Source organism: Agrobacterium salinitolerans (assembly GCF_002008225.1).
GTDB classification, from domain to species: domain Bacteria; phylum Pseudomonadota; class Alphaproteobacteria; order Rhizobiales; family Rhizobiaceae; genus Agrobacterium; species Agrobacterium salinitolerans.
In genome coordinates this window covers 115,343-157,646 of sequence record NZ_MRDH01000021.1, presented here as the reverse complement: position 1 = coordinate 157,646, position 42,304 = coordinate 115,343, and the positions used below count along the sequence as shown (strand labels likewise).

The 42,304-nt window shown below is 59.8% G+C and carries 39 protein-coding genes and 2 pseudogenes (1 of these 41 only partly in view); 23 read left to right on the top strand and 18 right to left on the bottom strand.

Features of this window, described 5'->3' with window-relative positions; translation table 11 throughout:
- Positions 1-77: 77 nt before the first annotated feature.
- The 4 genes and pseudogenes from BS627_RS14925 to BS627_RS14910 all read right to left on the bottom strand — a co-directional run.
- Positions 78-551, bottom strand: a pseudogene (locus tag BS627_RS14925) (IS110 family transposase); the annotation flags it as partial.
- A gap of 347 nt (positions 552-898) precedes the next feature.
- Entirely contained in the window at positions 899-1,132 is a 234-nt protein-coding gene (locus BS627_RS14920; RefSeq protein ID WP_131829423.1) for a hypothetical protein, read from the bottom strand.
- A 127-nt stretch (positions 1,133-1,259) separates the two neighbouring features.
- Positions 1,260-1,634 (bottom strand): hypothetical protein, encoded by a 375-nt coding sequence (locus BS627_RS14915; RefSeq protein WP_077983960.1) that lies wholly within the window; start codon positions 1,632-1,634, stop codon positions 1,260-1,262.
- An 11-nt stretch (positions 1,635-1,645) separates the two neighbouring features.
- The gene (locus tag BS627_RS14910) at positions 1,646-1,927 is read right to left on the bottom strand and encodes a hypothetical protein (protein ID WP_205635501.1); all 282 of its coding nucleotides are present in this window, start codon (positions 1,925-1,927) and stop codon (positions 1,646-1,648) included.
- Between the two features lie 142 nt (positions 1,928-2,069).
- Here BS627_RS14910 and BS627_RS14905 point away from each other — a divergent pair, with 142 nt between their 5' ends.
- Both BS627_RS14905 and BS627_RS24595 read left to right on the top strand, forming a co-directional pair.
- Complete coding sequence (locus BS627_RS14905; protein ID WP_276327093.1) at positions 2,070-2,456, top strand: transposase; 387 nt, start codon at positions 2,070-2,072, stop codon at positions 2,454-2,456.
- A gap of 76 nt (positions 2,457-2,532) precedes the next feature.
- Entirely contained in the window at positions 2,533-2,670 is a 138-nt protein-coding gene (locus tag BS627_RS24595) for a hypothetical protein (RefSeq protein ID WP_165691261.1), read from the top strand.
- Positions 2,671-2,937: 267 nt separating this feature from the next.
- Here BS627_RS24595 and BS627_RS14900 read toward each other — a convergent pair.
- Positions 2,938-3,408: pseudogene (locus BS627_RS14900) on the bottom strand (DUF1612 domain-containing protein); the annotation flags it as partial.
- Between the two features lie 53 nt (positions 3,409-3,461).
- A complete protein-coding gene (locus BS627_RS14895; protein ID WP_077983959.1) occupies positions 3,462-4,370 on the bottom strand; it encodes a hydrogen peroxide-inducible genes activator in 909 nt (302 codons plus the stop codon).
- Positions 4,371-4,578: 208 nt separating this feature from the next.
- On the opposite strand from BS627_RS14895, the gene katG reads away from it, so the two are divergent.
- Positions 4,579-6,750: a catalase/peroxidase HPI gene (gene katG, locus BS627_RS14890; protein ID WP_077983958.1), complete on the top strand. Its 2,172-nt coding sequence runs from the start codon at positions 4,579-4,581 to the stop codon at positions 6,748-6,750.
- A 155-nt stretch (positions 6,751-6,905) separates the two neighbouring features.
- On the opposite strand, the gene BS627_RS24590 is transcribed toward katG, so the two are convergent.
- Positions 6,906-7,082, bottom strand: coding sequence for a hypothetical protein (locus tag BS627_RS24590; protein ID WP_077983957.1), 177 nt, complete (start codon positions 7,080-7,082; stop codon positions 6,906-6,908).
- A gap of 216 nt (positions 7,083-7,298) precedes the next feature.
- Here BS627_RS24590 and BS627_RS14880 point away from each other — a divergent pair, with 216 nt between their 5' ends.
- Positions 7,299-8,192 carry a helix-turn-helix domain-containing protein gene (locus BS627_RS14880; protein WP_202048355.1) on the top strand — a complete coding sequence of 298 codons (894 nt, stop codon included), beginning with the start codon at positions 7,299-7,301 and terminating at the stop codon, positions 8,190-8,192.
- 117 nt (positions 8,193-8,309) lie between these two features.
- Here the strand turns inward: BS627_RS14880 and BS627_RS14875 are convergent, their stop codons facing one another.
- The gene (locus tag BS627_RS14875) at positions 8,310-10,430 is read right to left on the bottom strand and encodes a TonB-dependent siderophore receptor (RefSeq protein ID WP_077983955.1); all 2,121 of its coding nucleotides are present in this window, start codon (positions 10,428-10,430) and stop codon (positions 8,310-8,312) included.
- A 221-nt stretch (positions 10,431-10,651) separates the two neighbouring features.
- Here BS627_RS14875 and BS627_RS14870 point away from each other — a divergent pair, with 221 nt between their 5' ends.
- From BS627_RS14870 to BS627_RS14845, 6 genes are all read left to right on the top strand, one after another.
- Complete coding sequence (locus tag BS627_RS14870; RefSeq protein ID WP_077983954.1) at positions 10,652-11,662, top strand: iron-siderophore ABC transporter substrate-binding protein; 1,011 nt, start codon at positions 10,652-10,654, stop codon at positions 11,660-11,662.
- The gene (locus tag BS627_RS14865; RefSeq protein WP_077983953.1) at positions 11,659-12,702 is read left to right on the top strand and encodes a FecCD family ABC transporter permease; all 1,044 of its coding nucleotides are present in this window, start codon (positions 11,659-11,661) and stop codon (positions 12,700-12,702) included. The genes BS627_RS14870 and BS627_RS14865 overlap by 4 nt, the downstream gene beginning before the upstream one ends.
- Positions 12,699-13,739 carry a FecCD family ABC transporter permease gene (locus BS627_RS14860; RefSeq protein ID WP_077983952.1) on the top strand — a complete coding sequence of 347 codons (1,041 nt, stop codon included), beginning with the start codon at positions 12,699-12,701 and terminating at the stop codon, positions 13,737-13,739. Before BS627_RS14865 ends, BS627_RS14860 begins: the two co-directional genes overlap by 4 nt.
- Positions 13,736-14,560 (top strand): ABC transporter ATP-binding protein, encoded by an 825-nt coding sequence (locus tag BS627_RS14855; RefSeq protein WP_077983951.1) that lies wholly within the window; start codon positions 13,736-13,738, stop codon positions 14,558-14,560. The genes BS627_RS14860 and BS627_RS14855 overlap by 4 nt, the downstream gene beginning before the upstream one ends.
- A gap of 61 nt (positions 14,561-14,621) precedes the next feature.
- Positions 14,622-14,903, top strand: coding sequence for a type II toxin-antitoxin system RelE/ParE family toxin (locus BS627_RS14850; protein ID WP_077983950.1), 282 nt, complete (start codon positions 14,622-14,624; stop codon positions 14,901-14,903).
- Positions 14,904-14,958: 55 nt separating this feature from the next.
- Positions 14,959-15,258: a HigA family addiction module antitoxin gene (locus BS627_RS14845; protein WP_035264270.1), complete on the top strand. Its 300-nt coding sequence runs from the start codon at positions 14,959-14,961 to the stop codon at positions 15,256-15,258.
- Between the two features lie 19 nt (positions 15,259-15,277).
- Here the strand turns inward: BS627_RS14845 and BS627_RS14840 are convergent, their stop codons facing one another.
- Complete coding sequence (locus tag BS627_RS14840; protein ID WP_077983949.1) at positions 15,278-16,150, bottom strand: helix-turn-helix transcriptional regulator; 873 nt, start codon at positions 16,148-16,150, stop codon at positions 15,278-15,280.
- 134 nt (positions 16,151-16,284) lie between these two features.
- Between BS627_RS14840 and BS627_RS14835 the strand changes: the two genes are divergently transcribed.
- The 6 genes from BS627_RS14835 (at position 16,285) to BS627_RS14810 (ending at position 22,255) form a co-directional block, all read left to right on the top strand.
- Positions 16,285-17,499, top strand: coding sequence for an amino acid ABC transporter substrate-binding protein (locus BS627_RS14835; protein ID WP_077983948.1), 1,215 nt, complete (start codon positions 16,285-16,287; stop codon positions 17,497-17,499).
- A gap of 70 nt (positions 17,500-17,569) precedes the next feature.
- On the top strand, positions 17,570-18,442 hold the full coding sequence (locus tag BS627_RS14830) for a branched-chain amino acid ABC transporter permease (RefSeq protein ID WP_077983947.1): 873 nt from the start codon (positions 17,570-17,572) through the stop codon (positions 18,440-18,442).
- Positions 18,439-19,347, top strand: coding sequence for a branched-chain amino acid ABC transporter permease (locus tag BS627_RS14825; protein ID WP_077983946.1), 909 nt, complete (start codon positions 18,439-18,441; stop codon positions 19,345-19,347). Before BS627_RS14830 ends, BS627_RS14825 begins: the two co-directional genes overlap by 4 nt.
- Positions 19,344-20,072 carry an ABC transporter ATP-binding protein gene (locus BS627_RS14820; protein WP_077983945.1) on the top strand — a complete coding sequence of 243 codons (729 nt, stop codon included), beginning with the start codon at positions 19,344-19,346 and terminating at the stop codon, positions 20,070-20,072. The genes BS627_RS14825 and BS627_RS14820 overlap by 4 nt, the downstream gene beginning before the upstream one ends.
- A complete protein-coding gene (locus BS627_RS14815; protein ID WP_077983944.1) occupies positions 20,065-20,787 on the top strand; it encodes an ABC transporter ATP-binding protein in 723 nt (240 codons plus the stop codon). Before BS627_RS14820 ends, BS627_RS14815 begins: the two co-directional genes overlap by 8 nt.
- Positions 20,788-20,803: 16 nt before the next feature.
- Entirely contained in the window at positions 20,804-22,255 is a 1,452-nt protein-coding gene (locus tag BS627_RS14810; RefSeq protein ID WP_077983943.1) for an aldehyde dehydrogenase, read from the top strand.
- Positions 22,256-22,285: 30 nt separating this feature from the next.
- On the opposite strand, the gene BS627_RS14805 is transcribed toward BS627_RS14810, so the two are convergent.
- A complete protein-coding gene (locus BS627_RS14805) occupies positions 22,286-23,182 on the bottom strand; it encodes a choline sulfate utilization transcriptional regulator (protein ID WP_077983942.1) in 897 nt (298 codons plus the stop codon).
- Between the two features lie 94 nt (positions 23,183-23,276).
- Between BS627_RS14805 and BS627_RS14800 the strand changes: the two genes are divergently transcribed.
- Entirely contained in the window at positions 23,277-24,230 is a 954-nt protein-coding gene (locus BS627_RS14800) for a choline ABC transporter substrate-binding protein (protein ID WP_077983941.1), read from the top strand.
- A 15-nt stretch (positions 24,231-24,245) separates the two neighbouring features.
- On the top strand, positions 24,246-25,760 hold the full coding sequence (gene betC, locus BS627_RS14795; protein ID WP_077983940.1) for a choline-sulfatase: 1,515 nt from the start codon (positions 24,246-24,248) through the stop codon (positions 25,758-25,760).
- A 15-nt stretch (positions 25,761-25,775) separates the two neighbouring features.
- On the opposite strand, the gene BS627_RS14790 is transcribed toward betC, so the two are convergent.
- The 6 genes from BS627_RS14790 to BS627_RS14765 are packed head-to-tail and all read right to left on the bottom strand — an operon-like array spanning position 25,776 to position 32,276.
- Complete coding sequence (locus BS627_RS14790; protein ID WP_077983939.1) at positions 25,776-26,669, bottom strand: carbohydrate kinase family protein; 894 nt, start codon at positions 26,667-26,669, stop codon at positions 25,776-25,778.
- The gene (locus BS627_RS14785) at positions 26,666-27,706 is read right to left on the bottom strand and encodes an ABC transporter ATP-binding protein (RefSeq protein ID WP_077983938.1); all 1,041 of its coding nucleotides are present in this window, start codon (positions 27,704-27,706) and stop codon (positions 26,666-26,668) included. The genes BS627_RS14790 and BS627_RS14785 overlap by 4 nt, the downstream gene beginning before the upstream one ends.
- Positions 27,706-29,220, bottom strand: coding sequence for an argininosuccinate lyase (gene argH, locus BS627_RS14780; protein ID WP_077983937.1), 1,515 nt, complete (start codon positions 29,218-29,220; stop codon positions 27,706-27,708). Before argH ends, BS627_RS14785 begins: the two co-directional genes overlap by 1 nt.
- A gap of 4 nt (positions 29,221-29,224) precedes the next feature.
- Positions 29,225-30,067: a carbohydrate ABC transporter permease gene (locus tag BS627_RS14775; RefSeq protein WP_077983936.1), complete on the bottom strand. Its 843-nt coding sequence runs from the start codon at positions 30,065-30,067 to the stop codon at positions 29,225-29,227.
- Positions 30,064-31,005, bottom strand: a complete 942-nt coding sequence (locus BS627_RS14770; RefSeq protein ID WP_077983935.1) for a carbohydrate ABC transporter permease — start codon at positions 31,003-31,005, stop codon at positions 30,064-30,066. The genes BS627_RS14775 and BS627_RS14770 overlap by 4 nt, the downstream gene beginning before the upstream one ends.
- A 17-nt stretch (positions 31,006-31,022) precedes the next feature.
- A complete protein-coding gene (locus BS627_RS14765; protein ID WP_077983934.1) occupies positions 31,023-32,276 on the bottom strand; it encodes an extracellular solute-binding protein in 1,254 nt (417 codons plus the stop codon).
- Between the two features lie 254 nt (positions 32,277-32,530).
- Here BS627_RS14765 and BS627_RS14760 point away from each other — a divergent pair, with 254 nt between their 5' ends.
- Genes BS627_RS14760 through BS627_RS14750 form a run of 3 tightly spaced genes read left to right on the top strand, consistent with a single transcriptional unit; the run spans position 32,531 to position 37,087 of the window.
- Positions 32,531-33,757 carry an ROK family transcriptional regulator gene (locus tag BS627_RS14760; protein WP_077983933.1) on the top strand — a complete coding sequence of 409 codons (1,227 nt, stop codon included), beginning with the start codon at positions 32,531-32,533 and terminating at the stop codon, positions 33,755-33,757.
- 19 nt (positions 33,758-33,776) lie between these two features.
- Positions 33,777-36,179 carry a PIG-L family deacetylase gene (locus BS627_RS14755; protein ID WP_077983932.1) on the top strand — a complete coding sequence of 801 codons (2,403 nt, stop codon included), beginning with the start codon at positions 33,777-33,779 and terminating at the stop codon, positions 36,177-36,179.
- The gene (locus BS627_RS14750; RefSeq protein WP_077983931.1) at positions 36,176-37,087 is read left to right on the top strand and encodes a DMT family transporter; all 912 of its coding nucleotides are present in this window, start codon (positions 36,176-36,178) and stop codon (positions 37,085-37,087) included. Before BS627_RS14755 ends, BS627_RS14750 begins: the two co-directional genes overlap by 4 nt.
- Positions 37,088-37,102: 15 nt before the next feature.
- Here the strand turns inward: BS627_RS14750 and BS627_RS14745 are convergent, their stop codons facing one another.
- Both BS627_RS14745 and BS627_RS14740 read right to left on the bottom strand, forming a co-directional pair.
- Positions 37,103-37,564 carry a hypothetical protein gene (locus BS627_RS14745; RefSeq protein ID WP_165691260.1) on the bottom strand — a complete coding sequence of 154 codons (462 nt, stop codon included), beginning with the start codon at positions 37,562-37,564 and terminating at the stop codon, positions 37,103-37,105.
- Positions 37,565-37,641: 77 nt separating this feature from the next.
- Entirely contained in the window at positions 37,642-38,529 is an 888-nt protein-coding gene (locus tag BS627_RS14740) for an AraC family transcriptional regulator (protein ID WP_077983929.1), read from the bottom strand.
- A gap of 197 nt (positions 38,530-38,726) precedes the next feature.
- On the opposite strand from BS627_RS14740, the gene melA reads away from it, so the two are divergent.
- Both melA and BS627_RS14730 read left to right on the top strand, forming a co-directional pair.
- Positions 38,727-40,193, top strand: coding sequence for an alpha-glucosidase/alpha-galactosidase (gene melA / locus BS627_RS14735; protein WP_077983975.1), 1,467 nt, complete (start codon positions 38,727-38,729; stop codon positions 40,191-40,193).
- 105 nt (positions 40,194-40,298) lie between these two features.
- Positions 40,299-42,304: the 5' portion of an ABC transporter substrate-binding protein gene (locus BS627_RS14730; protein WP_077983928.1), read on the top strand. Its footprint extends 82 nt past the window's final position; 2,006 of the gene's 2,088 nt are visible here — the first part of the coding sequence; it begins with the start codon at positions 40,299-40,301; its stop codon lies off the right edge, out of view.

Genomic DNA, 42,304 nt, shown 5'->3' with positions numbered 1-42,304 from the left:
CAATGGTTGGCCCAGCAGCGACCTCGATGCACTCATGCCGTGGAATTACACGCGCTGAACGGTCTCAGCTTGCCGCTTACGTTCTGTTTCTTCAGCAGTGGGTTGGAAAGGTTCTTTGCCCTGTTGTTCGCGGCCGTCCTGTCCTTGATGAGGGCCAGCCGTGCCAGATGCAACTCTTTCAAGTCATTGCAGATTTGCGTGTTGGCCTTAAGGATGCGCGGTTCAAGAAGCGCGCCGTAACGGGCCAGCAGTTCAGCATCGATCCTGTCCGTCTTGGCGAGCCTGCCGGTGGCTTCACAAAAGCGCCGTGCAAGACGGGGATTGACCCTGGAGAGCGGCAATCCGTTTGCTGCCATGAAGCGTTCAAAGGCCTTGTGATAAGGGCCGGTGGGTTCGTAAACGATGCGCTCCACGCTCTTTGCGCCGATCCACTTCAGGATGGCGCTGAAGCCCTTACGATCGTTGGTGACCTTCAACGCTTGGCCGTCTGGCAGGCTGTGCAGGTCGATATGGTCTTTCGAGATGTCCGCGCCGATGGTAATATCCGTCATCTTTTCCGTCTCCCATGCTTGTCATCCGAGTCCGAGGCTCGGGTATCCGTTCAGGACGATTGGAAAAGATGGGGGCGATCATACTCTAGCTCGGCCCGGCATTCGTTAGAATGGCGACCTGCGCGTCACCGATCCGTCCCCCATCGCCGGAAGAGGATTGCACTCCTCTCCGGCGCTTCTTTATCTCACAAAGAAGCGTCGATAGTCATAAGACAAGCGCGTACCGCATCCCACGAGATGTCAACCTTCCGACTAGCCGGCATTGTACCACGCGGTGTCGATTGCGACATGCGCATCACTGCCGCAACGAATCCCCGTCTGTCAAAAGCTAAAAAACGTATATAAAATCAAAGAATAATTGATTTGTTTTTATATATTTCCTCTATAACTCGATCAACATCGATATCTCCGTCAGCATTTTCGAATTCAGTAGAATAGAAAATGTAGTTCGACCATGCGGAATCGGGAGATAAATCATTGATCTCATCTGTGATTTTGCCCAGCTCCTCCTCAGTATCGGGAACTGCGACCAGCTTTTTGATGAGATCCTTTAGTCTGGATTTCGCTGAATCATCGGCCATCATTTACCTGCGATATGATTGAGTGGCGTACTGGTGACCCTGATCCAGCTAAAATTTATCCATATAGGTAAGTTCGTATGTGTACCGGATGGCACAACTGGAAAAAGCCTTGTCTCAGACTGCGTTCTTATGAAAAAGTACCTCTGTTCATAGAATATCGGGCTATCCACCCTTCATCGCTGTAAAGTTCACCCGTGAGACCGTCGCTGGCCGTAGCTAAATCAACTGGAGGAATCCCTCCGTTTAAAACAACCGGGAAAGACGAATCACCTCCCTTTTCAATCAACCAAAGAAAATTGTGAATAGCTCCGTCGATTTGTGTCAATATAATACTCTTGATCGCTTCCCTCTGATCTTGATCAAATTGATCGAGTAAGGCTCGTAATTTTTTCCCCGAAATAGAATTGATTTTTCCCGAGACCATTCCATCATATTCTAAAATCGTTTGGTCTCGAACATCTTTCATAAGCAATCTTCCAAAGGTATCTAAGTCCTGCGTCATTCGATCACCTCCTATTTCTTCCAAGGAATATCGGTGGGTACACGAACACCAGACGCGCGCAGCGCTGCCAAAGATCGTGCAACTAATGTTCGTGCGAGCGTTTCGTCTGCGCCGCCAGCCTTCAAGGCTTCTACTGCAATACGTGTATGCTCCGCTAGAGTATTTGGTTTTCCCGTGCGAGCAAGTTCAGTGAATGCCTGTCTTTGATAAGATGTCATGTCTGCATGGCGTAAACCGTAGGTATTCATAAACTCCTGACTAATCGAGAATCCGTCTTTTGGGTTATAGTTCATGTGGTTCTTAAACGCAGCTTTAGCATGAACATGGTGGCCACCTACCTCAGCATATCTTCCCGCTTCCTGGGCGATATCCTTTGCCGGGCTCGAACGTCAGGTCCGTCTGCTTGCGAAGGATGACGCGGTGTGCCGACTGCTGATGACGATGCCGGGGATTGGGGCGGTCGTCGCTTTAACTTTCCGATCCGCCGTCGATGATCCTGGACGGTTCTCATCGTCCAAGAAAGTTGGTCCATGGGTTGGCCTTACACCATCGCGCAACCAGTCCGGGGAGCGCGATGTGATCGGCGGCATTACGCGAGCTGGCGACGCCAATCTGCGAAGAGCCCTGTGCCAAGCGGCTAACGTCATGATACATCGGGGTCGCTCGACATGGCTGAGAAGCTGGGCTGCACAGGTTGCCAAACGCCGAGGTGCAAAGCGCGCGATGGTGGCCTTGGCAAGGCGCATCGGCACAATCCTGCACCGGATGTGGAGGGATGGTACGGAATTCTCCACAGTCCCGTTGATCGCCAAATCGGCCTGAGCGTTTATAGCAGAACCATGTCGTTGATGTCTGTCTGACCGCAGACCTTCGAGGTCTCAACCGGGACGCGGTTCCGATGATGTCGTGGTCAGGACTGTCGCCGGCCTCGGTCGAGCACGCCAACGAGATGGGCACATCGGAATTGCCGCACTGGACCAGCATCATGTTGGCAGCCATCGCGCTGACCACGGACCGAAGCATGAACCCGGGGTGACCTCAAACGAAGGGCAAAGCAAGCCAGGCATCGGCGAAAGGGAATTTGTCGGATTATTTGCCGCATTGGCAGCCTGACGGCGCTGCTGCGGTCCTTACATTTTGCTTGACTGGAACGGCCCCGTTACCGAAGTCCTGAGCCTAGGAACATAGCGATAGGTTGCATCTCAAGCAATCATATCGCCGGTATTTTTGCCGGTCCATGACCAACCAGAGAGCGTGGACCGACTATGAGGCCAGCGATATTCCAGACCACGATGTCAGGTCGCTATCTGCTTATTACAATACACCGGGCCCGAAACATCCGCCCCGTCTTCTCGCGCATCCCGAGCTCGCTAACTATCCGACGCGCCGCCTGCAGCGTGACATCCAGCGTCTTCGCCACGATCGTTGCTGATGCGAATGGCTTCGCCATAACGAGCTCGACAAGTTCCGGCAGCTTTGAAGAGGCCCGGCGCCCGCCCGGTTTTCTGTCGAACATCGTTTTTACCACGGTCAGCCGGTCATGCTCATTCATGCCGATCTCGGCGGCCGCCAAAAATCCATCGGCGACGGCAAGGAGCCGCGTGCCTCGATTACGATGCCGGCGCCGATCGACGGGGATGGTTTTCAGGCCGAGATTGATGGCGGCGAGGCGAAGGCCGGTGGTGATGCCAGCTTCCCGCAAGATTGAGGCAGCAAAAAGCCGGCCAAGCCAAGGTGCATGCTGCAGGACGGAACGCTCGTTCCAGGCATCTAGATGCCGTAATGGTCCGGCACCTCATAATTAAGCCCGTTGGGTGGCGGATTTCTTCAGGCGGCGGCCGCCAGCTTCTGGAGGCCGCATTCGCGGACGATCTCCGCAATATGGGCGAACTGCGCCGAGAGCGGATTGCTCTTACGCCACACGATGCCGATGGTGCGGGAAGGACGAGGCTCCGCCAGTCGGAACACAGAGACCGTGGATTGCCTTGTCTCCATGTCGACCGCCATCTGCGGAATAAGCGTGACCCCGATGCCGGCGCCGACCATCTGCACAAGGGTGGAGAGCGAGGAGCCTTCCATCAGCACGCGCGGCGGCGCATTGGTCGTGCTGCAGAAGGAAAGCGCCTGGTTGCGGAAACAATGGCCTTCTTCCAAAAGCAGCAGGCGCATTTCGCCCAGCTTGTCGGCGCTCGGCACCGGCATGCCCGCATCCTCCATAGGTCGCACCAGGATGAATTCCTCCGAAAACAGTGGAACTTCCTCCAGGGCCGGCTCCGAGACGGGCAGGGCGACGATCGCCATGTCCAGCCGGGCTTCCAGAAGGTCGTCGATGAGTTTCTGCGTCACCGCCTCGCGCGGGCGGGCCTCCAGTCCGGGATAATGTCGCGTGAGTGTCTTGATAATCTGTGGTAAAAGATAGGGTGCGACGGTGGGAATGACGCCGATGCGCAGGCGCCCGCTGAGCGGCCCATGCCGCGCCCGCGCCAGATCCTGCAACTCATCCACCGAACGCAAGATCGAGCGGGTTCGTTCGGCGAATTCCTCACCAAGCGCCGTCAGCCGGATTTGGCGGCTGCTCCGTTCGACGAGCGGCGCGCCGATCAGTTCTTCCAGCTCCCGGATCTGCAGCGACAGCGCCGGTTGGGAAATCGCGCAAGCCTCCGCCGCCCGGCCGAAATGGCCGATCTTGGCCAGCGCATCGAAATAACGGAGATGTTTCATGGAGAGCGCAATCATAAGCTCAGCATATCGCAGCCTTTAGAATATACAATTGGAAATTATGGAACCCGGCTGTTAGTCATCTTCCTGACAGAAAGAGGCTGTAGCTGTGAGAGGTTACCAGCGTCGCTGCACGGTTTCCCATGACCAACTGCTGGCTCTGGCTTCCACGCTGCACATGTCGAATTGATTATTGGTTTAATTGTCAAACCCATCGGAGGGCGAAATGGACGCAACTTCAAAACCGGCTGGCAAGTGTCCTGTCATGCACGGAGGCAACACGGCCTCGGGTAAATCGGTGACCGAATGGTGGCCGAACGCGCTGAACCTCGACATCCTGCATCAGCACGATACCAAGACCAATCCGCTCGGCACCTCCTTCAACTATCGCGAAGCCCTGAAGACGCTCGACGTCGAGGCGCTGAAGGCCGATCTGCGAGCGCTGATGACCGACAGCCAGGACTGGTGGCCGGCCGACTGGGGCAGCTATGTCGGCATGATGGCGCGTGTTACCTGGCATGCGGCGGGCTCCTACCGCGTGACTGACGGTCGCGGCGGCGCCAACACCGGCAACCAGCGTTTTGCCCCGCTCAATTCCTGGCCGGATAACGTCAACACCGACAAGGGCCGCCGCCTGCTGTGGCCGATCAAGAAGAAATACGGCAACAAGATTTCCTGGGCGGATCTTATCGCACTCGCCGGCACCATCGCCTATGACGTCGCCGGTCTGAAGACCTTCGGTTTCGCTTTCGGTCGTGAGGATATCTGGGCTCCGGAAAAGGACACCTATTGGGGTGACGAAAAGGAATGGCTGGCGCCGAGCGACGGCCGTTACGGCGATGTGACCAAGCCCGCGACGCTGGAAAACCCGCTTGCCGCCGTGCAGATGGGCCTCATCTACGTCAACCCGGAAGGCGTCAACGGCAAGTCCGATCCGCTGGCGACCGCCGCACAGATGCGTGAGACATTCGCCCGCATGGGCATGGACGACGAGGAAACCGTGGCTCTGACCGCCGGCGGTCACACCATCGGCAAGTCGCATGGCAATGGCAGCGCCGCCAACCTCAGCCCCGATCCGGAAGCCGCCGGCCCGGAATATCAGGGTCTTGGCTGGATGAACACCAAGGGTCGCGGCATCGGTCGCGACACGGTGGTGTCGGGCATTGAAGGCGCCTGGACCAGCCATCCGACCAAGTGGGACAACGGCTTCTTCGACATGCTGTTCAAGCATGAGTGGACGTTGACCCACAGCCCCGCCGGTGCATCGCAATGGGCGCCGATTACCATCGCCGAGGAAGACAAACCCGTGGACGTCGAGGACGCCTCGATCCGCACCATTCCCATGATGACCGATGCCGACATGGCCCTGAAGGTCGATCCGATCTACCGCGAGATTTCGCTGAAATTCAAGGACGATCAGGACCATTTCTCTAAGGTTTTCGCCCGTGCATGGTTCAAGCTGACGCATCGCGACATGGGTCCGAAGTCCCGTTATTTCGGTCCGGACGTTCCGGCGGAAGACCTGATCTGGCAGGACCCCATCCCCGCAGGCTCCACCAGCTACGATGTCTCCGCCGTCAAGGCGAAGATCGCGGCGTCGGGCCTTTCGGTTGCCGATCTGGTTTCGACCGCCTGGGATAGCGCCCGCACCTTCCGCGGTTCGGACAAACGCGGCGGCGCCAATGGCGCACGCATCCGCCTTGCACCGCAAAAGGACTGGGAAGGCAACGAGCCCGCCCGTCTTTCCCATGTGCTCTCGGTTCTGGAGCCGATTGCCCGTGAAACCGGCGCGAGCATCGCGGATGTGATCGTTCTGGCCGGTAATTGCGGTGTGGAACAGGCGGCGAAAGCGGCTGGCTTCGACATTGCCGTGCCTTTCGCGGCCGGCCGTGGCGATGCTTCCGCCGAGCAGACGGATGCCGACAGCTTTGCCCCGCTTGAGCCCCTGGCGGATGGTTTCCGCAACTGGGTCAAAAAGGACTATGTGGTCAGCCCTGAAGAACTGCTGCTCGATCGCGCGCAGCTTCTGGGCCTGACCGCGCCGGAACTGACCGTGCTCATCGGCGGCCTGCGCGTCATCGGCGCCAATTACGCCGGTACGGCCCATGGCGTGTTCACCGACAAGCCCGGCGCGCTGACGACGGACTTCTTCACGACGCTGACGGATATGGCCTATTCCTGGGTTCCGACCGGCAACAATCTCTATGAGATTCGTGACCGCAAGACCGGGGCAGCCAAGTATACGGCGACCCGCGTTGACCTCGTCATTGGTTCGAACTCCATCCTGCGCGCCTATGCGGAAGTTTATGCGCAGGATGACAGCAGGGAGAAATTCGTGCGTGACTTCGTCGCCGCCTGGACGAAGGTGATGAACGCCGACCGTTTTGACCTTCTGTAAGAAAAATCCGGCTGTTTGAGAATAAACACCTCCCCGAGAAATCGGGGAGGTGTTTTTCGTTCTATCGACCGCCAAGGCGCAACGTTTGCCGCGACGGTGAAAGATTGCGGGACGCCTTATAGGCCCGCATTATCTTGTTTGCGCGGACGGTTTTCCTATCGCCGGTCCGAGGACGGAACCGGTTTGCCGGTCGGGGTTTTTCCTGCGTCTGGCGACGGTGCTTTGCCGTCCTTCTCGTTTTCATGCGCGTCCGGCCCAGCCACGATCACGCCACGGCCGTTCTCTTCACGCTTCTTGTCTGCGAAGTCGCCCGGTTCCTTCTTGCTGTCCATGGTAATCTCCCTTGTTGCACTTCTGTCAGGAGTTCAACGGCCGTCATGAGCAGAGGTTCCAGCGCGGTCGCCGCAGCGAATGTTTCACTTTATAACGATCTTTGCTATTAACATGAATTGATGAGTCATGTTAATGGGGCGGAGCGGGATGACTGGCGTGGTGCGCGCGCCCTTTCATACGCTTACCCCAGACCCGACAACCGGACGGTACCCGCATTGAGTTTCTGGCATTCCATGACCTGGCACACGGAAGGCATCAGCGTCACCGCGCCGGTGAAATGGCGCCAGTTCGACGGACTAGTCAGTGCTTTCTGGGAAGCGGAAAGCCAGATGGGAGCCAAGGGTTATTATCTGGCCGCCGATCCGCGTATCATGATCTTTTTCAACGATGTCTCCTCGCGCATCAGCATGTCCAACCGCAATGGCGAATTTACCAACCATTCGCGGCCGATGACACGGGCGGTTTATGTGCCCGCCGGCGTGCCGATGTGGACGAGCAGCAGCGCTACCCATCGGTTCTCGCATCTCAACCTGCATATTCATAAGGACCGGTTGTTGCGCTTCCTGTCACCGTCGGTCGGCAGTTCCGCGGCGATGTCGGCGCTGCGTCGCCCGGTCGAGATACAGGACATCGGTTCGGTGGAAACCCTTGCCGGCCTGCTTGTCGATGAGCTCTCCGAACCCTCGAAACATGCGGTCTATGCGGAAAGTCTTGTCGGCAGCATCGTTGCCGGCCTGCTGGATATTCCCGGCCCAGCGCCGGAGCAGGCTAATGGCAGGCTGACGCAGGCGCAGTTGAACAAGCTTCTTGCCCAGGTCGAAAAACGTGGCGACGACCGTATGACGGTTGCCGAGATGGCCGATATCGTCGGGCTTTCGGAAAGCTGGTTCGCCACCGTATTTCGCCAGACCACCGGCAAGACGCCGCTGCAATGGCAATTGGAGCGGCGCATCAATGCCGCCCAGAAACTTCTGCTGGAAGGCGATCTGACGGTGGCCGATATCGCCGCCCAGCTCGGCTTTTCCGATCAGGCCCATCTGACCAAGGCTTTCCGCCAGTCCGTGGGCAACACGCCCGCCGCCTGGCGACGTCTGCACAAGCTGCTTTGACGGGGCGAGATCGGTGTCTTGATGCGGGCTGGTTAGATCCTCGGGACAAGCCCGAGGATGACGTGATGTGTGAGGAAATATATGCAATATTCTGAAAAATATTGCTAATATAGATTTTCACCACGTTTTTCGCAAGGTCACGGAAAACGCCCGGCCGGGATTATAAAAGTCAGCGCCGAACCCGCCATAAGAGACGTGTTTTTCGTTGAAGATGTTGGAAACATTGACGTCCAGCGAGGCGGTTTCCTGAATCTTGTAGCTGAACGCGGCATCCACGGTCACGCTGCTTCCTGTTTCGACCTTGTTGGCATTGTCGAAATAATAAGCGCCGGTGTAGCGGCCGCCGAGACCGAAGGTCATGTCGCCGAAATGGTCGTTGCCAGCAAGCGTATAATTGACCCACAATGAAGCCTGATGCTCTGGCACGAATTGCGGCCGGTTGCCGACATTGCCGCCGGTGCCGTTTTCCGTGATTTCCGCGTCGAGATAGGAATAGGCCGCCGTCAGGCTGAGATTGTCGGTCACTTCCGCCTTGGCTTCGAGATCGAGACCGCGCACGCGTACCTCGCCGATGGTGGTCGGCAGGCTGGTGATCGGGCTGGTAACGGTAATGTTGTTCTTCTTCAGATCGTAGATCGATGCGGTGAACAGGGCCGGGAAAGCGTCGGGCCGGTATTTCACCCCGAGTTCGATCTGCTCGCCGCGTTCGGGCTCTACCGTCAGGCCGGATGCGGGCACTACCGATTCGGCATAGCTGATATAAGGCGCGATTTCGTTGGTGACCTTGTAGGACACGCCGATGCGCTTGGTCAGTTCGCTGATGTCGCCGCTGGCCGTCGTGCCATTCAGCCGATTGGTCTGCTCGGTGTCGATCCAGTCGTTGCGCAGGCCGGCGCTGACGATCAGCCTGTCGAAGAAGGTGAAGTCCTGCTGGAGATAGATCGCCTTGGTCTTCTGGTCCGTCAGGGAGTCGGCATAGAGCGGCACGGAAGCGGGTGCGCCGGTATAGACCGGGTTCATCCAGTTGATGCTCGGCGCAGCACCGAAGTAGCTTTTGCTGCCGGATTCGTAGTTGTTATAAAAAACGCCGACGAGGCTGCGGCTTTCGACATTTTCAACCCGCGTGTCATATTGCAGGCGTGTGTCGATCAGGAAGTTTTCGGTCTCGGTGTCGTTTCCGAAATAGGACCGGTTGGCGATGGTCGAACCGTTGGTCGGTGTCGACGAGATATAGGCGTAACCGAAGTCCGTATTCGCCTTGCTGTAGCGCGCATTGGAACTCAGCGTCAGGCCGGAGCCGAAATCGTGGTCGAACATCACGCTCAGCGAATTGCGGTTCGTGCCGCGATAATTGTAGTCCGGTTCGCCGAAGAAGCGGCTCCGGTCGAAATGCGAGCCGACGGGATGGCCGCCCCCGCCCGGAACGCCATCCTTGTTCAGATGATCGTAAACCACGGTAAGGCTGGTGACGTCCGTGGGGCGCCAGGTTAAGCCGCCCATGAAGAATTTCTCGTCGTCGCGGGAATAGTCATATTCCGCATCGGCATTTCTGAGCTTGCCGGTCAGGCGATAGGACAGCGTGTCGTCGCTGGTGATATTGTCGCCAAAGTCGAAGCCGGTTTCGGCGCGGCCATAGGAGCCGCCGGTGACATAGGCTTCACCGAAACGGGTGCGTTTCGGCACCTTGGTGGAATAATTCACCGAGCCGCCGGGATCCGAGACGCCAAAGGTGGTGGAATTGCCGCCCTTCAGCACTTCCACGCGCTCATAGGCATAGGTTTCTTCGCGCAGCGCGCCGAAGGGACGGCCAAGCGTCAACCCGTCGCGATAGGTATAGGCGTCGAAACCGCGAATCTTGAAATAGTCGAAACGGTCGTCGGAGCCGTAAAAATCCGTTGTCACACCGGCGGTATATTGCAGCGCCTCTTCCACGCTCTGCGCGCCGCGCTGCTGCATTTCCTTGGCGGTGATGACGGAAACGGAGGCCGGTGTGTCGAGAATATCGGTCGCCATCTTGCTGCCGCTCGTGGTGCGGGTGGCGACAATGGACTTCTGGTCATTGTCGCCGCTTTCGATGGTGATGCGCTCCAGAACCGTGCTGCCGCCCGTGTTGGCAGCTTCCTGCGCCAGCAGGGAGCCGGGCAGGGTAGCGACAAGCGCCGTGCAGGCAAGCAGCGCCGCATCCTGATAACGACGTCGCGTGGTTTTGCGGTGTCTGCCTTCGGTTTCGATATTCATTGGTATGTTCCAGACGTTGATACCCCGACCGCCGCTTGCACGGCCCACTCTCGAAGTGCCCAATAACTTGAGAAAGTTTGTCCGGTATTGTAACTTTTTGCGGTTTTGTACAAAACCCCGGAAATTTCACCGCTGTTGCGACGCCATTTCCTGCCTGGGCTTGACGGGGGCAATTGAAGCTGAGAGTTCAAGTCCACTTTTGAACTTTTGAGAGCTCGCCAATGCTTTGCCCGTTCCGCTGCCTCGTGCCGGTATTTGTGCTTTTCCTGTCGATGATCGCGCCGAATATGGCCTCGGCGGAGGAGACAACCCGCTATCCCATCGTCATCAAACATGCGTTCGGCACGACCACGATTGCGAAGAAACCGCAGCGGGTAGCGACTGTCGCCTGGGCCAACCATGAGGTGCCGCTGGCCCTCGGCATCGTACCTGTCGGCTTTGCGGCGGCCAATTTCGGCGATGATGACGGCGATGGCCTGCTGCCATGGGTGGCGAAGCGGCTTACCGAACTCGACGCGGCAAAGCCTGTTCTGTTCGACGAGGGTGACGGTATAGATTTCGAGGCCGTTGCGGCGACGCAGCCGGATGTTATCCTTGCCGCCTATTCAGGCCTCAGCCGGTCCGACTACGATACGCTGAGCCAGATCGCCCCAGTCGTCGCCTATCCCGTTTCTCCCTGGGCAACGGACTGGCGCGAGATGATCCGGCTGAACAGCGCCGGGCTTGGCATGGTTGCGGAAGGTGAGGCGCTCATCAAACGCATCGAGGGTGAGATTGCTGAGGTCGTTGCCGGCCATCCGCAGCTGAAGGGCAAGTCGGCCATGTTCGTCACCCATCTCGACGCCACCAATCTCAGCGTCGTCAATTTCTATACGGCCAACGATACCAGGGTGAAGTTTTTCGCCGATCTTGGGCTTGCCTCGCCGAAAAGCGTCTTGGAGGCGACGAAGCCGGGGCAATTCGCCGCTGGCGTCAGCGCCGAGCGTGTGGATGCCTTTGACGATGTCGATATCGTCGTGACCTATGGCAGTGAGCCGTTGCTGAATGCCATGCGGGCCGATCCGCTTCTCGCGCGCATGCCGGCCGTTGCCAATGATGCGATCGTCATGCTGGGCCGCGATCCGCTTGGCACCGCCTCCAACCCCACGCCGCTGTCGATTTCGTGGGTGTTGAAGGACTATGCCGATCTTCTGGCAAAGGCTGCCGACAAATCCTCCGGGAAATCGCAGTGACATTGTCCGGCCCTGGCAAAGCGACGGCCGCGCTGCTCGCCGGCCGCTCCAACCGCGTGCGAACGGCCTGGCTCGGTGCGGTGCTGGCGCTTCTCGCACTGCTATGTGCGCTCTCCGTCGCCATCGGCACGCGTGAGGTCTCTTTTGCGGATATTGTTGGTGGGCTCAGCTGCCGCGTCGAGACGGTTGCCGAGGCGGCCGTCGCGGTGCGCGTGCCGCGCACGCTGCTCGCGCTCCTTTCCGGGGCTGCACTCGGGCTGGCCGGGGCCATCATGCAGGGCGTCACCCGCAATCCGCTTGCCGATCCAGGCATTCTCGGTGTCAACATGGGGGCGTCGCTCGCCGTCGTCATCGGCATTGTCTGGTTCGGTATCGCCACGGCGCAGGCCTTCATCATGGTCGCGATTGCCGGGGCGGGGGGATCTGCGGTTTTCGTTTATGTCGTCGGTTCGCTCGGGCGAGGCGGGGCGACACCGCTGAAACTCGCACTTGCGGGCGCCGCCACCTCCGTCGCCTTTTCCTCGCTCGTCATTGCCGTCGTGCTGCCGCGTAGCGATATTGCCGGCGGCATCCGTTCCTGGCAGATCGGCGGCGTCGGTGGGGCGACTTTCGAGCGCATCGAGACCGTGCTGCCCTTTCTGGCCGCCGGCTTCATCATCAGCCTGCTTTCGGCGCGCAAGCTGAATTCTCTGGCGCTCGGAGACGAACTCGCCGCCGGGCTTGGCGAGAATGTTGCGGTGGCCCGAGCCGTAGCCTCCTTCGGTGCCATTCTGCTCTGCGGTGCGGCTACCGCCATTTGCGGGCCGATCGGTTTTGTCGGGCTGGTGGTGCCGCATCTCTGCCGCCTGCTCGTCGGGGTGGACAATCGCTGGCTTTTGCCGTTCTCGGCACTTGGCGGGGCGTGCCTGCTGCTTGCCGGCGATATTGTCGGGCGCATCGTGGCGCGGCCGTCGGAACTCGATGTTGGCATTGTCACCGCCCTTGTCGGCGCGCCTTTCTTCATCTGGATTGTCAGACGCCAGCGGGTGCGTGAATTGTGACCATATCCGCTCCCGTCATCGAAAATCTCGTCTTCAACCGCCATACACGTCAGCGCCGACGTCGCCTTGTCATCGCCGCCCTGTCGGTGATCCTGATTGCCGCTTTCGCAATTACGCTGATGCTCGGACAATCCTTCACGCCGCCCGGCGATGTCATTCGCGTTCTGTTGGGGGAGGACATTGCCGGCGTCACCTTCACCGTCGGGCAGTTGCGCCTGCCGCGCGCGCTGCTTGCGGTCCTCGCTGGCCTGAGCTTCGGGCTCGGCGGCGTCGCCTTCCAGATCATGCTGCGCAATCCGCTCGCCAGCCCCGATATTATCGGCATCAGTTCCGGCGCAAGTGCGGCAGCCGTTTTCGCCATCGTCGTTTTGCAGATGAGCGGGCCGCTAATCTCGGTCTTCGCCGTCACCGCCGGTCTCGGCGTCGCGCTTCTCGTCTATCTCCTGTCCTTCCGCAACGGCGTGGCCGGAACGCGGCTGATCCTCGTCGGCATCGGCGTTTCAGCCATGCTGGAAAGCTTCATCGCCTATATACTCTCCGTTGCGCCGGCATGGACATTGCAGGAGGCAATGCGCTGGCTGACCGGAAGCGTCAATGGCGCGAAAATCACGCAACTGCTGCCGCTCCTCATCGCGCTCATCCTGTTCGGCGGCCTGCTCCTCAGCCGGGCGCGTGACCTGGAAGCGTTGAGATTGGGTGACGACGCCGCTGCAGCGCTCGGCGTGCGGGTGGGACGAACCCGTATCATCGTCATCATCGCCGCAGTCGGCATGATCGCCTTTGCAACGGCGGTCTCGGGTCCCATCGCGTTTGTCGCTTTCCTCTCCGGGCCGATTGCGGCGCGCATCGTCGGCAGCAACGGCTCGCTGCTCCTTCCTGCGGCGCTGGTTGGGGCGGCGCTGGTGCTGGTGGGAGATTATTGCGGCCAGTTTCTGTTGCCGGGCCGTTATCCGGTCGGCGTCGTTACCGGCGCGCTCGGTGCGCCCTATCTGATTTACCTTATCGTGCGGGTCAACCGCAGCGGAGGCTCGTTATGACCGGCCACTCCCTTTCCGTGAACGGCCTGTCGGCCGGCTATGGCGAAAACCTCATCATCGAAGGGTTGGATCTCACCGTTCCACGCGGCAAGATCACCGTCATCGTCGGCGCCAATGCCTGCGGCAAGTCCACCTTGCTGCGCAGCATGTCGCGGCTCATTACGCCACGCGCCGGTCAGGTTCTGCTCGATGGAAAATCGATCCATCGTATTGCCTCCCGCGATCTCGCACGGCACATGGGCCTTTTGCCGCAATCGCCGATAGCGCCGGAGGGTATCGTGGTTGCCGATCTCGTCAGCCGTGGCCGGCACCCACATCACGGCCTCTTCGCCCGCTGGTCGCGGCAGGACGACGAGGCCGTCGCCGCAGCCCTTGTCGCCACCGATACGGTGGAACTGGCCGAGCGGCCGGTGGACGAGCTTTCCGGCGGCCAGCGGCAACGCGTCTGGATCGCCATGGCGCTCGCTCAGCAGACAGACATATTGCTGCTGGATGAACCGACCACCTTCCTCGATATCAGCCACCAGGTCGAGGTGCTGGATCTTCTGACCGACCTCAACCACGCCCGCGAGACCACCATCGTCATGGTGCTGCACGACCTCAATCTCGCAGCCCGTTATGCCGATCATCTCGTTGCCATGAGGGACGGGAAGCTGCATGTGTTCGGCACGCCGGAAGAGGTGCTGACGGAAGAGAATGTCCGTCACGTCTTCGGCATCGAAAGCCGGGTCATCGAAGATCCGACCTCGGGCAAGCCGATGATGCTGCCGATAGGGCGGCATCGAACGGTGGCGGGGGTGGCAATAGGTGTATCTCTTTAAGATACGACCCTGTTGACTTCTGTGCGTATCTGTTTATGATACCAACATCACGAGGCCAGCAATGATCCGTTCCTTCAAAAACAAGCTGACCGCATCGATTGACGACGGATCTGTGAAGAAGGGCTTTCCCGCCGATCTGGTACGCCGCGCCCAGCAGCTGCTCACGATCCTGGATGCGGCGACCACGGTAGAAGACCTTCGCTCACCGCCCGGCAATCGTTTGGAAAAGCTGTCCGGCGATCGTGAGGGCCAATATTCGATCCAGATCAACAAGCAGTGGCGCATCTGCTTCGTCTGGACGGAAGCAGGACCGGAAAGCGTGGAAATAACCGACTATCACTAGTCTGGAATTCTCATCGAGAGGCTCATGAAAAATCGGCCAAGGAGGGCCAGCGAGCATGACAATCAGCAAATCGCCTCCGATCCATCCGGGCGAAATCCTGCGGGAACTCTATCTTGAGCCGCTGGGGATGTCGGCTTACGCTCTTGCAAGGCACCTCAATATTCCGCGCACCCGCATAGAACGGATTGCGGGAGAGAAACTTGGTATCACCGCCGACACCGCCTTGCGCCTTGCAAAATTTTTCAAGACCACACCGGAATATTGGCTGAACTTGCAGAACGCCTTTGACATTAAGGCGGCGGCTGCGAGGCTGGAAGCAGACCTTGCCAATATCAAAGAACTGGAAGCGGCCTAATTCTCAGCCGCCTGTCAGGTCACGGCCAGGCCGCATAAGATGGCGGCGGAACCTTCTGCATTCGCGTTGCCGTTCTCCTGAAACGGCCGGGAGACGTGCCCTCGTTGCGGGTGAAGAAGCGATTGAAGTAGCCGGGGTCCTGAAAGCCCAATCGGAATGCGATTTCAGCGACTTGCAGCGATGAGTTCACAAGAAGGTCGCGCGCTTCGAACAGCAGTTCCCGGTGAATATAGGCCTGCGGCGAAAGCCCCGTCGCCTTGCGCACCGCAAATCCCAGCCGTTCACGGTTGACGCCGAGTTGCCTCGCATAGTCTTCCACGCCCCATTGATCGCGTTTGTGCTGGCTGACCAGCAGCACAAAACGCTCGGTGAGACTGCCAGGCGTGGAGACGGCTGCGGCAATATCGGCGATGGCGTGCTGGCATATGCGAATGAGGGTGACGGAGAGGAGGCTGGTGATGATCGTGTCTGAACCGGTTGTCGCGCGGACATTTTCGCTGGCGATGGTCTCGAGATAACCCGCCAGTTCCTGCCGGTCCCCCTCCGCCGGCGTCTGCGTCAGAACACGTTGCAATATATTGCGAACAGCGCTTGCGCTCGTGCCGGTGGGCATCGCATGGGCAAGCCCGATTTCCGTCGTCTTAAGCAGCGATCCACGGCTTCCGGCATTCAGCCGTAGGCGGCCGTTAGGACCGATGGGCAGCCAGATCAGCCCTGGTGCCGGGACAGGCAGCGTCTTTTCACCCTGTATGATTTCCGCTTCCCCGGCGGACAGGAGAAGGAGATGGGCGCTATCCGATTCCAGCCGGAACTCGGATATGCGCAGCGTCGAGGCGAGGGTGCGCGCCGTGATCTCCACGCGATTGCCGGCGATCTGGCTGTGCAGCGGCATTAGACCTCCAAAAGTACAATAATGCGCTACATTAGTGCATTTTATATGCGGCTGTCATTGCTAAACTTCGATCAGCGCAGGGGAAAGCCTTGAGGAGAACGGCAACCCCGACAACGCGCTTTGGGAGGAACATCATGAATAATCTGAAGCGCAGAACGCTGTTCTGCCTGCTCTCCAGTGCTGCCCTGTCGGCGGTATTTTTCGGTCACGCCAATGCGCAGGACCGCACCTCGGTGAAGATCGGTTACGCCGTCTCAAAAAGCGGCGCCAACGCCACGGGCGCCGGCATCACCACCATTCCCAACTACAAATTATGGGTGAAGGAGGTCAACGATGCCGGCGGCCTCACCCTGCCGGATGGCAAGCGCCTGCCGGTGGAAGTGGTGGAATATGACGACCGCTCCTCGGCCGAGGATGCGGTGCGGTTCACCGAGCGTCTGGCCAGCCAGGACAAGGTCGATTTCATTCTGCCGCCCTGGGGAACGGGCTTCAATCTGGCCGTCGCTCCGCTCTACGACCGTTTCGGTTATCCGCAGCTTGCGGTGACGGGCGTCACCGACAAGGCGCCCGATTTCGCGGCACGCTGGAAAAAGAGCTTCTGGATGCTCGGCGGCGGCCATGACTATGCCAATGCACTGGCCGATGTTTTGAAAGCCGCACGCGATGCCGGCCAGATCAACGACAAGGTCGCGGTGATTTCCGTGGCTGACGGTTTCGGCATCGATCTCATCAAGGCCGCGCGGCCGGCGCTGAAGGAAGCGGGTTTCACGCTTGCTTACGACAAGACCTATCCGGTCGGCACCTCGGATTTCGCAGCACTTGTGAACGAGGCGGCGGCGAGCGGCGCGGACAGCTTCATTGCCTTTTCCTATCCGCCCGACAGTTTCGCGGTGACGAAACAGGCGCAGACCGCGCGATTCAACCCGAAGGTTCTTTATGTCGGTGTCGGCGGTGCTTTTCCGATCTTCCCGAAGGTCTCCGATGGCAAGCAGGAAGGCGTGATCAGCATCGGCGGCGTCGATGGCAGCAGCGACAAGATCGAGGATTATTTCAAGCGCCACGAAGCCTTCATCGGCGCCAAGCCGGACAGCTGGGCAAGCGCCATCACCTATGCGAGCCTCGAAATGCTGGCCCAGTCCGTTCAACGTGTCGGCCTTGATAAGGCGGCGGTGGCGAATGAGCTTTCGACGGGAAGTTTCGAGACCGTCATCGGCCCGGTCAAGCTTGAAGACAACCAGCTTCGCCAGCTCTGGTGGGCGGGGCAATGGCAGGGTGACCGTTTCGTGGCGATTGCGCCCGCAGACCGCCCGGGCGCAGCGAAGCCGGTCATTCCGAAGCCGCAATGGTGAGCCTTTGCCGGCCGGGGCCGTAAACCCCGGCCGGAAGGCTTCGGCCATGTTCCATACTGGAGACATTCCCTTGTTTTTATCCACCCTCATCTTCGGTTTGATGCTGGGAGGGACCTATGCGCTGATCGCGCTTGGACTTTCGCTGCAATACGGCATCGCCCGCATCATGAACCTTGCCTATGGCGAAGTGCTGATTGCGGCTGCTTTCATCACCTTCGTGCTGTTTTCCGCCTATGGCCTGTCGCCGCTCTGGTCGCTTTTCATCATCGTTCCGCTCGGTTACGCCCTGTCTTTCGTCATCTACCGGGTCATGATGCGGCCGCTGGTGCGCCGTTCGGGCGCGTCCGGCCGTCTGGAAGTCGATTCCATTCTGGCGACCTTCGGGCTGCTCTTCGTTATCCAGGGCATCATGCTCGTGGCGTTCGGCGGCAACTACCATTCCTATTCCTACCTCTCCGATGGCGTCGACGTCTTCGGCACGACAGTGGCGCTGAACCGGCTCTTGTCCTTCGGCCTGTCGGTCGCAATCGGTGGCGGGCTTTATCTGGCGCTCACCCACAGCCGCTGGGGCCTCAACCTGCGGGCGGTTGCGCTGGCGCCGAGGTCGGCTCCGCTGGTCGGCATCGATGTGAACCGCGTGGCCTCGATCGGTTTTGCGCTTGGCGGCGCACTCGCCGTGGCAGGCGGGATGATGATCTCTATGTATCAGACTTTCTCCGCCTCCTATGGTGTTGTCTTCACCATGAAGGCGCTTGTCGTCGTCATCATGGGCGGTGTTGGCAATCTGCTCGGCGCGCTGGTTGCCGGCCTGATGCTCGGCCTCGTGGAGACCTTCGTGCTTGTTTATGTCGATCCCGGCCTCACGCTTGCCGCCACCTATCTGCTTTTCCTTGTGGTGCTGCTCTGGCGTCCGGAAGGCATTTTCGCAAGGAGGGGCAAATGATCCCGCTTCTCATCGGCCTTGCCGCAACCGCGCTGCTGGCGCTTTCCCCCTTCTTTTTCGATGCCTATGGCGTCGGTGTTATCATCGGCCTTCTCGGTTATGCGACGCTTGCCTCCGCCTGGGCGATGTTCTCCGGTCCGACGCGGTATATTTCGCTCGCCACCGTCGCTTTCTTCGGTGTCGGGGCCTATACGGTTGCGGTGCTGAGCGAAGTTTTACCATGGCCGCTCGTCCTCCTGAGCGCGGCCCTTGTCGGCGCGTCGCTGGCGCTCGTCGTCGGGCTGTCCACACTGCGCGTCGCCGGCATTTATTTCGTGATCTTTTCCTTCGGTCTTGCCGAACTCATCCGCCAGCTCATCACCTGGTACGAGGTGAATGTGACCGGCACGCTCGGCCGCTATATCTTCCTGCCGCTGGAGCCGCAGCATGTGCTCTGGCAATTGCTGGCGTTGGCTGTCATTACCCTCCTGCTGTCGACGCTCATCGACCGCAGCAAGCTCGGACTGGCGCTGAAGGCAATCGGCGACGACGAGGTTGTGGCCGCCCATGCCGGCATTAATCTCGCACGCACCAAGCTGACGCTTTTCGTGCTGTCGGCCACGATCATCACGCTTGTCGGTGCCATTCAGGCCCCGCGCTGGGTCTATATCGAGCCGGCCATCGTCTTCAATCCGCAGGTCTCGTTCCTCACCGTCATCATGGCACTGCTTGGTGGTGCCACACGACGCTGGGGATCGATCCTCGGTGCGGTGCCGCTTTTCCTGCTGTTCGAGTGGCTGGGTGCCAACTTCCCCAATCATTTTTCCATCATTCTCGGCGCTCTCTTCATCCTCATCGTGTTCGTGCTGCCGGATGGCGTGCTCGCGGCGCTCGAGAAGTTGCGCAAAAAGGAGAAAGCGGCATGAGCGCCGTTCTCGAAATCACCGATATCCGCAAGACCTTCGGCGGGCTGAAGGCGGTGGATGGCCTTGGTCTTACCATCGAGGCCGGCGAAGTCGTCGGGCTGCTCGGGCCGAACGGTTCCGGCAAGACGACGCTGATGAATCTCATCTCCGGGGCGTTGAAGCCGACCGAAGGGTCGATCCGGCTCAAAGGGCAGGAGATTGCGGGCAGACGGCCGGATGTGATTGCGCGCGCCGGCGTGGCGCGCACCTTCCAGCTCGTGCGGCTTTTGCCGTCGCTTTCCCTGCTCGAAAACGTTGCCGTATCGGCCATGTTCGGCCCGCAACGGCTTTCGCGTTCCGAGGCGGAGAAGGTTGCGCGCGCCTGCCTTGAAAGGATTGGTCTTGCCGGGCGGGAGACGATGCCGGCTGGCGATCTCACCTATATCGACCAGAAACGCCTTGAACTGGCGCGTGCGCTGGCGGGTGAACCGAAGCTTCTGTTGCTGGATGAATGGCTCGCGGGCCTCAATCCCACCGAACTTCAGGAGGGAATAGCGCTGATCCGGCGGCTGGCATCGGAGGGTACGACGATCTTGCTGGTGGAACATATCATGGCCGCCGTGCGCGCCCTTTGCTCGCGCTCGGTGGTCATGGCGGCCGGTCGCAAGATTGCCGACGGGCCGACAGCAAGGGTGCTTGACGATCCGCACGTCATTTCCGCCTATCTGGGAGCGGCACATGCTTGAAATAGACGCACTGACAATCCGCTACGGCAAACATCTCGCGGTTGACGGCATATCGCTCAATGTCGCCAAGGGCGAAACGGTGGTGCTGCTCGGTGCCAATGGAGCCGGCAAGTCGTCACTGCTGAAGGCGGTCGGCGGCATGGTTGCGGCAGCCGCCGGCGACGTGCGCGTCAATGGCGAGTCGCTTGCCGAGGTTCCCGCCCATCAGATCGTGGAGCGGGGTGTGGCGCTGGTGCCGGAGGGGCGCGGAATTTTCGCGGCGTTGACGGTGGAAGACAATCTCCGTCTCGGAGCCAATCCGCGCCATGCCCGTTCAGCGGAAAAGACGACAAGAGAGCATATTTTTTCGCTGTTTCCGCGGCTTGCGGAGCGGCGGCAGCAGCTTGCCGGCACCATGTCCGGCGGCGAGCAGCAGATGGTCGCCATCGGCCGCGCGTTAATGTCGGCACCAGATTATCTGCTGCTGGATGAACCGAGCCTTGGCCTTGCGCCCATCGTTACACAGGAACTTTTTGCCGCTTTGGCGGAGATCAAGAAAAGCGGCCTTTCCATTCTGCTCGTCGAGCAGAATGTGCGCGAAAGCCTCGCGCTTGCCGATCGCGGTTATTTGCTGGAAGCAGGACGGATCGTCGGGGCAGGCACGGCTGAAGCCCTGTCCGCCGATCCCGCCGTGCAACGGGCGTTTCTTGGCGGCACCACCGCCGCCATTGTCTGAATTCAGGAGGAAGATCATGCAGACTGTCAATCTTTTCATCGGTGGCGACCATTGCCCGGCCACAAGCGGCAAGCGCTTCGAACGCAGCAACCCCATTACCGGCGACGTGGCGACGAGTGCTGCGGCGGCAACGGTGGAGGACGCTACCCGCGCGGCCGATGCCGCGGCGGCCGCTTTCCCGGTCTGGTCGGCAACGCCGCCCGGTGAACGCCGTCGCCTGCTTCTGGCCGCTGCGCAGGCGCTTCTGGCCGCAGGGCCTGATATTACCCAGGCGATGAAGGAAGAAATCGGCGCAACCGACGCCTGGGCCGGTTTCAACGTCAAACTGGCAAGCGATATGCTGGTGGAGGCCGCAAGCCTGACCACCCAGATCAAGGGCGAGATCATTCCGTCCAACCGTCCGGGAACCATGGCCATGGCGCTGCGCCAACCGGCGGGCGTTGTGCTGTCCATCGCGCCCTGGAACGCGCCGGTTATTCTCGGCGTGCGCTCCATCGCCACGCCGCTTGCCTGCGGCAATACGGTGGTGATGAAGACCTCGGAACTCTGCCCACGCACCCATGCGCTGATCATTGAGGCGGTCGCTTCCGCCGGTCTGCCCAAGGGCGTGCTCAACGCCGTCTCCAACGCGCCGGAAGATGCCGCAAAGATCGTCGATACGCTGATCGCACACACCGCCGTCAGACGCGTGAATTTCACCGGCTCGACCCGTGTCGGCCGGGTGATTGCCGAAACGGCCGGCCGTTACCTGAAACCCGCGCTGCTGGAGCTTGGCGGCAAGGCGCCGTTCATTGTGCTTGACGATGCCGATATCGACGCGGCTGTCGCGGCTGCGGCTTTCGGCGCATACATGAACCAGGGCCAGATCTGCATGTCGACGGAACGCATCATCGTGCTCGACAGCGTCGCCGATGCGTTTGTGGAGGCCTTCGCCAAAAAAGCCTCGAGCCTCACGGCTGGCGATCCGCGCGAGGGCAAAACACCGCTTGGCTCGCTGGTCAGCGCCGAAGCAACCTCGCGCATTCGGGCGCTGGTGGATGACGCCGTCTCCAAGGGTGCACGGCAGGTCGCCGGTGGCGGCGGCAACGGCACGATGCTCGATGCGATTGCCGTCGATGGCGTCACCCCCGCCATGCGGCTCTATTCGGAGGAAAGTTTCGGTCCGGTCGTTTCCATCATGAGGGCCGGCAGCATCGATGAGGCGGTAAGCATTGCCAATGAAACCGAGTTCGGCCTCTCCGCTGCGATTTTCGGTAGGGATCAGGCACGGGCGCTGTCCATTGCCGCCCGTATAGAAAGCGGCATATGCCACATCAACGGTCCAACCGTTCACGATGAAGCGCAGATGCCCTTCGGCGGGGTTAAGGCCTCCGGCTACGGCCGCTTCGGCGGCACGGCGGGCATTGCGGAATTCACAGAGCTACGCTGGGTCACATTGCAGGACGGACCGCTGCATTATCCGATCTGAACAGGAAACGGTACAAGCCGGCGGGCGGCGTTACCGCCGCTCGTCGATCAGCCAGCCGGTGAGTTTTCTCACCGCGGTGTCGCTGCTTTTCGGTCGCATCAGCCAGTAGCCGCGCCCCGGTGCATCGAGGCTTGGGCCTGCCGTCACCAGCACGCCGGCCTGAAGCAACGGATCGACCAGTCCGGCCCAGCCGAGCGCGAAACCCTGCTCGCCAATGGTTGCCTGCACCACCATGGTGTAATTGTTGAAGCTGATGTCGCCGCCATCGTGGTCGGCCGGTCTCTGCACGCCGAAATGCTTGAAGTAGGAAGGCCAGTCGAACCAGTGCGCTTGCGAGGTGTTTTCGAGGTGAATGAGCTTCCGCCGCGAAAAATCCGCAACGGTTGCGGGTGCCGGTGTCTCGGCCAGCAGGGCGGGCGAGCAGACCGGCGTGACCTTTTCCGAAAGCAGCAGCACCGCGCCGTCGCCGGCCTCCTGCCGCGTGCCGAAAATGATCATCACATCGCTATCGTGCTTGCCCTGGCCCAGCGGATCCTGCGTGGCGACGATCTGGATATTGATATCCGGATTGAGCGTTCGAAAGCCATGCATGCGCGGGATGAGCCATAAGGAAGAAAAGGCATAGTCCGTGTGCAGGCGGATGGTCTGCCGTTCCTCCGTCCGGCGAAGCTGTTGTGCGAGAAGGTCGATGGCGTCGACATTGCGTGAAACAATCTCGAATAGTTTTTGTCCCTCGGCCGTTAGTTCGATGCCGCGATGTCTGCGCTGTACGAGCGCTACGCCCAGTTCCTCCTCCAGCCTGCGGATCTGATAGCTGACGGCTGGCTGCGTCAGCCGCAGGGATGCCGCCGCCGCCGTCAGGCTGCCGCGGCGGGCGACCTCGGTGAAAATGCGCATCCATCCCAGATCGAGCGGCCGGTCTGACATTAAAATTCCTTATATCAACTATCGAAAAATACCCGCTTCACAGGCAAAAGCAACGTGGTGTTCAATAAACTGGATTGATAAAAGGGGAGCCGCAATGAAAACCATTTCTCATCTGCATCGCATCGCCGCCGGTCTCATTCTGTCGGTGGCAGCCTTCTCCACCCCGCTTCAGGCGGCCGATGACGCGGCCTGCAAGACCATCCGCCTCAGCGATCCCGGCTGGACCGACATCACCGCCACCAATGGTGTCGCGTCCGTGCTGCTGGATGCCTTGGGTTATGAAGCCGACGTCAAGACGCTGTCAGTGCCGATCGGCTATCAGGCGATGAAGAACGGTGAAATCGACGTTTTTCTCGGCAACTGGATGCCGGCGCAGAAATCCTTCGTAGATGATCTTGATGCCGCCAAGGCGGCCGAGGTGATGACGAAGAACCTCGAAGGCGCCAAGTTCACGCTGGCGGTGCCGGCCTATATGGCGGAAAAGGGCGTGAAGGATTTCGCCGATCTCGCCAAACACTCCGATGAGTTCGAAAGCAAGATTTACGGCATCGAGCCGGGCGCGCCGGCCAACCAGAATATCCAGAAGATCATCGACGCCAATGATTTCGGCCTGAAAGGCTGGCAACTCGTCGAATCCGGCGAGCAAGCCATGCTGGCGCAGGTGGAACGGGCAGGCAGGGACAAGAAGGCCGTGGTCTTCCTTGCCTGGGCGCCGCATCCGATGAATGAGAAGATCGATATCGCCTATCTCTCCGGCGGGGACGCCTATTTCGGCCCGAATTTCGGCGGCGCGGAAGTCTACACGCTCGCCCGCACCGGCTGGCCGCAGCAATGCCCGAATGCGGCGACGCTGTTCAAGAACCTCAAATTCGATATTGGCATGGAAAACAGCCTGATGGGTTCCATCCTCGGCGGCGAAGATTCCAAGGCCGCGGCGACGGCCTGGCTGAAGGCCAATCCCAAATCGCTGGATGGCTGGCTGCAGGGTGTCACCACGCTGGATGGCAAGCCGGGTGCGGACGCCGTCAAAGGCAAGCTTGGCCTCTAAAATCGGAAAGTGGAAATGCCGCGTCCCAATATTCTGATCCTGATGGCCGACCAATTCAACGGGACGTTTTTTCCCGATGGCCCGGCCGATTTTCTCCACGCACCACATCTCAAAACATTGGCGAAGCGCTCTGTGCGCTTCGCCAATACCTATACGGCAAGTCCGCTCTGCGCGCCGGCGCGCGCCTCCTTCATGTCCGGGCAGTTGCCAAGCCGGACACGGGTCTATGACAATGCCGCCGAATTCGCTTCCGATATTCCGACCTATGCGCATCACCTGCGGGCGGCGGGTTACTACACCGGTCTTTCGGGAAAGATGCATTTCGTCGGCCCGGACCAGCTGCATGGCTTCGAGGAGCGCCTGACGACGGATATCTATCCGGCTGATTTCGGCTGGACGCCTGATTATACCAAGCCGGGCGAGCGGATCGACTGGTGGTATCACAATCTCGGTTCGGTGACCGGCGCTGGTGTCGCGGAAATTACCAACCAGATGGAGTATGATGACGAGGTGGCCTATCACGCCACCCGCAAGCTTTACGACCTGTCGCGCCGCCTCGATGAGCGGCCGTGGTGCCTGACTGTCAGCTTCACCCACCCGCACGATCCCTATGTGGCGCGGCGCAAGTTCTGGGATCTATACGAGGCCTGCCCGGCGCTCGATCCGCAGTCGCAGGCGATTGCCTTCGAGGAGCAGGACCCGCATTCGAAGCGGCTGCTGGAGGCCTGCGATCATGGGGCATTCGAGATCACAGGCGAGAAGATACGCCGGGCACGGCGCGGTTATTTCGCCAATATCTCCTATATCGACGAAAAGATCGGCGAAATCCTCGACGTGTTGAAAGCGACACGGATGGAGGAAGACACCATCATTCTCTTCCTGTCGGACCATGGCGATATGCTGGGCGAGCGTGGCCTGTGGTTCAAGATGTGTTTCTTCGAAGGCTCCGCTCGTGTACCGCTGATGGTGGCCGCACCCGGCTGGCAGCCGGCTTTGATCGACACGCCGGTCTCGACACTCGATGTCACGCCGACGCTGTGCGGACTGGCGGGTCTCGATATCACTTCGCTCAAACGCTGGACGGATGGCGAGGATCTGGCGGCGCTTGCCAAGGGAACCGGCGGGCGTGGCCCGGTGCCGATGGAATATGCCGCCGAAGGCTCGATAGCACCGCTCGTTGCCCTTCGCGATGGGCGCTACAAGCTGTCGGTTTGCGAAGCGGATCCGCCGCTGCTTTATGATCTTGAGGCTGATCCGGAAGAGCGCACGAACCTTGCCGGCGATCCGGCTTTGCGCGATGTGCTTTCATCGCTTTCCGCCGAGATTGGTCGGCGCTGGCAATTGCCGGTCTTCGACGCTGCCGTTCGCGAAAGTCAGGCGCGGCGCTGGGTGGTCTATAAGGCGTTGCGCAACGGGGCTTATTATCCATGGGATTACCAGCCCCTGCAGAAAGCCTCGGAACGCTACATGCGCAACCACATGGACCTCAACGTGCTGGAGGAAAACCAGCGTTTTCCGCGGGGAGAGTGAAACAGGCGGGATGCCTCAAGCGGCCGCCGTCTCCCTTGGTGCGCCGCCTGCCGCCTGCACGGCAAGGCTGCCCGCAGCGACCCCGGCTTTGAGGCATCGCTGTTCGTCCTGTCCCTCAAGCCACGCATCGAGAAAACCGGCATTAAAGGCGTCGCCTGCGCCGGTCGTATCGATAACCGGGACTTTCTGGGCCGCTACATGCCGCAGCCCCCTCTGAGAGGAAACCCACGCCCCCTGCGCGCCACCTTTCAAAGCCACGACGGGAAACGCCTCTGATAAAGCGCGGATCGCGATTTCCGGGTCAGAATGACCAGTGATTGCTTCGGCCTCTTCGAGATTCGGCAAAAAAACGTCGACGCCGGCACAGGCCTGGAGCAGGCCCTTGTCATAGATCAGCGAAGCATCCCAGCTTGGGTCGAGCGAAACGGTCAATCCGCTTGCCTTGGCGCGGGAGACCAGATCGGGCATCTCATGCAGAGTGGCGAATTCGGCGATGTGCAGATGCCGGGCGGTTTCCCACGCAAAGGCGGCATCCAGCGTCGAAGGCCGGGCGGCACCGGCGCGACGCGTCAAAAAAGCCCGGTCCTGACCAACCACTGTCGCCACCGTGACTTGCGGTCCGGCATCTGCTGAATGTTCCAAAAACTGCATGTCGACGCCGCTTCGCGCCATTTTCTCACGGATATCTCGCGAAAACGTGTCGGTGCCGAGCCTTGCCAGCAGCGCAACGGGTCGGCCGATATGGGCGAAATGCGCGGCGGCAATGAAAGCTCCGCCGCCGGCGGCAATTTCCATGTCGCGGGCAAACAGTTCCCGGCCGAGCACCGGCAATTCGTCAAGCCCGGTGAAAATGAGGTCGCAATAGATCCGGCCGACGCTGATGACGGCAGTTTTTTCCGTTGTCATCATGCGCGGCCCAGAAGCTTTTCCGTCTTGGCGTCGAAAAGATAAAGCGAACCTCGCTCCGCCTGGCATTGCAGCCGGCTGCCGACGGCCGGAATGGTTTTGCTTCGCGCAGTGGCGATCACCGAACTGGTGTCGGTGTCCAGATGAACAAGCGTCTCCGGCCCGAGCGGCTCGACCGCCGTTACCGTTCCCTCAAGCGTGAACGTTGCCTGAGCAGCACCGTTCTCGCCGACCAGCAGATCATGCGGCCTGACGCCGATCAGAAGGTCTCCCGTGGCCGAGGGCGCAACGCTGTCGCCGGCTCTGGTTCCGCGCAGGAGGTTCATCGAGGGGCTGCCTATGAAGCGTGCGGTAAAGATGTCGACTGGTGTTTCGTAAAGTTCCGTCGGCGTGCCGACCTGCAATATATGGCCGTCCTTCATCACCACGATACGATCCGCCATGGTCATGGCTTCCACCTGATCATGGGTGACGTAGACGGTTGTCGTCTTAAGACGTTGATGCAAGCGTTTGATTTCAATGCGCATCTGCGATCTCAGCTGCGCGTCTAGATTGGAGAGCGGCTCATCGAAAAGAAAGGCAGCAGGATCGCGCACCATGGCGCGGCCGATGGCGACGCGCTGCCGCTGGCCGCCCGACAAAGCGGCGGGACGGCGGTCGAGCAGGGCCTCAAGCCCCAGCACCCGGCCGGCCTCTTCGATGCGGCGGTTCTTTTCCGCCCTGTCGAGCTTTGACGTATAAAGTCCGAAACCGATATTCTGGCGAACCGTCATATGCGGGTAGATCGCATAATTCTGAAAGACCATGGCGATGTTGCGCTGCTTCGGTTCTTTCTCGTTGACGACGTTTCCGGCGATTTTCAGCGTGCCGTCGGAAATTTCCTCCAGACCCGCGATCATTCTAAGGGTGGTGGATTTTCCGCAGCCGGAGGGGCCGACAAAAACGACGAACTCGCCGTCTTCAATGGCAAGGTCTATGCCCTTGACTGCTTCGACCTTGCCGTAGCGCTTCACGAGTTGATTGAGTTCGATTGTCGCCATTATCGCGCTCCCGTCAGGGCGGTGAATTTCTCTGCCAGTTCGGCGGCTTTCGCCGCTTCGTGATCGGCGAAACGCCGTGCTTCCGCCGCAAAAGCGCCGAGCCTGTTGCGGTATGCCGCAATCGCTTCCCGCATGGGTTCAGGCGCCGGGCCGCCGAAGCGGCTGCGCACGGCGACAAAGTGTTCCGGCGAGACGATCTGCTTGAATTTTTCCTCGTCGATGCCGGTATCGCGTCCTGCCAGTTCCCGAAACGCCTTGAGGAACGGCTGGTAACCCTCATTCGGCAGATCGCCCTCCAGCGCGACGACGCTCTTGGCAACAGTCGCGGCAATTTCATGCGCCTGACGGAATGACAGGTCTTCGATGCGGACAAGTGAATCCGCCAGTTCGGTGATGGTGATGCAGGAGCGGCGAATATTCTGGTCGACCCTTTCAGGATCGATGCTGATCTGGCCAACGAGGCTGGCGAGAAGATCGAGTACCCGGCTGGCAGAAGTGAAGGCTTCATAACCCATACCCTGCGTCTCGCCCTCGCTGTCATTCATGTCGGTGAAGGGCGTGTTGTGCATTACATCCAGCACCGTGCGTGCCCGGCCGAATGTCTGGCTGGCGAGGTGGCGCAGATGTTCGATCGGCACCGGGTTGCGTTTCTGCGGCATGATCGAGGAAATCTGCACCAGCGAATTCGGTACATAGATCTGGCCGACCTCAAAACTCGTCCAGAACTGGAAATCCTGAATAAGCCGGCCGAGATGCAGGAACATCAGTTCGATCGCGCCATAGGTCGCTGTTGTATAATCCACGGCGGCGATGCAGGAATAGGAATTGCGTAAGGGTGCGGCAAACCCCAGCAATTCGGCAACCCGCGCCCGGTCGATGGGAAAGCCCGAGGTGGTGATGGCGGCGGCGCCCATCGGCGACAGATCGACGATGCGTCGCGCTTCGGCAAAACGCTCGATATCCCGGATCAGCACTTCGATGGCGGCGGAAAGGTAGTGGCCGAAGGTGGTGGGCTGGGCCGGCTGACCATGCGTATAGGCTACGATCAGGGTGGATTGATTGCGCTCGGCGGCATCGATCAGCGCTTTTAAGAGAACGCGCGCCTTGGCGGTGAGCGTGTCGATCTTGTCCTTGAGGCCGATCTTGAACAGCGTGTGATCGATATCGTTGCGTGAACGCGCCGTGTGAAGGCGGCCGGCCACATCGACGCCGATGCGGGCTTTCAGCTCCTTCTCGATCAGGAAGAAGAAATCCTCGACTTCGCCGGTATAGACCAGCTCCGATGGCTCGATGGTCCTGTCGATGTCTTCGAGCGCGCCGGCGATCTTCGCCGCTGTTTCGGCATCGAGAATGCCGGTTTCGCGCAGCATGACCAGATGGGCGCGGTCGATACGGCGGAAGCCGTCGACATGGTGGTTCTTGGCGCCGTCGAACAGCGGGCGCAGCACGGTTTCCTTGTAGACGGCGTCGGGAAACTTGCTGGTGTCGGACAGGCGCGGGTTCATTTCGGCCATGATATTATCCTTTCAGACCCGCCAGCATCACACCGCGAACGATGTAGCGTTGCAGGACGATGAAGACGATGAGGGTGGGGATGGTCGCAATGGCGGCGCCCGTCATGATCATTTCCCACTGGATCTGCTGTTCCACGGCAAAGCTCGAAAGACCGACCGGCAGCGTGTAAAGCTCCTTGCTTGTCGTGACGATCAGTGGCCAGAAGAAGGCTGTCCAGTTGCCGAGGAAGGTGAAGATCGCGAGTGCGGAGAGCGCCGGTGTGACGAGCGGCAGGGCGACTTTCCACCAGATCTGGAATTCGTTGAGCCCGTCGACGCGCGCGGCCTCGATGAAGTCGTTCGGAACCGTCTCGAAGAACTGCTTCATCAGGAAGGTGCCGAAGGCCGTCATCATGCCCGGGAACATGATGCCCCAGTAGCTGTCGAGCCAGCCGAGCTGACTGGACATCAGATACCAGGGAATGACGAGCATTTCGGTCGGTATCATCAGCGTCGAGAGGATTGCGAGGAAGATGAAATAACGACCGCGGAACTCGAATTTCGCCAGCGTGTAGCCGACAAGACTGTCAAAGAAGCAGTTGGACACGGTAACGATGACCGCAACCAGCATGGAGTTGAAGAACCAGCGCAGGAAACGGCCATCAGCCATCACGGTCATGTAGTTCGCAATTGTCGGTGCCGCGGGAATGAGCCTGAGATCATAGACCTGATCCGCCGTCTTGAACGAGGTCGCGAACATGAACAGCAGCGGCGAAACCATGATCAGGCCGCCGATGAACAGCAGCGTCCAGGCGACGATGCGGCCGGGGCGGATGCGGGCGTGGGAGAGTGGCAAGGCTTCGCTCATTTCTTTTCCCTCAGCACCCAGAGCTGGACCAGCGACACGGCAAGAAGAATGGTGAACAGGACGACCGTCTGCGCAGCGGCATACCCCATCGCATAGGAATTGAACGCAGTCTGGTAGATCATCAGCACCAGCGGTTTGGTGGAGCCAAGCGGCCCGCCCGGATCATTGGTGGTCATGTTATAGACTTGGTCGAAAATCCGCAGGAAACCGATCGAGGAAAACACCACGAGGAAAACGGTGGTAGGTTTCAGGAGCGGCAGCGTGATCTTGCGCAGGATCGCCCATTCACCCAACCCGTCGATACGCGCGGCTTCATAGAATGTCGTGGGAATCGCACGCAGGCCGGCCATGAAGATGATGATCTGGAAGCCGAGCCCCGCCCAGATGGCTGTCACCATGACCGAATAGAGCGCCTGATCGGTGGAGCGGATGAAGGGCTGCTGGGGAATGCCGATCATGCCGAACACGTCGTTGATGATGCCGATGGGCGGCGGCTGATAGAACCAGCGCCAGACCCAGGCCATGGCCGCTGCAGTCGTCAGATAGGGCAGGAAATACAGCGCGCGAATGAAACCATGCAGAATGCGCACCCGGTCGAGATAAAAGGCGATGACGAAAGCAAGGACGAGACTGATCGGCGTGCCGACGATGAGATAGGTGAAGGTGTTTTTGAACACCTTCCAGAATTGCGGATCCTTGAACAGCTTGACGTAATTGGCGGCGCCGATGAACTTTGCTGGCCTGAGCAAGTCCCAGTTGGTGAAGGACAGATAGAAGGCCTGCAGTGTCGGGTAAAACCGGATGACGCTGTAAAACAGGATCGGGATCGCCAAAAAGCTCCAGATCCACAAAAGCCGTTTGGTGCGCATGGAAAGGCGATCTCCGAAGGAGCCGCCGGGGCGGCCGGATGCCGCCCCTTGTTGATCTATCGCTGTCATTGTTGGACCTGCGGTTTTCAGGGTTTCGCCGCGTCGATGATTTCCTGCTCGGCCTCGGCGGCCTGCTTGATGGAGTCCTCAACCGACTGGCCCTCGAGGAGGACACGGTTTGTCATGTCGATGGCGTTTTGCCGCTGGGCTGCCTCATCCATGAACAGCGTCGTATGGGCATATTCCAGACCCTTCAGGAACGGCGCGTAGATCGGGTCCTTCAGGTTTTCTTCGGTCAGCGCTGCGGAGCGCCGCGCCGGCAACTCGCCCACCGTCTTCAGCCAGATCGCCATGGCTTCCGGGGAAGAGATATAGGCAAGGAACTTCTTGGAGGCCTCAAGCTCTTCACCCGTGGTCTTGGCGCTGATGCCGTTGGCGAAGTAGCTCGCATAGTTGGAGCGGATATTCTTGTCATTGGTGGGAAGCTCGGTCACGCCCCACTCGAAATCCTTGATGGTGCGGAACGAGCCGAGCCGGAAGGTGCCGTCGATGGTCATGCCCGCCTTGCCGGCGCGGAAGGCGGCCTGGCCCTCATCCATGAAGCCCACCTGGCCGATCTTCTTTTCAAGCTGCAGGCTGGTATAGAATTTCAGGGCCTGAATGCCCGGCTCGCTATTATAGGCGACCTTCTGGTCGTTGTCGGTATAGGGCTCGCCGCCATATTGGCGGATGAGGACTTCACGCCACCACTGATGGTCCTGTCCACCCATGTCGAGCGTGGAACCGGCAACGGTGAGGTTTCCGGCAGCATCATGCTTGGCGATCTTTTCCGCGGCGGCGACGAACTCATCGAGCGTCTTCGGTGGATTGGCGGGATCGAGACCGGCTTCGGTGAAGAGCTTCTTGTTGTAGAACAGCGCCAGCGAACGAACCGCTGTCGGCAGGCCATAATAGTCGTCGCCGCGTTTCATGGCGCTGACGATCGGGAAGAATTCGCTTTCGATCTTGTCATGCGGGAAGGTATCGGCCGGCAGTGGCTGCAAAATGCCGCCGGCTGCGAACTTGTCGAGCCAGCCGTAAAACAGCTGCATCACGTCCGGGCCATTGCCGGACATGTTGGCGGCGATCACGCGCGTTTGGTAATCGGCGTAAGGAAAGGTCACCTGCTTGACGGTGATATCAGGATTGGCCTTCTGGAATTCCGCGATCAGCTCGTCCATGGCTTTCACACGGGTGTCGAAGACATATTGCCAATATTCGATTTCCACCGCCTGCGCGGCGTTGAATGCAAATATGCTGAAACCGGCGACCAAGCCGGCGAACAGAGTTGCCCTGCGCATGTAAGCCTCCTTTTCCTCCGTCCGGTCTTCCGGATGCGGAGCGATCGTTCCCTTTATTCGCGCTTTCGCGCGCGCTCATCGATTTGCCGGCAGCGGAGTTTCCTCTTCCGCCCCATGCAAACCTGACCCCCGGTCGCCCTCTACGGTTCTCTGAAGGCGCGCATTTGTCAATAAGATAATTTACTTGAATTATTATATTGCGCTTATCCTCAATTCGACGCTATGAATTTTCCAACAGACGGGAAGTTGAAGAGATGACGGTGCACACGGTGGACGCTTATCCCGTAGCAATCGGAAAAAATCCCGAGCGAAGCCGGGAGCACAACAGGCGAGTCGTTCTCGACCTCGTCCGGCGGCATGGCTCACTCGGTCGCGCCCAGATTGCCAAGATTACCCATCTTACCCCGCAGGCGGTTGCCAATATCGTCGACGAGCTGGTTGGCGAGGAATTGCTCAAGGAACTCGGCCGTCGTCGCACCGGCAGGGGCCAGCCGCCGATCCAGTTCGCGGTCAATCCGGATGGCGGAGCGACCATCGGCGTGGAAATTGCCGCCGACCATATGGTCACGGTCGGCCTCGATCTTGCCGGCGTGTTGCGTACTCATCGTGTTACACCCCTCAAGGACACGACGCCGGACGCCATATTCAAGACTTTTGCCGCCGAGCACGCTGCCGTTGCGAAAAATCTCGGCTGCAGGCTGCTTGGCACCGGGGTTGTCATGCCCGGTCCTTTCGAGATCGATGGCATGACGTCCGTCGGGCCGACGACGCTTTCTGGCTGGGGCGGCATCGATGCCCGGCAGATGCTGGGGGAAGCCTGCGGTCAGCCGGTCGTGGTGGAAAACGATGCGACGGCCGCCGCTGTCGGCGAACGGCTGTTCGGTGCGGGCCTGGCCATCCCGAATTTCTGCATGATCTATTTCGGCGTCGGCATCGGCCTCGGCATCATTCAGGATGGTTCACCCTATCGCGGCGCATTCGGAAATGCCGGCGAAATCGGCCACGTGACCGTCTCGCCAAAGGGAAGGCCTTGCCCCTCCTGCGGGCAGAAAGGGTGCCTCGAAGCCTATGCCTCGGTTTACGTGCTGAAGGAAAAACTTGTCTGCGCCGGTGTCGCGGATACGCAGCTTGACGATCTGGAAGCCCTGTTCAAAGCGGGCAATCCGGTGGTGATGGAATGGATCGAGGATGCCGCCGCCCATCTGGCGCCCATGGTTGCGATGCTCGAGAATATTCTCGATCCGCAGACTGTCATTCTCGGCGGTGCGCTGCCTGAGATCGTCATCAGTGAAGTCATTGCGCGGATGGGCACTTTGCCAACCTCGGTCGCAAGCCGGCGACAGCGGGAACTGCCGCGTGTCATGCACGGCAAATCCGGACAGCTGACGGCGGCACTCGGTGCGGCCGCCTTGCCGCTGTTCGACATCGTCACGCCAAAACTCGAGACATCCACGGGAGCTGCAACGCAGGCACCCGGTTGAAATTTGGAGGAGACCGCCCATGCTTAACCCTCGGGAGCGCATCGAACGGCAGATGGCCGATCCGTGGCTTGTCCGCCTGCACCGCAAGCTGAGCGCGTTGAAATCCACCGTGACCGTCATGCACACCGGCGCGCATCCCGACGACGAGCAGAACGGACTTCTGGCCTATTTTCGCATGAAACTCGGTATGCGGATCATCATCGCCTGCTCCACACGCGGCGAGGGCGGGCAGAATGCGCTGGGGCCGGAAAGGCTGGGCGCGCTTGGCGTCATCCGGTCGCGGGAGCTGGAGGAGGCCGCCCGTGTCATCGATGCGGACATCAGCTGGCTCGGCCATGGCCCGGCGGATATCATTCACGACTTCGGTTTTTCCAAGGATGGCGACCAGACCTTTAACCGCTGGGGGCAGCAACGCATCGTCGAGCGGCTGGTGCGCGCCTACCGCAAGGAGCGCCCGGATATCGTCATCCCGACCTTTCTCGATGTGCCGGGACAGCATGGGCACCACCGCGCCATGACGCGGGCGGCAAAGAGCGCCATCGCGCTGGCGGCCGATCCTGCCGCCTATCCCGAGCATTTTGCCGAGGGGCTGAAACCTTGGCAGGTGGCCAAATATTACCTCCCCGCATGGTCTGGCGGTGGCGACACCTATGATGACGAAGTGCCGCCGCCGGAGACGACGCTGATAGTCAATGCTCCGGGCAAGGAGGCGGCCACCGGTGCGCAATATGACCGCATCGGCGAATGGTCGCGTTATTATCATGCCTCACAGGGAATGGGTCATTGGCCGAAACGGGCACAGGAGGTCTGGCCTCTGCATCTGGAACTCTCGGATGCCGTCGGCGGCGAGGAAAGCTCGATCCTCGATAGGCTGCCGTCTTCACTCACCGACCTTGCGACTTTTCCGGGGCTGGATCACGGACTGGCAAAGGCGCTGGTCAAGGCCGAACAGGCAATAAGCCAAGCAATCGCGGCCTTTCCCGACAGGCGGAATATCACGGCGTCGCTTCTTGCTGCGGCGGCTCTTTTGCAGACGGTAGATGAAGCCGCAGCTGCGGATTTCAAGGAGCTGCACGGGCATCGGATCGCACGCAAGCGGGTGCAGGTCGACGCCGCTATCCTGACGGCGCTCGATGTTTTCGAGCGGGCCTATGCCGAGCCGGGGGAGATCGTTGCGGGTGGAACATCGGTTCTTTCCGTGGAGCTTTCAGACAAGGCGGGCGAATTTGACATCGAGGTCACGCCGGTCCTTCCAGCGGGTGTCTCGTCGTCCGTTCAGTCGCGTGGCAGGACGCTGGTCTTTTCGCTTGCCGCCGATCGGGATGCCGCTGTTTCCGGGCTTTATCAGCCCGACTGGAAAGCCCTGGGCGGCAATGGCCATGCCTTTGTGCTGCTTTCCGCAACGGTTGAAGGCAGAAAGGTCTCGGCCGCCTTCGATCTGGAGGAGCCGTTTTTCGTAACGCCCGCGCAGTCGCTGACGATTGCGCCCGATGCCCTTTTGGTTCCGCTTGGAAAGGGGCAGGATGCCCATGTCTTTCAGGCGCATGTGAAGGGCGCCGATGCGCCTCTGTCGTTCAGGACTACGGGCGGCTGGAACCTGCGCAGAAACGGCGGCGACTGGATTGCGGAACGCACTGGCGATGTGACGGCAGGCCTTGCCAGAATAGAAGCGCTTGTCGGTTCGCAACCCGCTTTCCAGATCACGCCCATCGCCTATCCGCATATCGGCAGGGCAAGGTTTCTGGCGCCGTCCGTTTTGAATATCCTGTCGTTGGACCTCAAACTGCCCGAGGGCGCACACGTCGGTTATGTCGGCGGCGGCGCCGACAGGGTGGGTCTTTGGCTTGCGCGCATGGGTCTTAATGTTTCCGAACTCGATGCTCAGGCGCTTGGCGGCGACCTGTCATCTTTTACGACGATCGTTATCGGCATCTTCGCCTTCGGAATCCGCAAGGACCTGGCCGCTGCAACGGAAAAGCTTCATCGTTTCGTTGAAGGCGGCGGCCATCTCGTCACGCTCTATCATCGGCCGACCGATGGATGGGATCCGGAGACGACGCCTGTGAGACGGCTTGAGATCGGCAGGCCTTCCTTGCGCTGGCGTGTAACCGACCCGCAGGCGGAGGTAACGGTGCTGGCGCCCGAACATCCGCTACTTGCCGGCCCCAACAGGATCAATGCCGCCGACTGGGCGGGGTGGGACAAGGAACGCGGGCTTTATTTCGCCGCGCGCTGGGATGATGTCTACGAGCCATTACTCGCCATGCATGATGTCGATGAGCAGCCGCTCAAGGGTGCGCTGGTCTCCGGTATCATAGGCAAGGGCCGTCACACCCATACCAGCCTTGTTTTGCATCACCAGATGGACAAGCTTGTGCCCGGGGCCTTCCGCCTTATGGCCAATCTTGTGCAGCCGGCGTGAATGGCGACGGCCAAAGCGAAGAACAGGAAACCCCGCGCGAAACGGATACGCGCGCGGGCATAGGCTGGCTGTTGCTGGATATGACCCTTGTTGCGGGCGGAATGACCGCGCTCGTCAAGGCGCAGGGCGTCACCTATCCCGCCTTCCAGCTTGTCTTTATCAGGGCGATGATCGGTCTGATGTTCATCCTGCCACTCATCTGGCGGCACAGGCGGGAAATGGCGCGCGTCAAATATCCCTGGCGCAACATCTTCCGCATCTGCTGCAACGCCATCGCACTCACCAGCAATTTCATCGCCATCACCCTTTTGCCGCTTGCGACCGTCAATGCCATCGGTTTCTCGCGGCCATTGGTGACGATGGCAATGGCTGTTGCCTTTCTCGGTGAAAGCGTGAGCCGTTTTCGCTGGACCGGGGCCTGTCTTGCATTTGTCGGCGTTCTGGTTGTCATCGGGCCGGGAGGCGCGGAGTTTGGCGCGGGTGTGGTTGTCGTTCTGGTCTCGGTGGTGTTTGGCGCGCTGGCAGTGATCCAGACCCGGGCGCTGCGGGAGGAGAATACCACGGTCATGATGGTGTTCTACACGGTGGGCCTCGCCGTCATCACCGCCGTTCCGGCGATCTGGACATGGAAACCGGTTGCGTCATTCGACTGGGTTCCGCTGCTCGGCATCGGATTGCTGGCGCAGATGGGGCAATATTGCTTCCTGCGGGCCTATCGCGTTGCCGATGCCAGCATCCTTGCGCCTGTCAGCTATCTGTCGATCCTGTTCGTGACCGCAGTCGGATATTTCCTGTTTGACGAAGTGCCGGAGGCCCGTGTGGTGTTTGGCATCGTTATTATTCTCGTTTCGCTGCAAGCGACCGCCCTTGCGGAATATCTGCTGAAAAGGCTGCGTCGCAAACAGTGACGGGGCGATCCGCCTCTATTGCGCCAGAAGCCGGAGCCTGATCCAGTTCAGTGCCGCGAGTTTGAGGCGATCGTAAAACGACCGTGCGAAACGCACATAGCGCATGATCCATGCAAGCCAGGGATAGGTAAGGAGCTTTTCCCGGCCGGCGTGATAGATGCGCTCGACGATCAGGAATGTTGCGAGATGGGCGAGGATCGTGAGAACCAACCCCATCTTGACGGCGCCATGGGCGATGAGAAGAAGACCGATGATCTTCATGGGTTCGGCGATGGCGAAGGGCACGGCTAGGCAAAGGAGAATGGCAAGGCGCGGCAGTCGCGCGATCCGGCTTTCCAGTCGCCTGATGAATGTCAGCCCGGATAGGGCCCTGATGACGGGCCGGTAGAGCGGGCGAACAATACCGTCGAGGATCAGGGCGAAAACGATGATCGCCCGAAGCGGAAAGACGAGGATCGTCCGGATTATGCTCTTCACCTCGGCGGGTCTCCAAAAAGGGGCGTAACGCCCATCCTTAATCGCCTGAAACATGTCAAAACGAAGTCGCGTTGCGTTCAGCCCTGCCGCACGCTCGCATACATGCCGGTGGTGCGGAATTCGCTGGGGTTGGTGCCGTAGAGCCTGCGAAAGACCTTGGAGAAATAGTTCGGGTCCTCGAACCCGCACAGCACCGACACTTCCTTGATGGGAAGGTCGGCAGCCGAGGTCAGAAGCTTGGCCGCTCGGCGCAGGCGTCGCTGCAGCACGAATTCCGCCGGCGACAGGCCTTCGCTTGCCGCGAAGATGCGGGAAAAATGTGCGCGGCTGAGGCCTGCCACCGCCGCAAGGTCGCTGACCGAAAGCCGTTCGCCGAGATGGATGTCGATGTAGCTCAGCACCTGCTGCATGGTGCGATATTCGCCCCCGAAAGATGGATGGGAACCGAAGACATCGTCATAAAGCGTCATCGCCGCCTCATAGGCAACGGCGGAGGCGGCGCCTGGCGTTTCCGCGCCATTGACGAGGCGGGAACAGCATTCGGCGAGATGATCCACGGTTTCGGGCTGGAGCTTGAGGATCGGGCCGGTAACGGAAAGGATATTGCGGTGAATGCGCAATGCTTCCTCGCCATTCATGGAAATCCAGAAGAATTCCCATTGCTTGCCCTCTTCAAGCCAGTAGCGGTGATTGTGAGGAATGAGCAGCAGCAGGGTTTCGCCCGGTCTCACCACGTAATGGCGGTTCTCGTAACGCAGGTTGCCCTGTCCGCCGATACAATATTGCAGCACGGTGAACGGCGTCTGGCCGCGCTTGCGCCCGTCCCAGTCGTAATTGCCGCTGCGGCGGATTTCATAACCGCTGCTGGTCGGCATGGTGTGCAGCGTCTGGCGGCCGCGCGGCAGCGAAACTGTTCGCATACAGGGGCCCTGGTCGATCAAATCTTGCAGCACAAAATTACCCATGAAAGCATAATCCTTCTCTGGCCCTCACCGATATTATACGCATAATCCCGATCCGAGGAGACAGCCAGCAGGATATTGTTGCTGAAAAATTGGGATGAAGGCCGGTTTTCCGGGATTCTTAACGGTATTTTTCTGCAATGCCATTTTACGATCCTTCGGCCCGTTTCACCCGTTCGATTTGCAACAGAGGTGGCGTTATGAGTTTCAAAATCGCTATTATTGGCGCAGGCAGCGTCGGTTTCACGAAAAAACTGTTCACCGATCTCCTGTGTGTGCCGGAGTTTCGCGACATTGAAGTCGCACTCACGGATATCAGCCAGCACAATCTGGATATGATCAGGGCGATCCTCGACAAGATCGTTGAGGCTAATGGTTTCCCCGTCAAGGTGACGGCCGATACCGACCGCCGCCGGGCGCTGGAGGGCGCGAAATATATCATCAGCTGCGTGCGGGTCGGCGGTCTGGAAGCCTATGCCGACGATATCCGCATTCCGCTGAAATACGGCGTCGACCAGTGCGTGGGCGATACGATCTGCGCTGGCGGCATTCTCTATGGTCAGCGCAACATTCCGGTCATTCTGGATTTCTGCAAGGATATCCGCGAAGTCGCAGCACCGGGTGCGAAATTCCTGAACTATGCCAACCCCATGGCCATGAACACCTGGGCGGCCATCGAATATGGCAAGGTGGACACGGTCGGTCTCTGCCACGGCGTGCAGCACGGCGCGGAACAGATTGCCGAAATCCTCGGCGCGAAATCGCCTGGAGAACTCGATTATATCTGCTCCGGCATCAACCACCAGACATGGTTCATCGATCTGAAGCTCAACGGTCGCAAGATTGGCAAGGAAGAGCTGATCGCTGCCTTCGAGGCGCATCCGGTCTTCTCGCAGCAGGAGAAGCTGCGCATCGACGTGCTGAAGCGTTTCGGCGTCTATTCGACCGAAAGCAACGGTCACCTCTCCGAATATCTGCCGTGGTATCGTAAGCGACCGGAGGAGATCAGTCGCTGGATCGACATGTCCGACTGGATTCATGGCGAAACCGGCGGGTATCTTCGCCACTCCACGGAAACGCGCAACTGGTTCGAAACCGAGTTTCCGCAGTTTCTGGCGTCTGCCGCCAAGCCGATCGATCCGGCCAAGCGCTCCAACGAACATGCGAGCCATATTCTTGAGGCGCTGGAGACGGGGCGTGTCTATCGCGGCCATTTCAACGTCAAGAACAATGGCGTCATCAGCAATCTGCCGGCGGATGCCATCATCGAGTCACCCGGTTTCGTCGACCGTTTCGGCATCAACATGGTCTCGGGCATCACCTTGCCGGAAGCCTGTGCGGCTACCTGCATGGCCTCCATCAACGTCCAGCGCATGTCGGTGCATGCGGCGGTCAGCGGCGATATCGATCTTTTGAAGCTCGCCGTGCTGCATGATCCGTTGGTCGGCGCCGTCTCCACGCCAGAGGAGGTCTGGCAGATGGTGGATGAGATGGTTGTCGCGCAGGCGCGCTGGCTGCCGCAATATGCCGATGCCGTTCCGGCAGCAAAGGAGCGGCTTGCGAAATCAACCGTCAAGACGCGTGACTGGGCGGGGGCCGCCCGCCGCAATGTGCGTTCCATCGAAGAGTTGCGGGCCGAAAAATCGGCACTCAAGAAGGCTGTCTGAGGAAAAAGCATGAAAACAGGCCGGTGGCGAAAGGGAGTTCGCCGTCCGGTCTTAACGATCACAGAGGGTGGGCGCTCGAAGAGCTGCCATTTGGGAGGAAAAACGATGTTACTTCAACACAGGATCGGTATCATCTCGGCACTGGGTCTCGGTGTTTCGATGATCGCACTCAATGCGAATGCCTTCGAGACCACCACGCCGCCCGAGCCGCCGCAATTTCCGGCCGAAGGCAAGATCAATTATGTGGCGCGCGACTCGATCCTCGAATTCAAGGCGCTGCCGGACTACAGCGAACCTGACTGGATCACAGAGAAATTCGAAAAGACCGGCAAGCTGCCGCCCTTGAAAGAGCGCCTGCCGGAAGAGCCGCTGGTCTACAAGACCGGCAATATGCCCGACGGCATGGGTGTTTACGGCGACACGATGCGCCATGTGGTGGGCGGCAGGCCCGAGGGCTGGAACTACATTGCCGGCCAGAGCCAGGGCTGGGGCGGCATCGATATCGCCCTTTCCGAATGCCTGACGCGCACCGCGCCGCTCTTCCAGGTGGATGCCAAGGATACCGAACCGCTGCCCAATCTGGCGAAAAGCTGGGAATGGTCCGAAGACGGCCACAAGCTGACGATGCATCTCGTCAAGGGTGCCAAGTGGTCCGACGGCGAGCCCTTCAACGCCGATGACGTGATGTTCTACTGGGAAGACGCCGTCATCGATCCCAATGTCTCACCGCTTGGCGGCGGCGCATCGCCTGAGGCTTTCGGCGAGGGAACGACGCTGAAGAAGGTCGATGACTACACCGTCGAATGGACGTTCAAGGCAGCGTTTCCCAAACAATATCTCTACACCATGGCCTATCCGAGCTTCTGCCCCGGGCCGTCGCATCTCTTGAAGCCCCAGCATCCCAAATATTCCAAGAATACCTATAACCAGTTCAAGAACGCGTTCCCGCCGGAATATATGAACATGCCGGTCATGGGCGCGTGGGTGCCGGTGTCATACCGGCCGGACGATCTCATCGTTCTGCGTCGCAACCCCTATTACTGGAAGGTCGATGAGAAGGGCCAGCAGCTGCCCTATCTCAACGAAGTTCACTACAAGCTCTCCACCTGGGCAGACCGTGATGTGCAGGCCGTGGCGGGATCTGGCGATTTCTCAAACCTGGAACAGCCGGAAAATTTCGTCGCTTCACTGAAACGCGCCGCCGAGCCCAATGCGCCGGCCCGCCTTGCCTTCGGGCCGCGCCTCATCGGCTATAATCTGCAGATGAACTTCTCCGCCAATGGCTGGGGCAATCCGGACGAGCGCGGGCAGGCTATTCGCGAGCTGAACCGCAACGAGGTGTTCCGGCAGGCCGTTACATCGGCCATCGACCGCAAGGCCGTCGGCGACTCGCTGGTGAAGGGTCCGTTCACGGCGATTTATCCGGGCGGAATTTCGTCTGGCACCAGTTTCTATGATCGCGCCTCCACGGTCTATTACCCCTTCGACCTTGAGGGAGCCAAGGCCGCACTCGCCTCGATCGGCCTGAAGGACACGGATGGCGATGGTTTCCTGAATTTCCCGAAGGAAACGCTGGGCGGTCGCAATGTCGAAATTACCCTTCTCGTCAATAACGGTTACGCGACGGACAAGAGCCTCGCGGAAGGTCTTGTTGGCCAGATGGCGAAACTCGGCCTGCGCGTCGTTATCAACAGTCTCGATTCCAACCAGCGCGACGCCGCCCATTATGGCGGACAGTTCGACTGGCTGGTGCGGCGCAACTCCACCGAGCTTTCATCCGTGGTGCAAAATACCGAGCAGCTTGCCCCTGTCGGCCCGCGCACCAGCTGGAACCATCGCTCGCCCGAAGGCAAGGAACTCGATCTGATGCCGTTCGAGAAGGAGATGGCCGACATCGTTCGCAAATTCATCTCGTCGCAAGACAATGCCGAGCGGGCGGAACTGATGAAGCAATATCAGAAGGTCTATACGCAGAACCTCTATACGATTGGCCTCACCGAATATCCCGGCGCACTGATCGTCAACAAGCGGTTCTCGAATGTGCCGCAGGGCACGCCGATCTTCATGTTCAACTGGGCCGAAGATTCCATCATCCGCGAACGCCTTTGGGT

Excerpts from the sequence above, each read along its gene's own strand:
- BS627_RS14905 (WP_276327093.1), top strand. The coding sequence starts at position 2,070 with ATGACGATGCCGGGGATTGGGGCGGTCGTCGCTTTAACTTTCCGATCC.
- katG (WP_077983958.1), top strand. The coding sequence starts at position 4,579 with ATGGACGCAACTTCAAAACCGGCTGGCAAGTGTCCTGTCATGCACGGA.
- BS627_RS14800 (WP_077983941.1), top strand. The coding sequence starts at position 23,277 with ATGAAAACCATTTCTCATCTGCATCGCATCGCCGCCGGTCTCATTCTG.
- BS627_RS14790 (WP_077983939.1), bottom strand. The coding sequence starts at position 26,669 with ATGATGACAACGGAAAAAACTGCCGTCATCAGCGTCGGCCGGATCTAT.
- BS627_RS14840 (WP_077983949.1), bottom strand. The coding sequence starts at position 16,150 with ATGCCGCTGCACAGCCAGATCGCCGGCAATCGCGTGGAGATCACGGCG.
- BS627_RS14910 (WP_205635501.1), bottom strand. The coding sequence starts at position 1,927 with ATGAACTATAACCCAAAAGACGGATTCTCGATTAGTCAGGAGTTTATG.
- BS627_RS24595 (WP_165691261.1), top strand. The coding sequence starts at position 2,533 with ATGATGTCGTGGTCAGGACTGTCGCCGGCCTCGGTCGAGCACGCCAAC.
- BS627_RS14825 (WP_077983946.1), top strand. The coding sequence starts at position 18,439 with ATGATCCCGCTTCTCATCGGCCTTGCCGCAACCGCGCTGCTGGCGCTT.
- argH (WP_077983937.1), bottom strand. The coding sequence starts at position 29,220 with ATGGCCGAAATGAACCCGCGCCTGTCCGACACCAGCAAGTTTCCCGAC.
- BS627_RS14770 (WP_077983935.1), bottom strand. The coding sequence starts at position 31,005 with ATGACAGCGATAGATCAACAAGGGGCGGCATCCGGCCGCCCCGGCGGC.
- BS627_RS14760 (WP_077983933.1), top strand. The coding sequence starts at position 32,531 with ATGACGGTGCACACGGTGGACGCTTATCCCGTAGCAATCGGAAAAAAT.
- BS627_RS14845 (WP_035264270.1), top strand. The coding sequence starts at position 14,959 with ATGACAATCAGCAAATCGCCTCCGATCCATCCGGGCGAAATCCTGCGG.
- BS627_RS14740 (WP_077983929.1), bottom strand. The coding sequence starts at position 38,529 with ATGGGTAATTTTGTGCTGCAAGATTTGATCGACCAGGGCCCCTGTATG.
- BS627_RS14915 (WP_077983960.1), bottom strand. The coding sequence starts at position 1,634 with ATGACGCAGGACTTAGATACCTTTGGAAGATTGCTTATGAAAGATGTT.
- melA (WP_077983975.1), top strand. The coding sequence starts at position 38,727 with ATGAGTTTCAAAATCGCTATTATTGGCGCAGGCAGCGTCGGTTTCACG.
- BS627_RS14920 (WP_131829423.1), bottom strand. The coding sequence starts at position 1,132 with ATGGCCGATGATTCAGCGAAATCCAGACTAAAGGATCTCATCAAAAAG.
- BS627_RS14835 (WP_077983948.1), top strand. The coding sequence starts at position 16,285 with ATGAATAATCTGAAGCGCAGAACGCTGTTCTGCCTGCTCTCCAGTGCT.
- BS627_RS14870 (WP_077983954.1), top strand. The coding sequence starts at position 10,652 with ATGCTTTGCCCGTTCCGCTGCCTCGTGCCGGTATTTGTGCTTTTCCTG.
- BS627_RS14805 (WP_077983942.1), bottom strand. The coding sequence starts at position 23,182 with ATGTCAGACCGGCCGCTCGATCTGGGATGGATGCGCATTTTCACCGAG.
- BS627_RS14775 (WP_077983936.1), bottom strand. The coding sequence starts at position 30,067 with ATGAGCGAAGCCTTGCCACTCTCCCACGCCCGCATCCGCCCCGGCCGC.
- BS627_RS14765 (WP_077983934.1), bottom strand. The coding sequence starts at position 32,276 with ATGCGCAGGGCAACTCTGTTCGCCGGCTTGGTCGCCGGTTTCAGCATA.
- BS627_RS14875 (WP_077983955.1), bottom strand. The coding sequence starts at position 10,430 with ATGAATATCGAAACCGAAGGCAGACACCGCAAAACCACGCGACGTCGT.
- BS627_RS14820 (WP_077983945.1), top strand. The coding sequence starts at position 19,344 with ATGAGCGCCGTTCTCGAAATCACCGATATCCGCAAGACCTTCGGCGGG.
- BS627_RS14895 (WP_077983959.1), bottom strand. The coding sequence starts at position 4,370 with ATGATTGCGCTCTCCATGAAACATCTCCGTTATTTCGATGCGCTGGCC.
- BS627_RS14815 (WP_077983944.1), top strand. The coding sequence starts at position 20,065 with ATGCTTGAAATAGACGCACTGACAATCCGCTACGGCAAACATCTCGCG.
- BS627_RS14850 (WP_077983950.1), top strand. The coding sequence starts at position 14,622 with ATGATCCGTTCCTTCAAAAACAAGCTGACCGCATCGATTGACGACGGA.
- BS627_RS14755 (WP_077983932.1), top strand. The coding sequence starts at position 33,777 with ATGCTTAACCCTCGGGAGCGCATCGAACGGCAGATGGCCGATCCGTGG.
- BS627_RS14785 (WP_077983938.1), bottom strand. The coding sequence starts at position 27,706 with ATGGCGACAATCGAACTCAATCAACTCGTGAAGCGCTACGGCAAGGTC.
- BS627_RS14855 (WP_077983951.1), top strand. The coding sequence starts at position 13,736 with ATGACCGGCCACTCCCTTTCCGTGAACGGCCTGTCGGCCGGCTATGGC.
- BS627_RS14810 (WP_077983943.1), top strand. The coding sequence starts at position 20,804 with ATGCAGACTGTCAATCTTTTCATCGGTGGCGACCATTGCCCGGCCACA.
- BS627_RS24590 (WP_077983957.1), bottom strand. The coding sequence starts at position 7,082 with ATGGACAGCAAGAAGGAACCGGGCGACTTCGCAGACAAGAAGCGTGAA.
- betC (WP_077983940.1), top strand. The coding sequence starts at position 24,246 with ATGCCGCGTCCCAATATTCTGATCCTGATGGCCGACCAATTCAACGGG.